This window comes from Apilactobacillus kunkeei (assembly GCF_005930975.1).
GTDB classification, from domain to species: domain Bacteria; phylum Bacillota; class Bacilli; order Lactobacillales; family Lactobacillaceae; genus Apilactobacillus; species Apilactobacillus kunkeei_E.
In genome coordinates this window covers 1-51,821 of sequence record NZ_VBSE01000032.1, presented here as the reverse complement: position 1 = coordinate 51,821, position 51,821 = coordinate 1, and the positions used below count along the sequence as shown (strand labels likewise).

The 51,821-nt window shown below is 35.8% G+C and carries 46 protein-coding genes and 1 tRNA gene; 6 read left to right on the top strand and 41 right to left on the bottom strand.

What is annotated here, in order from left to right; all coding sequences use genetic code 11:
• Positions 1–359 precede the first annotated feature (359 nt).
• From lysS to pth, 12 genes are all read right to left on the bottom strand, one after another.
• Positions 360–1,868 (bottom strand): lysine--tRNA ligase, encoded by a 1,509-nt coding sequence (gene lysS / locus FD688_RS01035; protein ID WP_138741439.1) that lies wholly within the window; start codon positions 1,866–1,868, stop codon positions 360–362.
• A 64-nt stretch (positions 1,869–1,932) separates the two neighbouring features.
• Positions 1,933–2,943: a tRNA dihydrouridine synthase DusB gene (gene dusB, locus FD688_RS01030; RefSeq protein WP_138741438.1), complete on the bottom strand. Its 1,011-nt coding sequence runs from the start codon at positions 2,941–2,943 to the stop codon at positions 1,933–1,935.
• A 75-nt stretch (positions 2,944–3,018) separates the two neighbouring features.
• Complete coding sequence (gene hslO, locus FD688_RS01025) at positions 3,019–3,909, bottom strand: Hsp33 family molecular chaperone HslO (RefSeq protein WP_138741437.1); 891 nt, start codon at positions 3,907–3,909, stop codon at positions 3,019–3,021.
• A 67-nt stretch (positions 3,910–3,976) separates the two neighbouring features.
• On the bottom strand, positions 3,977–5,965 hold the full coding sequence (ftsH, locus tag FD688_RS01020) for an ATP-dependent zinc metalloprotease FtsH (protein ID WP_138741436.1): 1,989 nt from the start codon (positions 5,963–5,965) through the stop codon (positions 3,977–3,979).
• Positions 5,966–6,082: 117 nt separating this feature from the next.
• Positions 6,083–6,625 (bottom strand): hypoxanthine phosphoribosyltransferase, encoded by a 543-nt coding sequence (gene hpt, locus FD688_RS01015; protein WP_138741435.1) that lies wholly within the window; start codon positions 6,623–6,625, stop codon positions 6,083–6,085.
• A gap of 21 nt (positions 6,626–6,646) precedes the next feature.
• A complete protein-coding gene (gene tilS, locus FD688_RS01010; protein ID WP_138741434.1) occupies positions 6,647–8,014 on the bottom strand; it encodes a tRNA lysidine(34) synthetase TilS in 1,368 nt (455 codons plus the stop codon).
• 78 nt (positions 8,015–8,092) lie between these two features.
• The gene (locus FD688_RS01005) at positions 8,093–8,551 is read right to left on the bottom strand and encodes a S1 domain-containing RNA-binding protein (RefSeq protein WP_138741433.1); all 459 of its coding nucleotides are present in this window, start codon (positions 8,549–8,551) and stop codon (positions 8,093–8,095) included.
• A gap of 95 nt (positions 8,552–8,646) precedes the next feature.
• On the bottom strand, positions 8,647–9,024 hold the full coding sequence (locus tag FD688_RS01000) for an FtsB family cell division protein (protein ID WP_138741432.1): 378 nt from the start codon (positions 9,022–9,024) through the stop codon (positions 8,647–8,649).
• 87 nt (positions 9,025–9,111) lie between these two features.
• Entirely contained in the window at positions 9,112–9,384 is a 273-nt protein-coding gene (locus FD688_RS00995; protein ID WP_138741431.1) for an RNA-binding S4 domain-containing protein, read from the bottom strand.
• Entirely contained in the window at positions 9,381–10,958 is a 1,578-nt protein-coding gene (locus FD688_RS00990) for an oligosaccharide flippase family protein (RefSeq protein ID WP_138741430.1), read from the bottom strand. Before FD688_RS00990 ends, FD688_RS00995 begins: the two co-directional genes overlap by 4 nt.
• Positions 10,948–14,475: a transcription-repair coupling factor gene (gene mfd, locus FD688_RS00985; protein ID WP_225426082.1), complete on the bottom strand. Its 3,528-nt coding sequence runs from the start codon at positions 14,473–14,475 to the stop codon at positions 10,948–10,950. Before mfd ends, FD688_RS00990 begins: the two co-directional genes overlap by 11 nt.
• A 21-nt stretch (positions 14,476–14,496) precedes the next feature.
• Entirely contained in the window at positions 14,497–15,054 is a 558-nt protein-coding gene (pth, locus tag FD688_RS00980) for an aminoacyl-tRNA hydrolase (RefSeq protein ID WP_138741429.1), read from the bottom strand.
• 190 nt (positions 15,055–15,244) lie between these two features.
• On the opposite strand from pth, the gene FD688_RS00975 reads away from it, so the two are divergent.
• Positions 15,245–16,195 (top strand): L-lactate dehydrogenase, encoded by a 951-nt coding sequence (locus tag FD688_RS00975; protein WP_034532480.1) that lies wholly within the window; start codon positions 15,245–15,247, stop codon positions 16,193–16,195.
• Between the two features lie 151 nt (positions 16,196–16,346).
• Entirely contained in the window at positions 16,347–16,988 is a 642-nt protein-coding gene (gene cbpA, locus FD688_RS00970) for a cyclic di-AMP binding protein CbpA (RefSeq protein WP_053795160.1), read from the top strand.
• 57 nt (positions 16,989–17,045) lie between these two features.
• On the opposite strand, the gene FD688_RS00965 is transcribed toward cbpA, so the two are convergent.
• The 5 genes from FD688_RS00965 to FD688_RS00945 form a co-directional block, all read right to left on the bottom strand.
• A complete protein-coding gene (locus FD688_RS00965) occupies positions 17,046–17,399 on the bottom strand; it encodes a type II toxin-antitoxin system PemK/MazF family toxin (protein ID WP_034532478.1) in 354 nt (117 codons plus the stop codon).
• Between the two features lie 26 nt (positions 17,400–17,425).
• On the bottom strand, positions 17,426–17,692 hold the full coding sequence (locus FD688_RS00960) for a hypothetical protein (RefSeq protein WP_138741428.1): 267 nt from the start codon (positions 17,690–17,692) through the stop codon (positions 17,426–17,428).
• Positions 17,693–17,714: 22 nt separating this feature from the next.
• Positions 17,715–18,833, bottom strand: a complete 1,119-nt coding sequence (alr, locus tag FD688_RS00955; RefSeq protein ID WP_138741427.1) for an alanine racemase — start codon at positions 18,831–18,833, stop codon at positions 17,715–17,717.
• A gap of 102 nt (positions 18,834–18,935) precedes the next feature.
• Complete coding sequence (locus tag FD688_RS00950) at positions 18,936–20,459, bottom strand: DEAD/DEAH box helicase (protein ID WP_138741426.1); 1,524 nt, start codon at positions 20,457–20,459, stop codon at positions 18,936–18,938.
• Between the two features lie 167 nt (positions 20,460–20,626).
• Positions 20,627–21,997: a UDP-N-acetylmuramoyl-tripeptide--D-alanyl-D-alanine ligase gene (locus tag FD688_RS00945; protein ID WP_138741425.1), complete on the bottom strand. Its 1,371-nt coding sequence runs from the start codon at positions 21,995–21,997 to the stop codon at positions 20,627–20,629.
• 201 nt (positions 21,998–22,198) lie between these two features.
• Here FD688_RS00945 and FD688_RS00940 point away from each other — a divergent pair, with 201 nt between their 5' ends.
• The gene (locus tag FD688_RS00940) at positions 22,199–22,660 is read left to right on the top strand and encodes a low molecular weight protein-tyrosine-phosphatase (protein ID WP_138741424.1); all 462 of its coding nucleotides are present in this window, start codon (positions 22,199–22,201) and stop codon (positions 22,658–22,660) included.
• Positions 22,661–22,701: 41 nt separating this feature from the next.
• On the opposite strand, the gene FD688_RS00935 is transcribed toward FD688_RS00940, so the two are convergent.
• The 5 genes from FD688_RS00935 to FD688_RS00915 form a co-directional block, all read right to left on the bottom strand.
• Positions 22,702–22,947, bottom strand: coding sequence for a type B 50S ribosomal protein L31 (locus FD688_RS00935; protein ID WP_034534394.1), 246 nt, complete (start codon positions 22,945–22,947; stop codon positions 22,702–22,704).
• A gap of 102 nt (positions 22,948–23,049) precedes the next feature.
• On the bottom strand, positions 23,050–24,324 hold the full coding sequence (locus FD688_RS00930) for a UDP-N-acetylglucosamine 1-carboxyvinyltransferase (RefSeq protein ID WP_138741423.1): 1,275 nt from the start codon (positions 24,322–24,324) through the stop codon (positions 23,050–23,052).
• Positions 24,325–24,483: 159 nt separating this feature from the next.
• Positions 24,484–26,100: a CTP synthase gene (locus FD688_RS00925; RefSeq protein WP_138741422.1), complete on the bottom strand. Its 1,617-nt coding sequence runs from the start codon at positions 26,098–26,100 to the stop codon at positions 24,484–24,486.
• 188 nt (positions 26,101–26,288) lie between these two features.
• Positions 26,289–26,870 carry a DNA-directed RNA polymerase subunit delta gene (gene rpoE / locus FD688_RS00920; protein WP_138741421.1) on the bottom strand — a complete coding sequence of 194 codons (582 nt, stop codon included), beginning with the start codon at positions 26,868–26,870 and terminating at the stop codon, positions 26,289–26,291.
• A 43-nt stretch (positions 26,871–26,913) separates the two neighbouring features.
• Complete coding sequence (locus tag FD688_RS00915; RefSeq protein ID WP_138741420.1) at positions 26,914–27,354, bottom strand: DUF1934 domain-containing protein; 441 nt, start codon at positions 27,352–27,354, stop codon at positions 26,914–26,916.
• A gap of 163 nt (positions 27,355–27,517) precedes the next feature.
• On the opposite strand from FD688_RS00915, the gene FD688_RS00910 reads away from it, so the two are divergent.
• Together FD688_RS00910 and yidA are read left to right on the top strand one after the other, a co-directional pair.
• Complete coding sequence (locus FD688_RS00910) at positions 27,518–28,864, top strand: HD domain-containing protein (protein ID WP_138741419.1); 1,347 nt, start codon at positions 27,518–27,520, stop codon at positions 28,862–28,864.
• Between the two features lie 13 nt (positions 28,865–28,877).
• Positions 28,878–29,690 carry a sugar-phosphatase gene (gene yidA / locus FD688_RS00905; RefSeq protein ID WP_138741418.1) on the top strand — a complete coding sequence of 271 codons (813 nt, stop codon included), beginning with the start codon at positions 28,878–28,880 and terminating at the stop codon, positions 29,688–29,690.
• A 48-nt stretch (positions 29,691–29,738) separates the two neighbouring features.
• Here the strand turns inward: yidA and FD688_RS00900 are convergent, their stop codons facing one another.
• The 16 genes from FD688_RS00900 to trpS form a co-directional block, all read right to left on the bottom strand.
• Positions 29,739–30,089 (bottom strand): DUF3899 domain-containing protein, encoded by a 351-nt coding sequence (locus FD688_RS00900; RefSeq protein WP_138741417.1) that lies wholly within the window; start codon positions 30,087–30,089, stop codon positions 29,739–29,741.
• Complete coding sequence (locus tag FD688_RS00895; RefSeq protein WP_034532467.1) at positions 30,089–31,069, bottom strand: ribose-phosphate diphosphokinase; 981 nt, start codon at positions 31,067–31,069, stop codon at positions 30,089–30,091. Before FD688_RS00895 ends, FD688_RS00900 begins: the two co-directional genes overlap by 1 nt.
• A 133-nt stretch (positions 31,070–31,202) precedes the next feature.
• Positions 31,203–32,576 carry a bifunctional UDP-N-acetylglucosamine diphosphorylase/glucosamine-1-phosphate N-acetyltransferase GlmU gene (gene glmU / locus FD688_RS00890; protein ID WP_138741416.1) on the bottom strand — a complete coding sequence of 458 codons (1,374 nt, stop codon included), beginning with the start codon at positions 32,574–32,576 and terminating at the stop codon, positions 31,203–31,205.
• Positions 32,576–33,421: a pur operon repressor gene (purR, locus tag FD688_RS00885; RefSeq protein ID WP_138741415.1), complete on the bottom strand. Its 846-nt coding sequence runs from the start codon at positions 33,419–33,421 to the stop codon at positions 32,576–32,578. The genes glmU and purR overlap by 1 nt, the downstream gene beginning before the upstream one ends.
• Positions 33,422–33,542: 121 nt before the next feature.
• Positions 33,543–34,391, bottom strand: a complete 849-nt coding sequence (gene ispE / locus FD688_RS00880) for a 4-(cytidine 5'-diphospho)-2-C-methyl-D-erythritol kinase (RefSeq protein WP_138741414.1) — start codon at positions 34,389–34,391, stop codon at positions 33,543–33,545.
• A 133-nt stretch (positions 34,392–34,524) separates the two neighbouring features.
• Positions 34,525–34,776 carry a Veg family protein gene (locus FD688_RS00875; protein ID WP_034532463.1) on the bottom strand — a complete coding sequence of 84 codons (252 nt, stop codon included), beginning with the start codon at positions 34,774–34,776 and terminating at the stop codon, positions 34,525–34,527.
• Positions 34,777–34,866: 90 nt separating this feature from the next.
• Positions 34,867–35,754, bottom strand: a complete 888-nt coding sequence (rsmA, locus tag FD688_RS00870; protein WP_138741413.1) for a 16S rRNA (adenine(1518)-N(6)/adenine(1519)-N(6))-dimethyltransferase RsmA — start codon at positions 35,752–35,754, stop codon at positions 34,867–34,869.
• Positions 35,755–35,757: 3 nt separating this feature from the next.
• Positions 35,758–36,309 carry a ribonuclease M5 gene (rnmV, locus tag FD688_RS00865; protein ID WP_138741412.1) on the bottom strand — a complete coding sequence of 184 codons (552 nt, stop codon included), beginning with the start codon at positions 36,307–36,309 and terminating at the stop codon, positions 35,758–35,760.
• Positions 36,309–37,076, bottom strand: a complete 768-nt coding sequence (locus FD688_RS00860) for a TatD family hydrolase (protein WP_138741411.1) — start codon at positions 37,074–37,076, stop codon at positions 36,309–36,311. The genes rnmV and FD688_RS00860 overlap by 1 nt, the downstream gene beginning before the upstream one ends.
• 77 nt (positions 37,077–37,153) lie before the next feature.
• Entirely contained in the window at positions 37,154–39,190 is a 2,037-nt protein-coding gene (gene metG, locus FD688_RS00855; RefSeq protein ID WP_138741410.1) for a methionine--tRNA ligase, read from the bottom strand.
• Positions 39,191–39,264: 74 nt separating this feature from the next.
• On the bottom strand, positions 39,265–40,116 hold the full coding sequence (locus FD688_RS00850; protein ID WP_138741409.1) for a DUF72 domain-containing protein: 852 nt from the start codon (positions 40,114–40,116) through the stop codon (positions 39,265–39,267).
• A gap of 19 nt (positions 40,117–40,135) precedes the next feature.
• A complete protein-coding gene (locus FD688_RS00845) occupies positions 40,136–40,843 on the bottom strand; it encodes an NAD-dependent protein deacylase (RefSeq protein ID WP_138741408.1) in 708 nt (235 codons plus the stop codon).
• A 13-nt stretch (positions 40,844–40,856) separates the two neighbouring features.
• Positions 40,857–41,819 carry a hypothetical protein gene (locus tag FD688_RS00840; protein WP_041152447.1) on the bottom strand — a complete coding sequence of 321 codons (963 nt, stop codon included), beginning with the start codon at positions 41,817–41,819 and terminating at the stop codon, positions 40,857–40,859.
• Complete coding sequence (locus FD688_RS00835) at positions 41,819–43,084, bottom strand: hydroxymethylglutaryl-CoA reductase, degradative (RefSeq protein ID WP_138741407.1); 1,266 nt, start codon at positions 43,082–43,084, stop codon at positions 41,819–41,821. Before FD688_RS00835 ends, FD688_RS00840 begins: the two co-directional genes overlap by 1 nt.
• 108 nt (positions 43,085–43,192) lie before the next feature.
• Positions 43,193–44,125 (bottom strand): Ppx/GppA family phosphatase, encoded by a 933-nt coding sequence (locus FD688_RS00830; RefSeq protein ID WP_034532451.1) that lies wholly within the window; start codon positions 44,123–44,125, stop codon positions 43,193–43,195.
• A 30-nt stretch (positions 44,126–44,155) separates the two neighbouring features.
• Positions 44,156–45,175, bottom strand: coding sequence for a tryptophan--tRNA ligase (gene trpS / locus FD688_RS00825; RefSeq protein WP_138741406.1), 1,020 nt, complete (start codon positions 45,173–45,175; stop codon positions 44,156–44,158).
• A gap of 330 nt (positions 45,176–45,505) precedes the next feature.
• Between trpS and helD the strand changes: the two genes are divergently transcribed.
• Positions 45,506–47,812, top strand: a complete 2,307-nt coding sequence (gene helD, locus FD688_RS00820; protein ID WP_138741405.1) for an RNA polymerase recycling motor HelD — start codon at positions 45,506–45,508, stop codon at positions 47,810–47,812.
• Positions 47,813–47,874: 62 nt separating this feature from the next.
• On the opposite strand, the gene ppk1 is transcribed toward helD, so the two are convergent.
• The 3 genes from ppk1 to FD688_RS00805 form a co-directional block, all read right to left on the bottom strand.
• Entirely contained in the window at positions 47,875–50,034 is a 2,160-nt protein-coding gene (gene ppk1 / locus FD688_RS00815; protein ID WP_138741404.1) for a polyphosphate kinase 1, read from the bottom strand.
• Positions 50,018–51,409 (bottom strand): DUF2252 domain-containing protein, encoded by a 1,392-nt coding sequence (locus FD688_RS00810; RefSeq protein ID WP_138741403.1) that lies wholly within the window; start codon positions 51,407–51,409, stop codon positions 50,018–50,020. The genes ppk1 and FD688_RS00810 overlap by 17 nt, the downstream gene beginning before the upstream one ends.
• A 216-nt stretch (positions 51,410–51,625) precedes the next feature.
• Positions 51,626–51,698: transfer RNA gene (locus tag FD688_RS00805), tRNA-Thr, on the bottom strand.
• Positions 51,699–51,821 lie beyond the last annotated feature (123 nt).

Sequence of the window (51,821 nt, the reverse complement as noted above, 5' to 3'; positions counted from 1 at the left end):
ATTCTTACAACCAAGTTGTAAGTTCCTTACACATCATCGATTATCAATCTTGTTCAGTTTTCAAAGATCTACCATTTATATGTCTAAATTACGACTTCTTAATTATATCAAAGCTGTGAAACAATGTCAACAACTTTTTTAAGCAATCAAATTTATTAACGTCATCTCTTAACGACAACAATAAATATTATGCCATGTAATCGTTGTTAAGTCAACAACTTTTTATATTTATTTTTTCAAGTCGTTCTTCTTTCAAACAACATTTAATATATTATCAAGTTTGTGGAACATCGTCAACCACTTTCAACAAAAAAAGTAGAGAATTGAAATTAATTCAATTCTCTACGCTTTTTTAGTTCTTAATCTTGTTCTGCGTTATCTTCTGGTCTCATTGTTGGGAAAAGTAGAACATCTCTGATTGATTCAGCATCAGTTAATAACATAACTAAACGGTCAATACCGATACCTAATCCCCCTGTTGGTGGCATACCATATTCTAAAGCTTCAACATAATCTAGGTCGACTGGTTGTGCTTCATCATTACCGTTAGCCTTTTCAGCAGCTTGGGCTTGGAATCTTTCCTTTTGATCAATTGGATCATTTAATTCAGAGAATGCATTAGCATATTCCATACCTTCAACATATAATTCGAAACGATCAGTAAATCTTGGATCATCAGCATTCTTCTTTGCTAATGGTGAAATTTCTACTGGGTGACCGTAGATAAATGTTGGGTTCTTAATTTCTGGTTGAACCTTTTCTTCGAAGAATTCGTTGATAATGTGTCCCACAGTCCAGAAATCTTGGTATTCAATGTTGTTCTTGTCAGCAAGTTTTCTAGCTTCTTCTAGACTCATTTCCTTCCAGAAATCAATTCCAGTAACTTCTTTAATAGCGTCTACCATGTGTAAACGTTCAAATGGCTTGTTAAAGTCTACCTCTTCGCCACGGTAGTTAATAATACCGTTGTCAGTAACAACCTTAGCAGCTGCCTTGAAAATACCTTCAGTTTCATCCATAACATCGTGGAAGTCAAAATATGCAATATATGATTCTAATTCAGTAAATTCTGGGTTATGGTTTTGATCCATACCTTCATTTCTGAACACACGACCAATTTCGTATACACGTTCCATACCACCTACAATTAAACGTTTTAAGTGTAGTTCAAGTGCAATACGTAGGTATAAGTCGATGTCTAATGCATTGTGATGAGTAATAAATGGACGTGCACTAGCCCCACCAGCTTGGTTGTGTAGGACAGGTGTTTCTACTTCAGTACAATCCATTTCATTATCAAGATAGTTTCTGATTGCAGAAATAATCTTGCTACGCTTTTGGAAACGATCAAAACTATCACGGTTTGAAATCAAATCAAGATATCTTTGACGGTATTTTTGTTCCTTGTTTTGAAGACCATGGTACTTGTCAGGCAATGGACGCAAGGCCTTTGATAAGAAAGTAACATGAGTAGCCTTAACTGTTAATTCACCCATGTCTGTCTTAATTAGTTCACCTTCGATACCTAAGTGATCACCTAAATCGGCACGTTTGAAGAAATGGTAGTTATCTTCACCTACTTCATCTTTTCTTACGTATAGTTGAATTCTACCAGTACGATCTTGTAAATCACCAAAACCTACCTTACCTTTTCCACGTTTTGCTACCATACGTCCAGCGATAACAACTTTTAGATTTTCTTCTTCTAGTTCTTCTTTAGTACTATCGTTGTACTTATCGTGTAATTGTTTAGCTAAATGAGTACGTTCAAAACGGCTACCGAATGGGTCGACCCCTTCTTCTCGTAATTCATTCATCTTTTGGCGACGAACTCGCAACTGGTCATTCATTTGCTTTTCTTGTGCCACAGTAAAACCTCCATCAGAATAAATTATTTTATATTAACATAATACCATAAAATAATTTAAAAAATTACATTTCACTTAAATCCGCATTTTTTGCTGCTCTTTTATGAGTCTTTTCAAGGAAATTATCGAAAATATCGTCCATTTCTTGTTCAGTTTCAGCATTATTTAAAGCTACTTTAGCTCTTGCTGAGTGAGAAATACCCTTTAGGTAGTATGCAGCTTGACCTCTAAATTCACGAGGACCAGTGAAGTCACCCTTCACACCAACTAAACGGTGCAAATGTTCCTTAGCAGTTGCAATTTTTTCGTCAACTGTAGGTTCTTTTAATAATTCACCGGTTTCCAAGTAATGTCTTGTTTGTTGTAGCATCCATGGATTACCTTCAGCAGCACGACCAATCATTACAGCATCTGCTCCAACTTCGTCTAACATTTTCTTAGCCTCTTGTGGGGTTCTAACATCCCCATTACCCATAAATGGAATTGTTAAAGCATCAGCCACTTGTTTTAAAACATCCCAATCAGCGTTACCAGTGTACATTTGTTTTCTAGTTCTACCGTGCATTGCAATAGCAGAAGCGCCGGCCTTTTCTGCCATTAATGCGTTTTGAACTGCATATACATGGTCTTCATCCCATCCTGTTCTCATCTTAACTGTAACCGGTTTCTTAACAGCATCTGTAACATATGAAACCATTTCGTACACCTTGTTAGGATCCAATAGCCATTTCGAACCTGCATCAGTCTTAATAACCTTGTTTACAGGACACCCCATGTTGATATCAATGATATCAGCATCGGTTTCTTGATCGATAAATTTAGCCCCTTCTACAAGGGTCTCTTTAGTACCACCAAAAATTTGAATACTCATTGGATGTTCCTTTGGATCAATATCCAACATACTTAGAGTCTTCTTGTTCTTGTACATTAAGCCACGATCAGAAATCATTTCACAGACAACAAGTCCTGCTCCTGATTCTTTACAAATCATTCTAAAAGCAGTGTTAGTAACCCCAGCCATTGGAGCAACAACTACTTGATTGGGGATTGTAACATCTCCGATTTTCCATTCCATTTATATTCACCTCAATATTAAACGCGTCTAGCATGATAAATATAATATCATACTAAATTTAAAACTGCATACTTACTATTCTTTTGACTCTTGATTGTCAGATAACAATGCCCTTAGGTCATCTTCACTATAGTTATATTCCGTTTCGCAGAAATTACAAATAACCTTTGCTCCATGGTCCTCGTCAATCATTGATTGAATTTCCTTATCGTTTAAACCAGCAATCTTTTCACCAAATTTTTCCTTTGAACAATCGCACTTAAATTCTACAGGCATATTTTGGAGGATATCGATGTTATCTTCTCCAAAAATTAGTTTCAAAATATCTTCTGGTTTTTGTTTTGATAGGAATAGTTCTGAAATCATTGGAATCGACTTCAAACGTTCCTCTAGTTTGCTAATTGCATCATCTGATGCTCCTGGTAGCACTTGAATTAAATATCCACCGGCAGCACCAATAGTTCCATCTTCATTTACATATACAGATACACCAACAGCTGATGGAATTTGTTCTGATTGAGCTAGGTAGAAAGTAAAATCATCACCGATTTCTCCCGAAACCAGTTGAACGTTACTAACGTATGGTTCATCTCCACCTAGATTCTTCATTACTTCAAGGCTACCTTGTCCAACTGCACCACCAACATCTAGTTTATGGTGCTTATTTAATGGTAAGTCAACGTGTGGATTATGAATGTATCCCTTAACATGACCATTCGCATCAACGTCAACCAAGACGGGTCCTGCAGGACCATCACCTAATACTTTTACAGTCATCGTTTCCTTACCCTTTAATACTGAAGTTGCTAATAATAAACTAGCTACCAATGAACGGCCTAGTACTGCTGAAGATACAGGCCATGTTTTATGATCTTTTTGTGCCTCGTCAACTACGCCAGTAGCTTCCATTGCATATGCTCTAAACATACCATCTTTAGTAACACTCTTTGTTAAATAGTCTGCCATTTTTATCATTCCTCCATAATCACCTAAAAAAGCGTGAGTCAAATAAATTCAACCCACGCTTTATTAGTTAGTCTTCATCATTATCTTGATGTTGATTTTCTTTTTGTTCTAATTGTTCTTTACTTTCTTCAAAAGAGGCATCTTCGTTATCACTTGAAGCGTTTTCTTCTGGCATCTTACCGGTACGGTATAAACTCAAAATTTCTTTTTCGTCTAATGTTTCGTACTTAAGCAATGCGTCAGCGATTACTTTATGTTGTTCACGGTGTTGTTCAATAATGTCATGAGCTTGACCATGAGCTTCATCGATTAATCTTCTAACTTCTTCATCGATAACAGAAGCAGTCTTTTCAGAATATCTTCTTGCGTATGGGTCATCGTTTGGATTTTCTAATTGAACAGTTCCTAACTTTTCACTCATACCATATTGAGTAACCATAGCACGAGCTAAATTAGTAGCTTGTTCGAAATCATTAGAAGCACCTGAAGACAATGAGTCGAAGATAATTTCTTCAGCAGTTCTACCACCCATTAAACCAGCAAGTTGTTCCATTGCGTTCTTCTTAGATAGCAATTGTTGATCTTCTCTTGGAAGCATAATTGCGTAACCACCGGCACGTCCACGAGGAACGATAGTTACCTTGTGAACTACACGAGCATCATTTAGAACTAAACCAACAATTGTGTGACCAGCTTCGTGGTTGGCAACAATGTTTTGTTCTTTTTGACTAACAACTTTATCTTTCTTAGCTGGACCAGCAATCACACGATCTTCAGCTTCATCTAATTCTGATGGACCAATTTCTGCCTTGTTTCTTCTAGCGGCTAGTAAAGCAGCTTCGTTTAACAAGTTAGCTAAATCAGCACCAACAAAACCAGGAGTTTGTTTAGCAATTTCATGCAAGTCAACATTATCAGCGATTGGCTTATTCTTAGCATGAACCTTTAAGATTGCTTCTCTACCTTTGACGTCAGGTCTTCCAACTAACACCTTACGGTCAAAACGACCCGGACGTGTTAATGCAGGATCTAATACGTCCGCACGGTTAGTTGCAGCAATAACGATAACACCATCATTACCTGAGAATCCATCCATTTCAACCAATAGTTGGTTCAATGTTTGTTCTCTTTCATCATGGCCACCGCCCATGCCGTTACCACGTTTTCTACCAACAGCATCAATTTCATCAATGAAAATAATTGCTGGAGCGTCTTTTTTAGCCTGGGTGAATAAGTCACGAACACGACTAGCACCAACCCCAACAAACATTTCAACGAAATCAGAACCTGAAATTGAGTAGAATGGAACACCAGCTTCACCTGATACGGCCTTAGCTAGTAAAGTTTTACCAGTTCCTGGAGGTCCTTCTAATAGGACACCGTGAGGAATCTTAGCACCTAACTTGGTAAACTTCTTTGGATCCTTTAAGAATTCAACGATTTCAACAAGTTCTTGCTTTTCTTCTTCTTCACCAGCAACATCTGTGAAACCTACATCACTCTTAGTTGGTTTAGCCTTTGACTTACCAACTCCCATGATGCCGCCCTTACTACCATTCTTACCACCCATTTGGTTCATCATAACGAAGAAGAAAATGATTATGATTAGCATTGGTAGTAATGAAAAGATTAGATTTGACCAGAAGCCGCCATCGGTATCGGCAGCTTTAGCACCCATCTTAACGTTATTCTTCTTAGCGTAGTTTGTAATTTCATTAATAGTACCGTTGTTCTTCAAAACCTTAGTCTTGAATGAAGAAACCTTAGTTTCACTTTTGGTATTACTGAATAAAATACTACTAGAATTGTTTGATTTAACGCTTTGGGCTTTTCTGTATTCACCAGAAACAGTGTAAACACCATTTTCTGGTTGAATTGAAAAGCTCTTAATCTTGTTATCTTTTAATTCTTGAACAAACTGACTAGATTGTAATTCTTTGTTTTGGGGTTGACCATTCTTTGATGTGACAAAGAAAGTAACTCCCAAGACAATCAAGAAGCACACTATGTAGAACAGACTGTTCTTGAATAATCCTTTATTATTGTTATTACGCATCAATTGCCTCCTGTGTTTAATGCTTGTTTATGTATCAAAAATAACATGGTGAGACCCGCCATTTTTTCAATACATTACACGAAGCATATATTATCATTTTTCAGAAGAATTAACCATTTATTTGTCTGAATAAACCTCTGGCTTTAATACCCCTACATATGGAAGGTTACGATACTTGCCTTGGTAATCTAAACCATATCCAACTACGAATTCGTTTGGTACTTCTAAACCAACGTAATCAGCTTTAGCCTCAACTACTCTTCCTTCTGGCTTATCCATTAAAGTGCACACCTTAATGGATCTTGCACCACGTTCAGATAGTAGGTCTTCTAAATATTTCAATGTTCTACCAGTATCGATAATATCTTCAATGAAAATAACATCCCTACCATTAACATCAACATCAATATCTTTCATTAATTCAATGGTTCCGCTTGATGCAGTACCTCCATGGTAGCTTGAAACGTCAATAAAATCGATGTCCATATATAGATCCATTTCTCTGACAATATCCGTCATGAAGAAAATAGCACCTTTCAATACACCAACTACCACTGGTTTTCTGTCTTTATAATCAGTTGTAATTTGTTGACCCAATCTGCGACAAGCATCTGTGATGTCTTCCTTACTATACAAGGTTTTTAGAATGTCGTTGTTCATTAGTTTCTCCTTCCACATACTTTATTTAATGATCAATGTATAAACTCTAGCATTAGAGCTATCGTTAGATACAGACTCACTGTAACCTAAAACGGCTAATAACCTTCCCTGATCAGTCATCAAGCTCTTGGCCGAATTTCTTTTATCAACAGGTATCTTCTTATTAATAAATAGTCGTTTAGCCGTTTGATGACCACCATTTTTAAGCGTTATTCTATCACGATTTTGCGTCTTTTGTACAATTAATGGGAGTTCTGAATCCAAAAGATTAAAACGAGAAACTCGTTTTGCTTCCTCATCCGAAACATCTGAATTATCCGTAATCATCCACTGGATATTATCTTGGAAATACCATTTATTCAATGTTACCACAAAATAATCGTTTTTAAATCCAGTTATTTGGTTTTGCTTGATATTTTCGAATAAAAATTTATCATATTCCTTTTTTACGACCAAATTATTTGATAGTTTAACAAAGCCCTGTGGCTTTTCATCATTATTAAGTAGTGAATTAACTTGGTTGACAATATCTACATTTAAACCCTCAACAATATTTTGAGCAATTAAATAATCAATTAATCCGACTTGAACATATTTTGGCAAGGTGGAAAACTCACCTAAATCATATGTGATAGAATCAACACTAATATCTTTGGCTATCTTTGCCATAAAATAATCGTTTTGTTGCTTCATTAAATTCAATTGTTGTGAGAATGCATTAATATGTTCAATTCCACGACTGTTTTCTGATTCAATAAATGGAATTAAACGATGTCTAATTCTATTTCTAGTGACATCTAGTTTTTGATTGGTGTCATCTTCATACCATTTAACCGATAATGCTTGCATGTATTGCGTTAGCTCTTGTTTACTAAACCCAAGTAACGGACGAATCAATCGACCTTGATTGAAATTACGACTTTCCTTTATCCCGACCATGTCCTTGATAAATGATCCACGAATTAGTCTCATCAAAACTGTCTCTGATTGGTCATTGGCGTGATGTGCTGTTAATAATATACGTGAATTATTTTTCTTCATGACCTTTGAAAAGAAATCATATCTATACTTTCTTGCGGCCATTTCAATTCCATTATTTGGATGAAATTGTTTTTCCCAATTACCGACTACTATTTTAACGTTATGACTTTGACAAAAGTGTCTAATATATTTTTCTTCCTCTTTACTTTGTGCTCTTAGCTGATGATTAACATGAGCAACGATAATTCTCGGTCTCTTCTTATTTGGCAAATTCATCATTAGGTTAAGCAGCGCCATTGAATCCACTCCTGCAGATACTGCAACAACCACTGAATCTTCTTGATTAAACCATCCCTTGTTCTCAATCAATTGATTAAACTTTTGCTGGGTAATATTTTGTTCCGGCATTAATACCGTCCCCTTTAGTTACGTTTTTGGTAAAAATAAAATGATTAAGGTAATCTACCCCAATCATTTTTTATTTGGTTAACTACGGCGACCGCCACGGCCTCCACGCTTACCTTCAGTATTTTTCTTAATTGTTGCTAGTCTGCTTTCACTTTCCTTTAGGAAGCTGTCCATTAAGTCATCGAAACTAGCTTTATTATTTTTATGGTTATCATTGTGATGACGGTTATCACCAAACTTACCATGATTTGAATGTCCATGGGCCATCTTTGGTTTTTCTCTTTTTTGAGGTTCGGCAGGTTTATCAACAGCTTTTCTGATTGATAATGCAATCTTACCATCGTCACCAACACTTAGAACCTTAACTTTAACGTCATCGCCAACTTTTAATACATCTTTGATATCTTTGATATAGCCATCAGAAATTTCACTAATGTGAACCAATCCTGTTTTGTGTTCGCCTAGATCAACAAAAGCACCAAAATTAGTGATTCCTGATACTTTGCCGGAAACTTTTGCTCCAACTTCAATTGCCATAAAAAAATTTGTCCTCCTAATAATGATTAGTAACTTTAGTATAGCACCATTCAAATGATAATTGTATAAAAAAAATGGTATTTTTTCATACCATTTTAATTTTGAGTTACATCTTTTGAAACATCTCCTGGAAGACTATAAACTGTCTCTCCCGGCTTGGTGTAATAATATTTTTCACGAATTACTTTTTGAATATAGTCCTTATCATGTAACTGCTTAATATTTTGTTTTAACTTTTGATTATCGATTTTATTCTTTTTAAGTTCTTTCTTGGTTTGAACTTGTTGTTCAGAAACGTTGCTAATCTTAGATTTAGTTATAAAGATTTGCGCAATCAGCATCAAGATAACAACGAGGAAAAAGCTTACCAGGATAATTCCACGTTTTTTTCGACTGCGTAAAATTTCTTGATGTCGAGACCTCTTGATCTTCGTGTATTGATTATTCAATTGATGAACTTTATCAACATCCATGGCATTCCCTCCTCAATTTGCTACTTAACAGTATAGATGATTCTTAAAAAAAATAAATAGATAATTAATTTTGTAACCAAATTTTAATTATTCTGCGTTGAAATCTCTTTCGTACTGTTCATCCAAAACGATGTACATTCTATCTGCATCAGCCTTTTTAGTAGTTTCGAACAATTGGTTAACCTGAACAGTTAATGTCTTATTACCAAATTTAATCACTAACTTATCATTTGAATTAACGTTTGATGATGACTTTGCCACACGATCATTAATGGTGATACGACCTTGATCGGCAATATCCTTCGCTACGGTTCTTCTCTTAATAATTCTCGAAATTTTTAAAAACTTATCTAATCTCATTTTGACATCCACCTATCTATAAACTTATTTACTACTGGCACTGACTGCCATTCCTGATATGTTAATAGTTTCCATTTAATCGCTAAGACACCGAAGATAACTCCACCGATTGGGACTAAGAAAAATAGTGAAATAATGGCATTTAATCTTTGACTATGAACCAAATGAATTGATTCAAATAGGTTCATCAAGATTATTTCACTCACTAACATAATCAAAGCAATCATTGTTAATTTTCCTAAAAAGCCCCACTTGTGTTCAATTTTAACGATAGCAGATGGCGCAAATTTAACTTCCACAATTAGCATTAGTAATAAACTAATTACAGTGGAAATACTTGCCCCGATAATTCCCATATGGGCAACCATTTCTTTAGTAATCAATATCTTAGTCGTTAACCCTAATATAATTGTAATAATGGTAATTTGAAAGTGATTTGCACTCTGCAAAATACTGCTATAAATCGTAATCATCGTTGTTAAGACCACACTAATCATAAAAATACTAATTGTGGTATTTTGTTGACTACTATTAAATAGCAATCGGTTAATAAGTGGCATCAAACTAATCATTCCAACAGCAACACCAACAGTCATAAACATGCTAACTCTAAGCATTTCAGATGCTAAGTTATGAAACGACTTCATTTGTTTCTTTGAATGGGCCAAACTTAATGATGGCAAGATAGCTGAAGCAAATGATGTTGCTATTACCAAGCCTAATTGAACAAGTGGTTGTCCTCGATCATAAATCCCCTTAACTGCCTGTGAATCAATCAAATTTAATCCATTTAATAGCAATCCTTTTCGTACAGTAAACGAATCTACCAACTGCATCAATACCATCAGAGACGAAAGCATACAGATTGTTCCACCCTCGAAAAGTAATCGTTTCAACAATGATGGATATGACATTACTTTTTGACTTGGTAGTCTTTTAATATCCATCGCATAGTATCGGGTTAAAATCGCCACCGAAAAAATCTCAGCAACGGGAGTTGCTACCATCGCATATGTTCCAATCGTATACGGGTTCACGTGATTCCTAACCCCTACATAAGCAGCAACAATAATTAATCCAACTCTAATAACCTGCTCTACCACCTGTGAATAAGCAGTTGGTTTCATAATTAATGTCGCTTGGAAGTAACCTCTTAAACAGGCCAAGACCGGCATCATTAAAAACATCCAGCTAACTGCCCGAATTAAACTATCTAATCTAATGTCCCCCATCAGAGCAGCTATCGACGTTGCCTTAATTTGGAAGATAATAAATATGAATCCACCAAAAATTGAAAGCACGATAAATAGCTGTCTTAAAAGGGCTTTTTTCTGAACTATTGTTTCCTGCTCAGCAATAATGCGCGAAATAATAATTGGCATTCCGCTTAGCGCTAATACCATTCCGATTCCATAAATTGGATAAACTTGTTGAAAAACATAGAATCCAATGTTTCCCACTAGATTTTGAAACGGTACACGATATACTGCACTTAGCACCTTACTAATTAAAGAAGCAATTGATAAAATCATTGCGCCCTTCATTATCACTGATAGTTTATTGTCATTTTTCATTTGTTAATTTTCCTGTGTGTTCTTTATCTAACGCTTCGACAAATTTACTTAATTCACCTAACCATTTTTGTTCATCCATATTAGGCTGAATGATTAAAGTGATTTGCATCTTGCCATTTGCAGTACCAACCATTGATCTAAATTCACTTTGAGCAATTGCCTTTAACACTTGCTTACTGTCATAGAATTGAGTTCCAATCGTTGATAGGGTGACTGTAATTTGTTTTGGTGTCTGTCTAATCTTTTCAATTAACGATGCATCTGCATACATCTTAATGCGGCTAATTGTTAATAGATTTTCAACCGCAGTTGGATAATCACCGAAACGATCAATTAAATCTGACTGTAATTCACGGTATTGATCATCGTTTTGCATTTGTCTGATTCTCTTGTACAATTCAATCTTTTGTTTTTCATCTTGAATATATTCACTAGGCAAGTATGCCTCAACATCCATTTCAACTATTGTATCAACACGCTGTTCTGCTCGGCGTCCGCGCTTAGTAGCAACCGCATCAGCTAACATTTGAGTATACATATCATAACCAACTGAATCGACAAATCCCGATTGTTGCTTACCTAAAAGATTTCCAGCACCACGAAGTGATAAGTCACGCATGGCAATCTTAAAACCAGAACCTAGTTCGGTAAAGTCCCTGATGGCTTCCAAACGGTTTTCGGATACTTCAGTCAACACCTTGTTTGGTTTATACATAAAGTAAGCATAAGCAACACGGTTGGAACGACCAATTCGACCACGAATTTGGTACAACTGTGATAGTCCCATATGATCAGCATCTTCAACAAATAAAGTATTGGCATTTGGAATATCCACTCCGGTTTCAATGATCGTTGTGGTCACTAACACATCGTATTCACCATTAACGAAATCATATAGGATTGTTTCCAATTGGTTTTCGGTCATTTGCCCGTGAATATAGGCAATTCTAGCATCTGGAACCAATGTCTGTAACTTCATGACGGTGTCTTCAATGTCTGAAACACGATTGTGCATGAAGAAAACTTGGCCGCCACGATGCATTTCACGGGTAATTCCTTCACGAATTGCCCCCGCGTTTTCTTCCATTACGTACGTTTGAATTGGATAACGATTTGCCGGTGGAGTTTCAATAACAGATAGGTCACGAACTCCCATCATTGACATATTCAATGTTCGAGGAATTGGAGTTGCGGTTAGTGTTAAAACATCAACGTTAGATTTTAATTGCTTAATCTTTTCCTTGTGTTTAACTCCGAAACGTTGTTCTTCATCGACCATCAATAAGCCTAAATCAGAAAACTTAATATCATCCGATAACAAACGATGAGTTCCGACAACAATATCAATTGATCCATCTAGTAAACCTTTTTTGGTTTCTTCAACCTGCTTCTTAGTTCTAAAACGAGATAGCACAGCTACTGAAACTGGAAATCCTTCAAAACGGTTCACCATTGTTTCATAGTGCTGTTGTGCTAAGACAGTGGTTGGAACCAAAAATGCAACCTGTTTCCCCGCTTCGACCGCTTTAAACGCTGCATGCAATGCTACTTCTGTCTTACCATAGCCAACATCCCCAACTAATAGACGATCCATTGGATGAGGTTGCTCCATATCCCTTTTAATTTCTTCAGAACTCTTTACTTGGTCAGGTGTTGGTTGGTATGGGAACGCCCCTTCAAACTCTTCTTGGTATTCATCATCTTCAGGGAATGCATATCCAACCTGATTGGAACGTTTTGCATATAAATCAATTAAGTCATCAGCAATATCTTCAATCTTACCTTGCACTTTTGACTTAGTTTTTTGCCATTCACTTCCACCCAATTTATTAACACGTGGGTGCTTGTCTTCAGATGAAACGTATTTTTGAATTAAATTTAATTGAGTAACTGGAATAAAAAGCTTAGCGTTTTTTTGGTAAGCAATTGTCATATAATCTTGATGCTTACCATCAACTTCCATTGTCTTCATCCCTTCATACTTACCAATACCATGGTTAGCATGAACAACGTAGTCTCCTGGTTTTAAATCAGCATAACTCTTAATTCTTTCTGCATTTGAAAAAGTTTGACGACGTGGACGTTTCTTGTGGACGGTGGTAAACATTTCTGATTCAGTAATTACCGCCAATTGTTTAATTGGAAGTTCAAAACCATTCTTCAAACGTTCACTGACAATTTGGACTTGGTGTTCCAAAATGTTGTCATTGGTAGTTTGAACTGATTGAATTTCGAAGTCGGTCAATGTTTGTGACACTTTTTTCATTCTGGCCTTGTCTTTAACCAAAATCACAACTGTGTCATCCTGTTTATGCCATCTATCGATTTCAGTCTTTAATAGCGGCATTTGACCAAAAAACTTTTGCATTGGGCGGACCTTAATATCATTTAATTGGGTTAACTTTAGGTTCCCAATCCCCTTTTGAAATAATGACATTAAAATTTCTGCTTGATTAATTTTATGAAAGTGTTCCCTAAAGTCCACGCTAAATAAATCTGTTGATGCAATTTCGCCATGGTCAAACTTGTCGTTTACCCATGACTGTTCTTCTTCAACTAACTGTTGACTATTTTCTAAAATACGACTGTAGTCATCAAATAATACGACTCCATCATCGTCTAAGTAATCGAAGATAGTTGTTTCATTTTCATATATTGCTTTTGCATACAAAATCCAATCTGGATCAATCACGCCTTCATTGGCATCATCTATCATAGTTTGAACAACGTCACTTAGGCGTTGTTTTAATTCATCTTTATCAAGCTGTTTCAAACGTTGGTCACGTAGTTGCGTTAAATTAGCAACTGATTGTTGTCTTTGCTCTTCGTTTAACACCATGTCAGTTGCAGGTAACACTGAAATAGTTTCTATATTTTCCAAACTTCTTTGATTTGATACATCAAAATATCTCAATGAATCAACGTCGGTATCAAATAAATCAATTCGAACTGGATACTCGGAGTTCAATGGATAAATATCGATAATTGATCCACGAAGTGAAAATTCTCCTGGTGCTGCCACCATCTTTTCAGGTGTGTATCCCATTTGAAATAATTTGTTTCTTAATTCGTCTAAATTAACTTCATCATCAATTGAGATGGTTAAATTAGCATCATAAAAATCGCCTGGTTCTGGCAAAATACGTTTAGTACCAGAAACAGACGTCACGATAATCTTAGGTTCACCACTTAATAGGTTTGATAAAGCTTGAACCCGAGTGGCCTTATATTCAGGTGAGCTAGTTGCGACTTCTGCGGCTAAAACTTCTTCGACTGGAAACTCTAATACATCATCTTCAGAGACAACATTTTGTAAATCTTCAACAATATCATCACATCTGGATAAAGTATCAGTCACAATCAAGAAGCTTTTCTTTGTTGACTTGAATAAAGCTGCAATCATCATTGTCTTCGCAGAACCTGATAAACCAGTCACTAACTGACGATGTTTAGGTGCTAAATCATTAACAATCTCATCGTATTGTGGTAGTTGTGTGAAAAATTGACTTAATTCCAAAACAGTTATCTCCTCTATTTATTAGTTGTACTTATTTTCTAGCTTGTTGAATTCTTCCCCATCGATAAATTCTTCTAGCGCAGAAACACTATTGTCAATTGCTTGGTTTAATCCTGGTTTTTGATCATCTGTAAAGTGACCTAATACATAATTAACAACACTTTCCCTGGTTGGGTGATCTGTTCCGACTTTAATACGATTAAACTTGTCGGTACCTAAATGAGCTATTAGACTCTTAATTCCATTATGACCACCTGCTGATCCATGATTTCTCAATCTTATTTTGCCGATTGGTAAATCCATATCGTCATATATTACTATTAAATCACTTAAATCTAACTTAAAGAATTTCATTAGCGGTCCAACTGAACGACCTGACTCGTTCATAAATGTTAATGGTTCTACCAACATTACCTTTTCACCATTAATGTTAGTCGATCCAATCTTTGCTTCCATCTTTTGTGTTGATAATTCGACACCGTGCTTATCGGCAAACTCGTCTATTACCATGAAACCAGTATTGTGTCTGGTTTCCTCATATTGTGGTCCAACGTTTCCTAATCCCACAATCATCTTCATAAAAAATCCGCTCCTTTTTTCGCTCGATTAATATGTAAATTATATCATAGTATGCCATCCGATATTTATTCGTTCGCTTATATAAATATTGAAAACTATTTGATTTTTTAGCGCTTTGTAATTACTAATTTCCAAATTAATGATATAATTCAGTTGTAGATTTAAATATGTTTTTGAAGGGATGATTATTGTGGCTTTAAAACATCAAAAAGTTGTTTTAGTTGGTGACGGTGCCGTTGGTTCTTCATATGCATTTGCTATGATGCAACAAGGACTAGGCGAAGAATTCGTCATCGTTGATATTATTAGAGATCGTATCGAAGGAGACGCACTTGACTTAGAAGATGCTCAAGTATTTACTGCTCCTAAGAACATTTACGCTGGTGATTACAGTGACTGTGCAGATGCTGACTTAGTTGTTATCACTGCAGGTGCACCTCAAAAACCAGGTGAAACTAGACTAGATTTAGTTGGAAAGAACCTAAAGATTCTTTCATCAATCGTTCCTGAAGTTGTTAAGTCAGGATTTAAGGGTATTTTCTTAGTTGCTGCTAACCCAGTTGACATCTTAACTTACGGTGTTCAAAAACTTTCAGGTTGGCCAAAGGAAAAGGTTGTAGGTTCAGGTACTTCATTGGATACTACTCGTTTCCAAGTTGCTGTTGCTAAGAAGTTAGGTGTTAACCCTGCTGACATTAACGCATACATCATGGGTGAACATGGTGACTCAGAATTTGCTGCTATTGACGAAGCAACTGTTGGTTCACGTCCTCTATTAGACGTAGCTAAAGATGCTGGCGTAAGCAAAGATGACTTACTACAATTAGAAGACGAAACTAGAAACAAGGCTTACACAATCATCAACAAGAAAGGTGCTACTTTCTATGGTGTTGCAACTGCCTTAATGAGAATTTCACGTGCTATCTTACGTGACGAAAACTCAGTACTACCTGTTGGTGCTCCAGTTAACGGTGAATATGGTTTAAGCGATATCTACATCGGTACTCCAGCTGTCGTTAACGCATCAGGTATTAAACAAGTTATCGAAGTTCCTCTAAGCGATGAAGAAAAAGCTAAGATGGAAGCTTCAGGTAAAACTTTAAAGGAAACTGCCGAAAAAGGTATGGAAGCTTTAAAATAATCGATTAACTTGATTGGATATTAAGTCGAGGTGCACTTTGCTCCCCGGCTTTTTATTTTGGTCAATTGTTGATTTATCGCCACAAAATCATAAATTTATGTTAAAATTAGATTATGAGAAAAATTCTAATAATTCAAAAGGAGGTTATGTTATGCTATTGAAGTCATTGGTTAAACCTAAAGGCAGCTTAGTTACCGTTTCAGAAAACGTTTCATTAGAACAAGCTCTTGAAACATTGGAAGAATCTGGTTACAGATGTATTCCAATTTTAGACGAAACCGGTACAATCTTTAGAGGTAACATTTATAAGATGCATATTTACCGTCATAAAGCTAACGGCGGTGATATGAATCAACCAGTTACAACACTACTAAAGAATGCCACTAAGTTCATCAATGTTAATTCAGCCTTCTTCCACATTTTCTTTTCGATTAAGGATTTACCTTATATCGCTGTATTGGATGATAATAATCGTTTCTACGGTATCTTGACCCATACACGTTTGTTGGACATGCTTTCACAATCATGGAACGTAAACGTAGGCAGCTATGTTCTTACAGTTCTAGCTCCTGGTAACCGTGGTGATCTAGAATCAATGTCTAGAATCATCACTAAGTACACTGCTATTGCCAGTGTTATCAGTCTTGATGGTCAAGAAGGTGAATTGGTACATAGAGTTATGTTCACCCTTCCCGAAGAGGTAGATAAGAAATTGTTAAAACGAATCACTGCTGCTTTAGAACGTAAAGGTTTTAAAATCGCAGAGATTGAAAATTTAGCGGACGAAAAATAACATTATCGAAACAAAAAAGGATGCGAATTAAATTCGCATCCTTTTTTTATGTATGTTTTACTGTACACCAATACTTAATTTCAATGACTCGTCCACTCGTTTCATAAACTTATCACTTAAGTGATCTACTCGATCATGTAATCGTTGTTTATCGATTGTTCTAATTTGTTCTAATAGGATAACTGAATCTTTTTCGATTCGAGTCTTATCAGCACTAATAGCTACATGAGTAGGCATCTTTGGCTTTGAAATTCTAGCAGTAATTGCGGCAACAATCACGGTAGGACTGTAGTGATTTCCGATATTATTTTGAATAATTAATACCGGTCTCATTCCACCCTGTTCGGAACCAACAACTGGTGATAGGTCAGCATAAAAAACGTCGCCACGTTTAATTTCAACGTTAGCCATTCTAACATCCCCTATCTATAATGAATTCATCTGAATTCTGAAAACGTAATGTGATGCACACTTGAGGATTCACAAAAAGTGAATTCCTTTGAAATAGCACGATTGATATCGGTCATCTCAGTGTACCCAGCAATTAAATTCTGGACTATTAAATAATCTTTAAAACATGGACTAACCACAATCCTAGTATGTGTATCAATTGAAACATTCATTCTAGGATGCGATATTTTTTCTGTGTTTCCTGATGTAGCTGTACTTAGAAGTGAATAAACATATCGATTCTTAGATTGCATTGATTAATCCTCTTAAAACGCGTTATTCTACCACAATGCGTGGTAGTCTATCAGTGAGTAAGCAAGCCACTTCATAATGAATTGTATCACAATATGACGCAATGTCTTGTAAAGTAATCTTTTCTTTACCGTCTTGACCCACAATTGTAACTTTTGTACCTGGCTCTACTGGTTCATCTACTTTAAGCATTAGTTGATCCATGCAAACTCGACCCACAATTGGACAAAACTTGCCGTTAACTAATAGTGAAAAACCTTGTAATGAACGAACAATTCCATCCGCATAACCTACTGGGACTGTGGCAATCCATTCAGGTCGCTCGGATGTGTATGTCGCGCCATATCCAACTGAACGACCTGCATCAATTTTCTTACAGTAGACAACTTCTGTTGTTAAACTAAGTGCTGGTTTTAATTCATATGGCAAGTCTAGTTCTCCACCAGATGGATTTAAACCATAGCCAGCAACACCAAATCTGATCATATTGCAGTTAAATTCACTATGCCACAAACTAGTGGCCGAATTAGATACATGTACATATTTAGGTAATGTATCTATAACTGAAATTAAATCATTAAATCGTTCAACTTGCAAATCAAAATACTTTACGTTATGAGTATCAGCTGTTGAGAAGTGTGTAAAAATTCCCTCAAAGTTCATATTAATGGATTGATTCAAGAAGTCGACTGCTTCTTTAAGTGAATTTTTGTCTTGAAAACCAATTCTACCCATTCCCGTATCCAAACCAATATGAACATTTAACTTTGGTAGGTTTTGTTCAGCCAGCTGTTCATCAGCTTTTCTTAACCACTCTATCGATGATACTGTTGCTGAAATATTTTTTTCAGCCATTAATGACGCATGTTCAACATCAGTAATTCCTAGCACCAATATTGGTTCGTCAAAACCAGCATTCCTTAATTCTAAGGCTTCATCTAAAATGGCTACACAAAATCCATCTGCACCAGCCTTTTTTGCTTCATGTGCTACCGCGATGGCCCCGTGGCCATATCCATTAGCTTTTACAACCATGAATAAATATTCATTATTTTTCAAACGTTTCTTTTCGTTATTAATATTATGATATAAAGCACTCTTACTAATTAGTATTTGAGCATTTCTATGAATTCCTACTACCATATTAATTCTTCCTCCAATTAATAATGGATATTTCCTTTTATTGTAGTTCTTTATGTAAAAAAAAGCTATTGACAAATTTTCATATCAACAGCTTTTTTATTATTAATCTTTGTTCTTAATTGTAAATGACTTGTTTGGGCGCTTGTGGTTTGATGAACGGTTTCCCTTTTTGTGATCATCACGGTGATTACCACTGCCATTACCATTGTAACGACGACGGTTACCACCATTTCTGTTACCACCATGTTTGAATCCGCCTCGACGGTTACCACCGCCTCGGTGATATCCACCACCATGACCGCGCTTATTCTTGTTAGGAAGTGGCTTTTCAGCAGTGATATGAACCTTAACTTGGTTTCTAGTCATCTTGCTTAATAGCAATGATACTAATTCCTTAGCATCATATTTTTCTAACAATTCGTCAGATGCTTCTGAGAATGGTTCCATCTTAGTCTTTTCAATTAAAGAACCAATTTCCTTAGTAGCTACTTCTAGTTGACCCTTTAGAGCTTCATCAGCTGAAGGTGGTTTAAGAGGTAACATTCTAACCTTAGTTAGCTTTTCAATGTCTCTTAAGTAACTAGTTTCGTTTGGTTCGACAAAAGTCATTGATACACCATGACGTCCGGCACGACCAGTACGACCAATTCTGTGCACGTAACTTTCTGAATCTTGAGGGATATCGTAGTTGTATACGTGAGTAACACTTGAGATATCAATACCTCTAGCAGCGACATCGGTTGCAACTAAAACGTCAACCTTGTCATGCTTAAAGTCCTTCATGATTTGTGAACGACGATTTTGAGTTAAGTCACCATGAATTCCTGCTGCACGGTATCCGCGTAGTAGAAGTCCTTTAGAAACTTCATCAACACGACGTTTAGTTCGGCAGAACACGATAGTTACCTTAGGTGCTTGGATATCAAAGAATCTAGTCATGATATCAAACTTTTCAAATTGTTTTACTCTGATGTAGTATTGATCAACTAAATCAGTAGTCAATTCTTTAGACTTGATTGTAACTTGTTGAGGGTCCTTCATGAATTGAACACCAACACGTTTGATTTGTGGTGGCATAGTTGCAGAGAATAACAATGTTTGTCTTTCTTCTGGGACTTGTTTTACGATGCTTTCAATATCATCTAGGAATCCCATGTCTAACATGTCATCGGCTTCATCTAGTACCAATGTTTTAACATTGTCTAATTTTAATGTACGTCTATTGATGTGATCTAATAAACGTCCAGGAGTACCCACAACAACTTGTGGCTTACGCTTTAAGCTTTGAATTTGTCTTCTGATGTCAGAACCACCAAAAACTGATACAGCCTTAACGCCCTTTTCTTTTCCAAAACGACTAATTTCGCCTTGAGTTTGAATAGCTAGTTCACGAGTTGGTGAAATAACTAATGCTTGCACGTTTGGATTATCTAAATCAACGTGTTCAATAATAGGAAGAGCAAAAGCAGCTGTCTTACCTGTACCTGTTTGTGCTTGTCCTAAAACATCCTTCCCTTGTAGGGATAAAGGAATTGTTTCTGCTTGGATTGGAGTGGCTTCCTTAAAACCCTTGTCTTCAATCGCTTTTAATAGATCTTCTGAAAGACCTAATTCTCTAAACTTCAAATATGTTTCCTCCTAAACGAAACATTCAATATAATACCGCCATTAGCTAAGGAAGAATCCGTTCCCGTTAGTGCGCTAATCACTTGATTATAAAAATTCCGTGTTCTAAAAATGTAACTAGATAAATATAACCCTTTTGGGAAAAATTAGCAAATGAATTACCTGTATTAATTTGTTAGTTTATCTAATAATTTTTCTAAATGAATTCCGTGGCTAGCTTTTAATAGTATTTGATCTCCCTCATAAATTTCAGCATTTAATTGGTCATATAAATCATCTAATTGGTCTGCTTTAAAGTAGAAAAGATTTTCAGATGGATATACTGAGCTTAACTTGTCATACAAGTACTTCATATCATGACCTATTAAATAAACACTTTGTACTTCTGTTGGATTTAATACTTCTGCTAATGATTCGTGTAGTGCAATTGATTGATCACCTAGTTCTAACATATCACCTAAAACGGCAATTTTACGTCCATCAATCTTTTCACGAGTAAATGCATTCACTACTTCTTTAACAGCGGTAGGATTTGAATTATAAACGTCTGAAAGGATCATTTCATGTTTACTTCCTTCAATCCATTCAGTGCGATTATTAGTCAAATTAACATTCAATAATGCTTTTTGGATGTTTTCTTCTCTAATTCTGTATAAGTCACCGATGGTGACGGCTACTAACGCATTGTTAACATTGTATTCACCAATCATTGGAATCTTAAATTCAACATCTGAGTATTTATTAACCTTGAATGTAGTTTGTACATCTGTTCCATAAATATCGTAAGCATAAAAATCATCATCTTCATCCATACCAAAAGTACGTTTGAATGGTAATGATTCACTACGACTTTCTAATAGTGGTTCATCACCGTTATAAACAAAAATACCATCTTCTTTTAATCCATTGACGATTTCCATCTTAGCATCGGCAATCTTGTCGCGAGTACCAAAGAATTCAATGTGTGCTTCACCAATCATTGTAATAGCAGCAACATCTGGTTCAACTAGATGACTCAAAAAGTCGAGTTGTCCAGGACGATCCATCCCCATTTCTACAACCAGCACTTCGGTGTTTGGTTCCATATCTAAAATGGTCATTGGAACACCAATTTCGTTATTGAAGTTGGCGTGAGTCTTAGTAACATTGAATTGAGTGGATAATACTGATGCAACCATATCCTTAGTAGTAGTCTTTCCATTACTTCCAGTAATTGCTACAACCTTAGGATTAATCTTGGCCAAGTAATATTGGCTCAATCTTTGTAGTGCTTCTAATGTATTATCAACAACGATAATTGGAAAATCTGTTGGAGCATTTTCATGGTCTTTTTGCCAAAAGGTTGCAACGGCGCCATTATCAATTGCACTTTGAATGTAGTCGTGACCATCATTTTGACTAACAAGTGGCACAAATAATGCACCGTCCGTTAGTTCCCTGCTATCAAAAGCAACACTAGTAATATCAATATCTTCATATTCGCTAATATCGTTTTGTGCAGAAACTGCACGAGCAACTTCTGTAAGTGACATTTTCATATCTAATAAATCTCCATTTCATTGGTTCGATAAGTGTTACACATATTATAACATGAAACGATATATTATTTTAAATCCGATTTGCCAACTCATTATGAGACAAACATTTGTTTTCGATGAGGCCTTATAAAAACTATTAACTAATTGTCAAAACACTGTTAATATGTTTAATGGATAATAATTAATAGGGACGTGACTACTTTGAAAAAAGTCTTATTTGTGTGCCATGGAAACGTTTGTCGTTCTGCAATGGCTCAGGCCATTTTTAACAAGATTATTAAAGAGCGTGGACTTGAAAATGAAGTTACAGTTGATTCAGCTGCAACAAGTACCGAAGAAATCGGCAATCCTCCACACCCACAAGTTCGTAAACTGTTGGACCAAAAACAAATCAGCTATGCTGGTCAACATTCAAGACAAATCAAATCATCTGACTTCCAAAAATATGATTTAATTATTGGAATGGATTACGAAAATATAAACAATCTGCTTCACTGGGCACCTAAGGACCAAGCTCATAAAATTCATCTTTGTTTAGATGTTATCGATGGAATGCAAGGTTCAGAAATCGCAGATCCTTGGTATACCGGTAATTTTAATTTAACCTTTAATCAAATTAACGAAGCAATGCCAAAATGGATTGACTATGTGCTAAATATGTAAAAAAAAAAGACATATCCAAACGGATATGTCTTTTTTTATCTTTACTTGAAACCGTATTTCTTGTTGAAACGATCCACAGCACCATCGGCTTGAGTGAACTTTTCACGGCCAGTGTAGAATGGATGAGAATCTGAAGAAATTTCAAGACGTACTAATGGGTATTCATTACCATCATCCATAGTGATAGTTTCAGCTGAGTTCATAGTTGAACCAGCCATGAATTTAAAACCAGTACTTGTATCTTGGAATACCACTTGGTGGTATTCTGGATGAATTCCTTGTTTCATTATAAATCGCTCCTTTGCCCTGTATCATATGTTGATTCAGAGATTATCGTTTAGTCGACTTGATTATAGTAACACTAAATAGAAGTTAATTCAACACGAAAATTAACTTTCGTCATTAACTAATTCAACGACAGCATGTAGATTAGTTAGCTTGTCAATAATATTATCATAGCCACGTAAAATGTTGTCTGCGTTATCAATCACAGTAGTTCCTTGAGCCATCAAACCAGCAATCATTTCTGATGCTCCAGCACGGATTTCACCTGCTTCAATTTTTGAACCAACAAGACCATCAGTATGACTCACGATGATGGTACCGTTTCCTTCATCATATCTAATCTTGGCACCCATCTTCTTTAATTCGGAAATGTGCTTAGTTCTCTTTGGATAAATAGTGTCAATGATTGTACTATCACCAGCAGCCATTAGTAGTAGTGGCGTAATTGGTTGTTGTAAATCAGTGGCAAATCCAGGATATGGCATTGTCTTAATTTCGATGTTGTTAAGTTCTTCTGTCTTGGGAACGTAGATACTATCTTCGTTAATTTGTAGATCAATACCCATTTCTTGAAGTTTTGCAATAAATGATTCCAAATGTTCTGGAATCACGTTTTGAATTTTCACACCGTCACCGTAGGCAGCAGCCATGGATAGGTATGTACCCGCTTCGATTCGATCTGGGATAATGATGTGAGTATTTTTAGCACGAAGTGATTCAACTCCTTCGATTCTAATCACATCTGTACCTGCACCTCTAACCTTTGCCCCCATGTTGTTCAAGAATGTAACAACATCGATAATTTCAGGTTCTTTGGCAGCATTTCTGATTACAGTTGAACCCTTTGCTTTAACTGCAGCTAAAATGGCATTGATGGTTGCCCCCACTGACACAACATCTAAAAAGATTTGTGCTCCGTGTAAACCATCTTCGTCGGTTGTGATGATGATTTCATCCCCATCATTTTCAACCCTTGCTCCCATTGCTTCAAAAGCCTTAATGTGTTGGTCAATTGGTCTAGGACCGATGTTATCTCCACCTGGGAAAGTAATCTTAGCACGACCAAAGCGTCCTAATAACGCTCCCATGAAGTAATATGATGCTCTTAAACTTTTAATCGCCTTACTTGGTAAGGCACTTTCATTTATTGTTGTTGGGTCGACATTTAATATTCCATCGGCAAAATCTGATGATACATTCATTGATTCCAAAATCACCATTAGATTATGAACATCTAAGATATTTGGTACCATGTCGAATTGCACTGGTGTGTCAGCTAAAATAGCAGCTGGGATTAATGCAACAGTACTATTCTTAGCTCCACCAATGGTCACATTACCAGATAGACGGTGGCCACCCTTTATTATCATTTTATTCATTATTTAAATTCCTCGCTTACAGTTTCACTAATAATAGTGAACAATAACAATATTAAATAATAAATATTAAAAATACAATAGTTTCGGCTAAATTAAACACACATTTAATAAAAACAAAAAAAAGACCAGAAATTTTTCTGGTCTTTTCTTTAAAACATATTATTTATTGTTTTCTTCATGTTGTTCGTGTGCAGCAGCAACAAAAGCCTTGAATAATCCTTCAGGTCTTGTTGGACGTGATAGGAATTCTGGATGGTATTGAGCAGCAACGAAGAACTTGTTAGTAGGAATTTCAACAACTTCTACCAAGTGATCATCTGGAGAAGTACCGGCAATAACTAAACCATGAGCTTCCATTTCTTCTCTGTATTCGTTGTTGTATTCGTAACGATGTCTATGACGTTCTGAAATTTCAGCCTTGTTTCCGTAAGCTGCAGCAGTTACAGTACCAGGTTTTAGCTTACATGGGTAAGCACCTAGACGTTGAGTTCCACCCATACCGTCAATATCAGCTTGGTCAGCCATTAAGTCAATAATCTTGTGTGGAGTTTCTGGGTCAATTTCAGTAGTATTAGCATCTTTGTAACCTAATACATCACGAGCAAATTCGATACTTGCAATTTGCATACCTAAACATACACCTAGGTAAGGAACGTCGTTTTCACGAGCGTACTTAACTGCAGTAATCATACCTTCGATACCACGGTCACCGAATCCACCAGGAACGATAATACCATCAGCATCGCCAAGTAATTCTTCAACGTTATCTTCAGTAACTAATTCTGAATTTAACATTTTTAGGTTAATCTTTGCATCAACTGGGTAACCAGCATGACGTAATGATTCAGTAATTGAAATGTAAGCATCCTTTAGTTTTACATACTTACCAACTAAAGTAATGTTAACAACATTCTTTAAGTTTTGTACTTTTTGTTCTAGAGCCTTCCATTCAGTCATATCAGCCTTAGGAGCATCAATACCAAAGTGGTCAATAACTTGTTGATCCATACCTTGGGCTTCTAACATCAATGGAATAGTGTAAAGCGTTGGAGCATCTTTTGATTCAACAACAGCTTCTGGCTTAACGTCACAGAATAGAGCAATCTTTCTCTTCATTGCATCAGTAACGTCTTGTTCAGTTCTAACAACCAATAGGTTTGGTTGAATACCTAAACCACGTAGTTCTTTAACTGAGTGTTGTGTTGGCTTAGTCTTCATTTCGCCAGCAGCACGTAAGTAAGGAATTAAAGTGGTGTGGATGTAGAATACATTTTCATCCCCTACTTCGCTCTTCATTTGACGAATAGCTTCTAGGAATGGTAGTGATTCGATATCACCAACAGTACCACCAATTTCGGTAATTACGATATCAGCGTTTGATACCTTTGCTGCACGCATGATTTTTTCTTTAATCATACCAGTGATATGAGGAATAACTTGAACAGTTGCACCCAAGTAGTCACCACGACGTTCTTTTCTCAATACTTCTGAATAAATTTTACCAGTAGTTACATTTGAGTATTTATTTAAGTCATTATCAATGAAACGTTCATAGTGACCTAAATCAAGGTCAGTTTCAGTACCATCATTAGTAACAAACACTTCACCGTGTTGGTATGGGCTCATAGTACCTGGGTCAACGTTAACGTATGGATCAAACTTTTGAATAGTAATGTTGATTCCACGGTTTTTTAATAAACGTCCTAGTGATGCAGAAACAATTCCTTTTCCTAGTGAAGAAACAACCCCACCAGTAACAAAAACATATTTAGTCATGTAAAAAAACTCCTCATAAAATCTATTAGGGTAAAAATTAAAAACTCCCTATTCATTGAGAATAGGGAGTCATTGATTACTATAATCGATCAATTGTCCTTACAAACTCTTTTGTAAGGAGCCCAAAAATAATATTACATTGTTCTAGGTTTATAGTCAAGAAATATAATTATTATTTCTAGGAAAAATTAATCTTTAGAATCATCATCGATGTCATCGTCATCATCATTTAATTCTGACAATTCACCTTCGATACCATCAGGAATGTTATCGTCGTCAACATCGTTCTCTTCGTCAATTTCATCTAAATCTTTGTGATACTTGTCGGTTTCGTCGACACCTTCCTCGGCATCTTCAAATTCGTCGTCTTGGTCTTCTGGATCATCATCATCGTAATCGATAACATCATCATCGTCAGAAGCATCAGCTAAGAATGCGTTAACCTTACGACGCTTTTTCTTTCTAGGACGATCGATATCTTCGTCTTCAGGATGAACTGTAGCTTCATCGATTGAATCATATGGATACCAAGTTCTTAGTCCCCAAAGATTATCACCTAAAGAAATAAAACTACCATCAACGTTCATATCTGTGTAGAACTGTACCAATCGTTTACGAATTTCTTCATCAGAATCACCCAAATATTTTTGGATTTCGTTGGCGATATCAGCAAAGGCCATTACTTCCCCACGTTCAGAAAGAATTGCATGAGCAACTTCGACCATTGATAATTCTTTTTTGTCTTTACCTTCTAAGGCTTGTAATTTCAAATCGGTGCACGTCCTTTCAAAATACTATTAATATCATACCTTTTTAGGCAGAAAATTGCAATGTAAGATTGTATTCTCCTACAATCATTCCGCCAGAATGTAATTCATAGTCAATTTCAAGCTTACCATTCATTATATCTTCATTATAATTGTAGTTTAACTCTTTTGTTTTGACCAAAATCTTTATTGGACCATACTCAGTTTGGTAAATTGTGTCGTGATCTTTGTTTTCATCAAAAATCATTCTAGAATGATGTCCACCATTTGCTTGGCGTGTTAATTGAACATGTTCATCAGTAATTTTTAAAGTTACATTTGCTACTGATTGATTATCTTGATGTTCAGTGAAACGAAGATATAGCCCATTGTTCATTGGAACTAGGCTACCTACTTCTTCAAATATAAAGTCTTCGCGCTCTGCATCTTGAAAAATAGTTGTCTTTAAGTTCACAACAACTTTTTGAGCATTTTCATTTTTATCCATCACACTGACTCACCTTCCCTCATTTCATATATCACAAACTATTATTATATACGGACATCTACATAAATGCATTAATTAATGGTCGGAAAATTAATTATTTCATTTAAAACTTTGTTATAATAAGCATAAATAACTTATATATCAATAGTAAGGAGGTAAGAATTTGGAATACCAAGAAAAACTACTACCTCGAGAAAAGGTTTTTCGAGATCCGGTTCTTAACTACATTTACGTACAGCACCAAGTCATTTTAGACTTGATTAATACTAAAGAATTCCAAAGATTAAGACGAATAAAACAATTAGGTCCTGCCTCATACACATTCCATGGTGCAGAACATTCAAGATTTACCCACAGTTTAGGAGTGTACGAAATTACCCGTCGCATCTGTGATGGTTTCCTTAGAAACTATCCTAGTAAAGAAGACGGCGATGGCCTTTGGGATGATTCTCAAAGGCTAGTTGCACTATGTGCCGCATTGCTCCATGACATTGGACATGGTGCCTATTCACATACCTTTGAACACATCTTCGGAACCGACCACGAGGCTATCACTCAAGAAATTATAACTTCTGAAAAGACAGAAGTTAACCAAGTTTTAAGTAAGATTAGCCCTAGTTTTCCAAAGGAAGTTGCTAGCGTAATCGACCACACTTATCCAAACCAACAAGTTGTTCAAATGATTTCCAGTCAATGTGATGCTGATCGAATGGACTACTTGTTAAGAGATGCGTACAATACCGGCGCCAACTACGGTAACTTTGACTTAACCAGAATCTTACGTGTGATGAGACCTTACGAAGGTGGTATATGTTTTGAAATCAATGGTATGCATGCCGTTGAAGACTACATCATCTCTCGTTTGCAAATGTACATGCAAGTATACTTCCATCCAGTATCTCGTTCAATGGAAGTTATCCTAAGTCACCTACTTCAAAGAGCCAAGGAACTGGCCAGTCAATTGGATAAAAACGACCGTCTAACTCCACATCTATTAATGCCATTCTTTAAGAATGACTTTACTATCGATGACTATTTGAAACTAGATGATGGTGTCCTAAACACCTACTTTATTAACTGGATTGATTCAGATGACAAGATTCTATCTGATTTAGCTGATCGTTTTATTAACAGAAAGCCACTTAAATCTGTAGAATACAATAATGAAACTGAATCATTGATTCCAACCATGCAAAAATGGATTCAAGAAGCTGGATTTGAAACCACTTACTACACGGCCGTTAACAACAGTTTTGATTTACCTTATGATGCTTATGATCCAAACAAAAAACATCATGCAACACAAATTGAACTTAGGAGAAATGATGGTACAATGATTGAACTATCCAAGATTTCTCAATTAGTTAGTGCCGTTACAGGTAAGCACTTAGGTGACGAACGCTTCTTCTTCCCTAAGGAAATGTTATCTCAAGATAGTGACATCGATTTATTCGAACCAGTTTATCAAGAGTTTCAAAAACACATTAAAAATGATGAATTAATTAAATAAGGAGGATTTCCCCATGAGTGAAATCAAATTAATCGCCATTGATATCGATGGTACCCTTTTAAACGAAGAAAACATTTTAGCTCAAGAAACAATCGATGCTGTTACTGAAGCAAGAAACAATGGCATCAAAGTAGTTCTATGTACTGGTCGTCCTTTGACTGGTGTTAAACCATACCTAAAGAAACTAAACATTTCTGGTAACAACGAATACGCTATTACTTTCAACGGTGCGCAAGTGCAAGATGCAGATGCTAACATCATCGAAAAATTTGATTTAGATTACAACGACTTCGTTGGACTAGAAAAACTAAGTCACAAGTTAAACACTAACTTTCAAATCGAAACTACCGACTACATCTACACCACTAACCGTGACATAAGCCCTTACAGTGTGGCTGAAAGTTACCTTGTAAGAATGCCAATTCGTGTTCGTGAACCACAAGAAATCACTGATGAAACTGAAATTGTTAAGGCAATGCTAATCGCTGATCCAAATATCATTGATAAGGCTATTTCAAACATTCCAGAAAGCTTCTTAGACCACCTAACAATGGTTAGAAGTGAACCAGTATTTATAGAATTCGTTAACCAAAAAGCATCTAAAGGTGCTGCTTTAGGTAAGCTTGCTACTCGCTTAGGACTAACTGCTGAAAACGTGATGGCTATCGGTGATCAAGGAAACGACATTAGCATGGTTACCTATGCCGGTACTGGTGTTGCCATGGGTAATGCTGCCGACGACTTAAAGAAAGTTGCTAACAAGGTTACTAAAACAAACAAAGAAAACGGTGTTGCATATGCCATTAGAAACTTTGCTTTAAAATAAAACAAAGACAAACAAAAAGAACTCACTTCAATGAAGTGAGTTCTTTTTTTATAGTGTGATAATGATTGCAAACACAATCCAGATAATTCCAATTATTAACATTAACTGTGCAAATGGACGTACCACAATTTTTGCATTTTTCATGCCACCAATTTTATTAGCAGGAATCTTTTCATTTTCAAAGCGCTCATTATCACCCTTGCGGTGAAAAATTCGCCATCCAGTGAAAAGATGTCCCTTGGATAATACTCCAATCAAACCAATTACTATGACTAATAACCCTATCAAAAATAGGTAGTTACTAATCGTAATAGCATTAACTTTAAACATCATTGCTAATGAAGCAATGACAATTCCAGCTAACGCTATTATCAGTCCTAATCTTTTTGGCTTATTCATTATTCTGCGTTACTTCTGAAACGGTTGCTGAATAATGGACTAACGGCACGATCTTCGTTAATACGCTTAATTGCGTCCCCAATTAATGGAGCAACTGAAATTTGTTCAATCTTATCAATTTGCTTTTCTTTAGGTAAGCGAATTGTATCAGTAACAACTAGCTTCTTAATTGGTGATTGTTGAATACGATCAATTGCAGGTCCTGATAATACAGGGTGTGTACAACATGCGTATACTTCTTTAGCCCCTGCATCCATCAATGCTTGAGCACCTAAAGTAATCGTACCAGCAGTATCAATCATGTCATCAACCATCAAACATGACTTACCTTTAACATCACCAATAATGTTCATGATTTCAGCAACATTTGCCTTAGGACGACGCTTGTCGATAATGGCAATTGGTGCTTTTAGAAATTCGGCCAATGCACGGGCACGAACTACACCACCATGGTCAGGTGAAACTACGACTGCGTTTGAGTCCCAGCCGTGGTTAATAAAGTGATCAGCTAATAATGGTGCACCCATCATATGATCTACTGGAACATCAAAGAAACCTTGAATTTGAGCAGCATGTAAATCCAACGCAACTACACGGTCAATTCCAGCAGTTTCTAGCATGTTAGCAACTAGCTTTGCAGTAATTGGTTCTCTAGAACGAGCCTTACGGTCTTGTCTAGCGTAACCATAATATGGGATTACCACATTAATTGTCTTAGCACTTGCACGTCTAAGAGCATCAATCATAATCATTAATTCCATTAAATTATCATTAACGGGAGCTGATGTAGATTGAATGATATAACAATTATCCCCACGGATACTTTCTTCAATGTTAATTCTAATTTCGCCATCGCTAAATCTGTCAACGGATGTTTCACCTAAATCAACACCAACACGATCAGCAATTTTTTCTGCCAAAGGAATGTTAGAGTTTAAAGCGAAAATCTTCAATTTAGGATCAGAATATCTTTCAGCCATAAGTCCTCCACCTAACAATAAATTCTATAATTCGTAACTATATTCTTAATTCACAGTTAATTTTACACTATAATCAATAATTTTTCATTCAAAAATTATACAAATAATAAATAAAATATCATTGGACTATCTCTTAATCAGCATATGGAAGCTTTTTGAAATATCCTGGTTTGTTGGTTTGACGTTGTCTAGCAATCGCCATATCATATTGTTTTACATCATCAGTGATAGTAGAACCAGCAGCAATAAATGTGTGGTCATCAATGTGTAATGGAGCAATTAAGTTAGCATTGCTTCCGATAAATGAATTGTCGCCCACTTCAGTATTATGTTTGTTCTTACCATCATAATTAGCAAAGATAACACCACAGCCAACGTTGATATTCTTGCCTAAATGAGCGTTACCAACGTATGTTAGGTGACCAACCTTAGTACCTTCATCAATTTGGGCTTTCTTAACTTCGACGAAGTTTCCAAGGTGAACGTTTTCACCAATTTTAGCTTCAGGACGAAGGTGTGAGTATGGCCCAATATTGGAACCTTTCATCATTTCTGATTCTTCAAGTAATGATGATGTCACAGTAACATTGTCATGAATGATACAATCTCTAATTTCTGAGTTAGAACCAATCTTACAATCGTTACCAATCTTAGTATGACCACTAATATGAACACCAGGTTCTACGATTGTGTCTTGACCAATTTCAACGCCAAAGTCGATGTATGTGTCATTAGGATTTGGCATAGTCACACCATTTGCCATGTGGTATTCGTTAATTCGTTGTTGCATCACTTGGTTAGCTTTTGACAGTGCAATACGATCGTTTACCCCCATTGATTCATCAAAGTTTTTCATTTGGTAAGCACCAACGTTCTTACCTTCTTCTTTGAAGATACCAATAACATCTGGTAAATAGTATTCACCTTGAGCGTTGTCGTTTTTAACCTTCTTTAAGGCTTCGAATAATTCATGGTTATCAAAAACATAAACACCAGTATTAATCTCATCAATGTTTTGTTCGGCAACTGACGCATCCTTTTGTTCAACAATCTTGTTAACATTTCCCTTGTCATCTCTAACAACACGACCATAACCAAATGGGTTAGGTGCTTTTGAAGTTAACACGGTCGCAACCGCACCACTTTCTTCATGTTGAGTAAACAAGTTATCAAAAGTTTCAGCTGTAAATAATGGAGTGTCTCCACTAACAACCATAGTTGATCCGTTAACGCCTTCTAGAATATCAGCAGTCTTTTTAACCGCATCTCCTGTTCCTAGTTGCTTTTCTTGTAGTGCATATTGGCTTCTATCACCTAATTGGTTTTTAACATCTTCGGCACCAAAACCAACAACAGTAACAATGTTATCCATATGAATTTTTTCAACTTGTGTTAATACACAATCAACCATTGTACGACCACAAACTCGATGCAAAACTTTGTATAGTTTTGACTTCATTCGCGTACCTTTACCGGCAGCTAAAATAATTGTATTTCTAGTCGTCATTATTCTTCCTCCTTGGTGACGTCACTAAAGTTATCATAAGTAAAGTTACCTAAATCAACTTTAATATCACCATTATTAGTATCAATCCTGAACAATGAAGTATAATCGTCTTCACTAATCTTACGTTGACCCTCATAGTCACGTTCGGCAACGAATGCAATTCCGGCTACTTCACTATCAAATTCTTTGATTAAACTACATAGTCCATCGGCTGATCCCCCACCACGTAGGAAATCATCTACGATTAATACGTTGGAATTAGCAGGTAAACTACGTTTTGATAGAACCATCTTTTCGATTCTCTTTTGAGAACCAGAAATATAGTTCACACTGATAGTTGAACCATCTGTAATTCTAGAATCATGTCTAGCAATTACGAACGGAACGTTTAATAGGGTTGCAACACTTTGTGCAACCGGAATACCCTTAGTGGCAACAGTTAATACAGCATCAATCTTCTTGTCACTATATAATGTTGCGATAATTCGACCAATTTGTCTCAAAATTGATGGACGATTAAGTAGGTCGTTCATGTATACGTATCCACCAGGTAAAACTCTTGAATTGTCAGCCAATGCTGATTGAACTTCGTCAATAAATTGACTAGCTTCTTGTTTTTGAATGCCGGGCATAAACATACTTCCACCAGCGGCACCGGGAATGGTTTCTAATACACCAGTTCCTGTTTCCATAAATGTTTTTCGTAAAATGGTTAGGTCTTCACTAATAGATGACTTAGCAGAATCATAACGATTTGCAAAAAAAGTCAATGGTACTACCGTATTAGGATTCTCCATTAAGTAGCGAGTCATATCTACTAGACGCGCACTACGCTTTGCTTTCATTCTTTCACCTCATTAAGTAAAAACTACATCTAAATTTTATCATAATGTTCGGATTTAAGATACTTTTTAAACAAAATAATAAAAAAATATCCGTTTAGGGTTTCAACTAAACGGATATTTTTTAGACAGGTCTTACAATATATACTTCAGAACAAAAACCACGAATGCTATTAAAAATGTGCTTTGCTTGGCTTTCTGTCCTACAAATTCCAAAAACAGTCGGTCCAGTTCCACTCATTTGGGCACTGTCAGCACCGTATTTCTCGAATTTTTCTTTAATTTTTTTAATCTCACTATGATGCTTTGAAGACAATGGTTCCAGCACATTTCCCATGTGAGAAACGATTTGATCATAGTCTTGCGTTTCAACCGCTTCTGCCAATTCGTTAACATTCACATGTTCTAATTTATCGTAATCAATCTTGTTTAAGATTTCGGGTGTTGAAACACTAACCTTTGGTTTCACAACCACAAAATACATTTTTGGCAGTTTTGGCATTAACTCAATGTTATCACCTTTACCAGTAACCATGGCGGTTTGGCTATATACACAGTAGGGAACATCTGAATCAAGTTGCAATCCGAACGTTGCCATTTCTTGATCGGTCATATGTAGATTCCAGAGACGATTAAGGCCCCGAATAACAGCTGCTGCATCAGATGATCCACCACCCATTCCAGCAGCAACAGGAATATTCTTTCTGATATGGATATCCACTTTTTGTTGGATTCCAAATTTCTTTTTAAGTAGAAATGCTGCTTGATATGCTAAGTTGCGATGATCTTGTGGTAAAAACACACGATTACAGTGAACAGAAATCCCGTTTCCCTTTTCGGTAATAATTTCGACGTAATCAGATAATTCAACCGAAGTCATTATCATATTCCACTCAATTTTGCCGTCTTTATGACGATACGGTGTATCCAAGCCTAGGTTAAGTTTGGCGCATGCTTTCTCTACGGTTCTCAAGTATCACACCCCCAATTTAACTAAATTATTTAATAACATTATACTAAAGTTAAAATGAAAAGTCAGTGAAACTTTCGGATTTTGTCAAAAGTGCAAAATAAAAAGAGCTAATAAACATTATTAGCTCTTAGTTTTAAGCTTCTTCACTTACTTCGTCGGTAAAATCCATTTCAATGTTCTTAGTTAGAATATCAGTGTAGCTATAAGATACTCTCTTAAGATTTTCATCTTCTTCTAACTCAACAACAAAAACTGCAGGGAACGTTTCTGCTAACATCCCATGTCGTTCTAATGTTTTATTTCTTCCTACTTGAACAGTTACAACAACTTTTTCGCCTAAGCGAGTGTCCAAGTGGCTCTTAATGTCAGTCAAACTGGTTGGCATAATATTCACCTCTCTAGTATTTCCCATTATACCACGAAAATTATTAAAATTCAAAATTATATCACAGTGATTTTTAATAATCAAATAATATTATACCAATTTTATATCGTGAAATTTGTTTGTTAAATTGACGTATTGATCAACCGTTAATTTTTCTGGACGAATTCCAGGTTGAATGTCAAATTCAGCTAGGACTGATTGAACCTTTTCTTTTGTTTCTGCATCCTTACCGAATAAACCTTGTAAGTTATTCCATAACGTCTTTCGACGGTGAGCAAAGCATCCCCTTACAAAACTAGCAAATGCCTTTTCATCAAATACTTCGTTTTCAATAGTATCTTTTCTTTCCAAAGTAACGATTGCTGAATCAACATTTGGAGCCGGTATAAATGATTTTCTTGATACCTCAAATGCTAATTTAACATCATTTAGGTATTGAATAATCACTGATAATGAACCGTAATCCTTGCTACCCGGATTAGCTTCTAAACGTTGGGCAACTTCTTTTTGCATCATAACAGTGATATTGTCGAACTCAGCATTTCCCTTCAATAAATCTAAAATGATTGGAGTTGTGATGTAGTAAGGTAAATTGGCAACTACCTTAATTGGGCGTTCATTGTTAAACTTTTCATCAATAATAGCTGGTAAATTAGCTTGTAGGATGTCTTGATTAATGATTTCAACATTATCATAGGGACTTAATGTTTCATCCAATACAGGCAATAAATTTTGATCAATTTCAAACGCTAGGACACGTTTTGAACTACGCGCTAGGAATTCGGTTAGTCCACCGATACCTGGTCCAATTTCGATTACATTATCTGTATCTGTTAGGTGCGCAGCCTTGACAATCTTAGATAAAACATTTAAATCGGTTAAAAAGTTTTGGCCTAAACTCTTCTTAGCTGATAAATGAAAACGATTTAAGATAGCTTGTGTTCTAGCTGGGCTAGCGATTTCTGGATTATTTGACATTATTTACTCCTTAATATGACTTAATGCTTCTTTAAATTGTTCTTTAGTAATTCCAAACATGGATAGTCGTTTCAATAGTTGTTTACCATTAACATATCCAATCTTTAATTCATTACATAATTGAGTTCGTCTAATTTTGGCCGCAGAATCATTAATGACCCTTGCAGCATTTAAATCAGCAACTGAAATTTCGCTCTCGTGATTAGTGTCTGACGTATAGACGTTTTTTAGTGCTTCTCTTATGGTCTCAACACTGGCATGTTCTACACCAAGTGAGCCATCACTCTTAGTAGGTACAGACTTTTTACGGTCAACAAACGCATGTTTAGCATTTGGTACCTCTTGAGCAATAATCTTTCTGATGCGTTCACCAGAAAAATCTGGATCGGTGAATACGATTACGCCACGTTGCTTGTCTAGTTTCTTAATCAACGCAAGAGTTTTGTCGTCAATAGCTGACCCCCTGGTTTCAATGGTGTCACATTCCACCGCCATTTTAATTCTCTTGGTATCGTCGCGGCCTTCTACCACGATTACTTCTTTAATTTTTTCCATTATTTATCCAATCCAAAAATTCTTAGTGCATTTTGATAAGTTGCTTCGGCAATCTTATCCGGGGTTGTATCTCTAAAACGAGCGACTGCTTCAACAGTATATAGAGTATATCCCGGTTCGTTTTGATGACCACGTAGTGGTTCAGGTGCTAAATAAGGTGCATCTGTTTCCACAAGCATTCTATCAATTGGGGTCTTAGAAACAGAATCATGAATTTCTTTGGTCTTTTTAAAGGTCGCGACACCAGAGTATGAAACATACATTCCTAAATCCATAATCTTATTTAGCCACTCTGCATCACCATTGAAACTATGAATGATACCATTATCTACACCCATTTCTTTTAAAATAGCGTAAGTATCTTCAAAAGCATCACGATTATGAACAGATATTGGCATTCCTAGTTCTTGAGCAATCTTAATTTGGCGTTTGAACACATTGAATTGAGCCTTCTTAGGTGCGATGCTTTGATTGTAATCAAGACCAATTTCTCCAAGAGCAACTACCTTATCACTTTGTAATTGTTCGTATAGAATAGCTTCTTCCTCGTCGTTATAGTTCAATGCATCTTCTGGATGAAAACCAACAATTGCGTACAAGTTATCGTATTGGTTAGCTAGTTCAATTGCTTCTTCATTCATTTGACGGTTTGATCCAACAATTGCCATTTTGGTAACACCTAGCTTTTTTGCGTGTTCAATGTATTCTTGCACTTGTCCTCTAAAAGCATCATCGTTTAAATGCGTATGTGAATCAAAAATTTGCATTATATTTGCTCCTATCGTAAAAATAGCCATCAATTCATTTTGAATTAATGGCTATTTTTTAGTTTGTTATCTCACCATTATTCCAAAGTGGCACCATTTTCAAATTGGCTACCAATTGTAACTAATTCAATGTTGCCATCGTCATGTTCAACAGATAGTAACATTCCTTGGCTCAATTGGCCACGCATCTTTCTAGGTTTCAAATTGGAAACTATGATTACTTTCTTACCGATTAGTTCTTCGAAGTTAGGATACCACTTAGCAATTCCTGAAAGGATTTGAGTAGCTTCTTTTCTACCTGCATCTAGGGTAAACTTCAATAGCTTGTCTGCCCCTTCAACTCGTTCAACATTCTTCACTTCGGCAACTTTTAGTTCTACTTTTTCAAAGGTATCGAACTTGATTTCTTTCTTATCAGCAGCACTTTCAACACCTTCTTGGGCAACTTGAGCTTGTTTCTTGGCTTCTTCTTTGGCTGCACGACCCTTTTGCTTATCTGATTTAGTCATTTGGTTCTTGATAAAGTCAACCTCTTCTTCCTTGTCTAAACGTGGGAAAATAGGAGTTCCCTTAGCAACAACTTTACCACCAGTTGGTAAACCTTCAATTGAAATGTCGATTAAATCAATTTCTTGATTGTCTAAACCTAACTGAGCGAAGATTTGCTTTGGTGCGTTAGTCATGATTGGGCTGATTAATAGACCGATTACTCGTAAACTGGCAGCTAAGTGAGCCATTACATCAGCAAGCTTCTCAGCGTCACCATCGTTTTCATTCTTAGCTAAAATCCATGGTGTGGTTTGGTCAATGTACTTGTTAGTTTGAGAAACTAATTGCCAAACAGCTGCTAAAGCATCTGAGAATCGTGATTCGTCCATCTTAGTCTTGTATTCAGCAATAACTTCCTTACTTAGTGCTTCTAGTTCCTTATCAGGTTCTAAGAAGTTTGACTTAAATTCAGGAATCACACCATCTTCGTACTTGTTAATCATTGAAACAGTACGGTTCAATAAGTTACCTAAATCATTTGCTAAATCATAGTTAATACGATCTACGAAGTCTTCTGGTGTGAACACACCGTCGTTACCGAATGGAACCGCCTTTAGCAAGTAGTATCTTACTGCATCTAAGCCGTATCTTTCGGCTAATACTTCTGGATAAATAACGTTACCCTTTGATTTAGACATCTTACCGTCTTTCATGGTTAACCAACCATGACCGATAACATGTTTTGGTAATGGTAATCCTAAAGCATGTAAAATAATTGGCCAGTAGATGGTATGGAATCTAACAATTTCCTTACCAACCATGTGGACGTCAGCCGGCCAGAATTTTTGGAATAATGAATCATCATCAGTATCGTATCCTAATGCACTAATATAGTTTGATAGTGCATCAATCCATACGTAAACTACGTGTTCTGGATTTGATTTAACAGGAATTCCCCAACTAAATGATGTTCTAGAAACAGCTAAATCTTCTAGACCTGGTTTGATAAAGTTATTAATCATTTCGTTCATTCTTGATTCTGGTTGAATAAAATCAGGATGATCTTTGTAGTATTGTAACAACCAATCAGCATACTTGCTCATCTTGAAGAAGTATGATTTTTCGTTCACTAGTTCAACTTCGTGTCCTGATGGAGCCTTTCCACCAATAACATTACCATTATCGTCTTTGTATACTTCGGCTAATTGTGATTCAGTGAAGTATTCTTCGTCTGATACTGAGTACCAACCGGAGTATTCTCCTAGGTAAATATCACCTTGATCTAATAATTGTTGGAAAATCTTTTGAACAACTTCTCTGTGTTGTGCATCAGTAGTTCTAATGAACTTGTCGTTTGAAATGTCCAATTTCTTCCATAAGTCTTGAATTTGAGCAGCCATCTTGTCCACATATGCTTGTGGAGTAGTATTTAATGATTCTGCTTTTTCTTCGATTTTTAATCCGTGTTCATCTGTTCCTGTTAGGAAAAACACATCAAAACCTTCAGCACGTTTGTAACGAGCTAACGCATCACAAGCAATAGTTGTGTATGAGTTCCCGATATGTAAACGTCCTGATGGGTAGTAAATAGGCGTTGTAACATAAAAAGTATTGTTATCAGCCATTTAAATCATCCTTTCAACCAGTAATTAATATTAACTATTAGTATATCATACTTGAATTGTCAATAATATTGCTCTTAGAACAAATCTAATTGCATCGGTGCCAAATCGTTAAATGACACGTGCAACATCTCTTTTAATTGTAGCGCGTTTGGTGCAGCATCCCTACCTGAGTTGTTGTTAAAGATCACACACACCTCATCGACTTCTTTGTTTAACTTAGTGACGATGTCGGCGAATTGCTTTAGTTCATCTTCGCTATATTTATACAACGTTCTTTGACTACGCCAGTTCTTGTCTTGGTTAAACCATCCCTGAGCGTTTCGGCCGTGAAGTCTTAACATCGCCATCTTAGAAGTAGTAACCATTGGTAATAGCTCAATACCATCGTTTAAATTATGTGGCTCATCAGCAATCACGAATGTCATTCCTAAACGTTTTAAATAATTTTTAATTGAGTTTTGCATCGACTTTTCTGTCCATGTCGGATTTCTAAACTCAACTGCAATTGGTACCGTTCTTCCCATCAATTCTCGGATGGTCATTAGATAGCGAATATTGTCGTTATTGCGTTGGAAATATGGTGGAAACTGAAATAGGACCGTCTTTAATTGGTTAGTATCCATTAATGGTTTTAGCATTTTCAAGTAATCACTAAATGCCTGTCTTCTTTGATCGTCATCGGCAGCCATCTGTGAACGCATGTCATGCTTGGTCATTAATTGGTTAGCTTTTAAGATAAACTGGAATGATTCTGGCACTTGGCGCATCCATTGACGCACTGTTTTTTCCTGTGGAATGCCGTAAAACGGATTATCGACTTCCACGACTGGAAAATGGGCAGCGTACTCGTTTAACTTAACAGGGCGGTCTTCACCATTAATCAATGCTGGATGTTCGCTCCAAGTTGTTACTCCTAAAGTTATCATTAAACCATCATCTTCCTTCTTATTTCAATTCACTAAAGAATTTCGTTGCATCCTCTTGAATCATTGTAAAATCGATTCCTAAGTTTAACTTTTCCTGGTTAACCGCAATTACTTTGGCACCCGGATTTCTATAATCCAATAGACCGGCAAATGGGTAGACACGCATTGAAGTCCCAACGATTACTACCAAGTCCGCCTTTTCCATTAGTTGGACACTGTTAACAACCTTTGCTTGATTAAGACCTTCATCGTATAACACGATTCCTGGACGAAGTGTTCCGCCGCAATCAGTGTGCTTGTCGCTTTGCATATATTCATGCCAGTCAACTCTTTGACGGCACTTTTGGCAATATACGTCGTATAGATTGCCGTGAAATTCAATTAAATTTTTGGTGTCGGCAGCTCCATATAATCCATCAACATTTTGAGTGATTACACTGGCCCTACCTTTTCTAGTAAGTTCAGCTTGTTTTTTGTGAATTACATTGGGTTTGGCATCTGGATAGTACATATTTTCCTTCACAAATGTGTAGAACACATCTGGTTCATTAGCTAAACATGCATGACTTAAATAATATTCAGCTGGTTTTCCAGTTGTATCAGTTGCGTATAACCCATTCTTAGAACGATAGTCTGGAATGTTGGAAGCTGTTGATACACCGGCTCCTGTCAAAAATACAATGTTTTTTGCATTATCAAATAATGATTGAATTTCCTTATCCATCAGATTGCCTCCTGCCTTATTTTCTAATGATGTATGGCATTTTTAATTCTTTAAATAATTCTTGAACAGTCATAGCGTATAACTTCTTGAAGTATTCTGGACTGTCATCCATACCAGTTGGCGCAGGAATAACGAATGAGTTTTGATCATCTGACTTGTTGAAACCAACGTATGCACGACGACCAGTTTCCTTATCATGTAATTCTGAATGAAAGATTTCAAATTGTTGTTTTACGTTTAAGTTTAGTTGTCTTTCTGAAACAACACTGGAGATAGTTGCAAATTCTGAGTTATGCAATGCAGGTAATCCCCACTTCTTTAATTGTTCGTCAAAGGCCTTGAATAACTTAACAACATTTCTTCTGAAACCAAATGGTGAATCTGTTGGTTTTTCAGTAATAATCTTGTAGATTTCATCAGCAGCCTTTAGGGCAACTGGGTAGTCTTTTTCCAGAGTTGGACGAGCAAATGAATCGAACTTGTCACCGTAGAATACGTGAGCGTCGATTAAAGTCAATAAACGTAATTCCATTGCGTTATCTAATTCTTCTGGTTCAGGTTCAATTGTGTTTTGAATACCCTTTAGGTACATCTTTTCGATGTCTTCGTTGATTAAGCCGTGTTTTCTTTGTTCTGAAACAACCACAAAGTGAGCAACAATATCAAATAGTTCTGTACCCATCACTTCTAGTTGTTCGTCCAATTCGTCTTGACCAGTTGATAGTGAGAAGAATACTTGTGGGAAACCACGTAGTGTCATCAACAAGTGAATTAGTTCGTGTGAAGCAGTGTAGTTAGGAGCTGACATGTCTGAGATTTGAACAAATAGGTTCTTACCATCTTGCACTACTTGTGCTTGATCATGTCTAACATATCCAGATTGAAGTTGTCCGATAAATTGAACTTCAATTTTACCTGGGAAAAATTTATTTACAACGTTAATTAAACTTTGTGTGTCTTGATTTAATTCGATTTCCATTAAAATTCACCTTCATTGTTATTTCTAATTTGGTTTAAGATTTTTTGGGCTGACTTTAAGTCATTTAAATGATTAGCCCTCATTTTTGAAACTACTTGGTTGATTTCTTTATCTTTAGCTCCGGCACTCATTACCAATGAATTCAATTGTAGGTTCATGTGTCCCTTTTGAATTCCATCAGTAACCAATGCCCTTAGAGCTGCTAAATTTTGGGCCAAACCAACTGAGGCAACCACTTGGCTTAACTCTTCTTTTGAAGTCACTTGTGATAGATGTTGGTTAATTTTAACCTTTGATAATACCTTAACAGCACCACCGATGAAAGCTAAAGACAAAGGAATTGTCATCTCACCAACTAAATTATCACCATCAATTGTCCAGTTAGATAGTCCTTTGTATTGGCCATCCTTGCTGGCATATGAATGAATGCCAGCCTCAACAGCTCTCCAATCATTGCCCATTGCCATTACCACCGCATCAATTCCATTCATGATGCCCTTATTATGGGTAGCAGCACGATATGGATCGATTTGAGCAATGTGTGATGCTTCAACAATTCTTTGCGCAACATCACTACCGTTATTATCAGGATTACCCAGTTGGCTAAATGGAATGGAACCAGATACTTTCACCAAGTTATCTTCTCCGTAGTTAGATAAAATGCTCATTAGAACATCGCAATTAGTTCGTTCTTCGATAAACTGGGACGTAGCCTCTAACATTGAGTTAATGATATTTGCACCCATAGCTTCACCAACGTTAACGAACAAATCAACGGATGCGTAATCATTGTCTAGTTTTCTAACTCGGACCTTTTTAGCACCACCACCGTATTCTAGAATTGATGGATGTGATTGGTTGGCGATATCAATAATATGTCCCTGATGTGTATTGATAATTCCAATCAATAGATTAATATCGTTAGTTTTAACAACGATTTGCCCCATTAGGTTACGGCCTAATACTTCAGCAGTAATCCCCGCTCCTTTGGAAAACAAGCGAGCACCATTACTGGCCGCTGCAATCACGGATGGTTCTTCTGTTACCATTGGAACAATTTTTTCAACACCATTAATCATAAAATTAACAGCAACTCCTTCTGGAATGGAGTAATCAGTTACATAATTTTCAACTAAATTATCACTTGATTGGTGATAATCGCTAGTTATTTCATGTTTCTCATTCATGTCTAATCCAGCAAATTCACTAATTAGTTTCATTCTGTCATCGTAATTACGATGGTAGAAATGTTTGAAAGTTCCCATTGTCAGTCCTCCCGAATGCGGTATTACTCCTGATATTTTTATAATAACATTATTTAATTTTCAAGCATTTAAAAAGGTTTTTAACCCGTAACTGGATTAAAAACCTTTTTAATAGTTTCGATAGTGCTTCTTTATATATTCAGCAATAAGTCCTTCTCTTACTCCACCTTCAGAAAATACGATTCTTCTTGAATCAATTTCATCGATGACAGTAATAAGAGGTAATAGACCACCTAGTATAATATCAGCTCGCTCGTTTTCTAATCCGTGAATTTCTTTTCGATTGTGTAAGTTCTTACGTAAAAGTAATTCATACGTTCCCATCACTTGGCGTTGATTTAGGTGATAGCCATTTAGGTTATCAGAGTTCTTGAAGTGTTGGTGACTGCGATTAATTCTCGCTAAACTTCTGGCAGCTCCTCCCAAAACAACTAATTGATAGTGATCTGCTTTTTTTAGCCAAGGAACACGATGTATGTTTTCCTTTAAGAAACGTTGCGCATTAAATAAATCAGCTGCATGAACTGAGTTATTCAATTTAAAACGTTCTGAAATATTAACGGCACCAATTGGTAAACTAATTAAGTCTCGACGCTTTTTTCCTTGAACTCGGACTAATTCGATACTGGCACCACCAATATCCATCACCATATAGTCGTTCATCTTAATCTTATTAACGACTCCTAAATAATCATAATAAGCTTCTTCACGACCTGATAGGACTCTAACGTCTAAGCCAACTTTCTTTCTTACCTTGCGAATAAAAGCCTTTTGGTTTTCAGCTTGTCGAACCGCAGCAGTTGCAATGGTAATCACAGTGGCATTATTCATTGAGCTATAAATTCTTTTGAAAGACTTTAAAGCATTAATTGTCCGATTAATTGCAACCGGTTGTAAAATCTTTTCTTTCCCCATTCCTTCGGATAGACGACTATCACTCTTGCTACGTTTTAACTCAACACAATAACCGTCATTTTCAATCCTATAAATGGACATTCGAGCAGAATTCGAACCGATGTCAACAATTACTAAGTTCTCCATCCGATTCACCCTAAACTCCTAAAATATTTTTTATTTAAAGTAATTAATACCAATAGCATCCCTTACTTCATCTAGGGTTTGGTTGGCTACCTTATTCGCTTTTTCACTACCTGCCTTTAGAATGTCATAAACAGCTTGTGGATCTTTTTCAAATTGTTCACGACGTTCTCTAATTGGTGCCAATTCAGCTTGTAACACTTCGTTTAAGTAACGTTTGATTTTAACATCCCCTAATCCACCGTGTCTGTATTGTTCCTTCAAGTCAGCAACTTTTTGCTTGTCATCAGCAAAAATATCTAGGTAAGTAAATACAGTGTTTCCTTCAACTTGACCAGGATCTTCCACGTGAATGTGGTTAGGATCAGTGTACATTGACATTACTTTCTTTTGAATGGTGTCAGCATCGTCTGCTAGGTAGATGGCGTTGTTCAATGATTTACTCATCTTAGCGTTTCCATCTAAACCTGGAATTCTACCCATTCCCTTTGGTGGGAAGTATCCTTCTGGTTCAACTAACACATCCTTACCATATATACCATTAATACTTCTAACTATTTCTCTAGTCTGTTCTAACATTGGTTCTTGGTCTTCACCAACTGGAACTGTGTCGGCCTTAAATGCAGTAATATCAGCTGCCTGGCTAACTGGATAAATGAAGAATCCAGCAGGAACACTTTCACCAAACTTCTTTTGTTGAATTTCGGTCTTAACAGTTGGGTTTCTCTTCAAACGGTTCACTGAGACTAAGTTTAAGTAGTGCATTGTTAATTCGTTTAGTGCAGGAATTTGTGATTGAACCAAGATGGTTGATTTTTCAGGGTCAATTCCGACAGCTAAGTAATCCAAAGCTACTTGTAATAGTGAATTTCTGATTTTTTCTGGATCACGAGCATTATCAGTTAATGCCTGCATATCTGCAATCATGATATTGGTGTCGTATTCACCAGAGTTTTGTAGCTCAACTCTGTTTTTTAATGATCCAACGTAGTGTCCGATATGTAGTTTACCAGTTGGTCGATCACCAGTTAGAATTACTTTTTTATCTGCCATTTTGTTACTTCCTTTCCAAAAAAAGCGTCCCATTGTTAAAAAAACAATAGGACGCTTGAGCGCGGTACCACCTAACTTGCAAATGTATAATCATTTGCCACTCTGCGATAAGGGTGCAATCCCGTAAATTCATCCATTTCGCTAGTCGTGACTACTTTCAGTAATACATAATCTCTCTGTAAATGACATCGCTACTTGCTTTAATATTAATTATATTTTACTGGATTTAAATTAACATGTCAAAAAGGATATTAATTGACATGACGGTTAAATCTAATTAGAATTATTGAGCATAAATGAACGGATTTAACAATAAATTAGGAGGTAAAAATGGCTAATAACGATCTTACAAATGAACAAAATCGTGTCGATAAAGTTGTCGCCAAATTACACAAAAGAATCGATAAGACGGAAGCTGAATACCAAAAAGCTCACAATGAAACCAAACGTGTTCAACAAAACTACGGTAACAATACTTCAGTTAACTATGTCGAAGTCGATGATAGAATTGAAACTTCTGCTGACCTCCAACAACAAAGAGGACTAGTTAATAAGGTAGTCCAAAGCGAAGCCATCATTAAAAATCAGCTTGAAACATACAAGAAATTAGCAGATTCTCCATACTTTGGACGAATTGATATCAAAGATGATGGTGATGATAATTCCGAAAGCTTATATATCGGAACCGCTTCATTTGTTGACGATAACGAAAATTTCTTAGTTTATGATTGGCGTGCCCCAATCTCTAGTATTTACTACAATGGAACTCTGGGAAAAGTTTCGTATCAAACTCCTGCTGGTAAACAAAGCACCGACCTAGAAAAAAAACGTCAGTTTCAAATTAGTCATGGTGAAATTAATAACATGTTTGATACCAATGAAACCGTTGGAGATGAAATGCTCCAATCCGTATTAGGTCAACAACATGATGAAGTGATGCAAAATATCGTTTCAACAATTCAAAAAGAACAAAACGATATCATAAGAGATACCTATAGCGACCTACTAGTTGTTCAAGGCGTTGCTGGTTCCGGTAAAACCTCTGCAATTTTACAACGGATTGCATTCCTCTTATATCACAGTAGAAGCTCACTTCAGGCTGATCAAATCATTTTATTCTCACCTAACCGTTTATTCTCACATTATATTTCTGATGTTTTACCTAGTTTAGGTGAACGTAATATGAGACAAGTGACATTGCAAGAATTCATTGATCACCGCCTTGAAGGTGTGAAGGTGCAAAGTTTATTCGAACAGTATGAAACTGAACAAGCATACACAGATGATGAAAAAGCAATTCAATCATTCAAACGAAGTCATCAATATATGACTTCAATCGAAAACTACATCAATACCGTTTTTAATGATGACATTGCTTTTCAAAGTATACTAATTGATGGCAAGGTATTCTTTGATGCCGATGTGATTAAGGATATCTATGCTTCGCAACCTAAACAAATGAAACCATCCGATAAGTTCTTAAAGACTAAAAACCGCTTAATTGAAATCTTGAAGAAAAGAATTGAGGTTGAAGTATATAAACCATGGGTTGATGATGCAATCGATCAACTTAATTCTGAACAATACCATGACTTCATGGAAGGTCATCAACTTGGCAGTTTCCAAGATGAAGATGATGAAAGATATTTCATTGCCAAACAGATTGTGACTGAGCATTTCAGAAAAGTATACGATGCTTTGTATAACGGTTCATTCTTTGATCCATATCTTCAATATCAACGCTTCATGCAACAAGTCGTATTACCTAAGGATGTAAATGTTAATGCATGGAATGATGATATCGATGGCTTTGCTGATTCAATCGAATTACATCAAGTTCGTCTGGACGACGCTGCCCCACTTTTATACATGCGTGATTTAATGATTGGGGGCGGTCAAAATCAAGTAATGCAATATCTATTCGTCGATGAAATGCAAGACTACTCAATTGCTCAATTAATTTACATTAAGCACGCCTTTCCACAAACCAGAATTAACTTAATTGGTGATAGCGAGCAGGCATTATTTAAAGCTGTTGAAGCACCCCAAATGCTATTAAATAAATTAAACGAAGCTTTTGCTACTAAAAAATCAAGATTAATTACTCTAAATCGATCATATCGTTCAACATATCCTATCACTAACTTTGCTAAGTCATTATTACCAAATGGTGATGAAATCGAAGCCTTCAACCGTCCAGGCAAATCCCCGGAGATTTTCATTCGTCATAACGAACAGGAATGTATTGATGCCTTAATTGAATGCGCAAAACAAGAATCAAAAGATGAAGGTACAGTTGCAATTGTTACTAAAAACATTACTGAAGCAAAACAACTTCACCAACATACCTACAATCAACTTAATCCTACGCTCTTAGCTGATACAGATAGATCTCTTCCAAAGGGCGTCGTAATCATGCCAATTTATCTAGCTAAGGGATTAGAATTTGATTCTGTCATTGCATGGAATGTTTCTAAAGATAATTATCCAAACGATGACTATGTTGGAACACTATATACAATTGCTACTAGAGCTATGCATCATCTGACATTAATTAGTAATGGCCCTGTTTCACCAATTATTGCAAACGCTAACTTGCCAATTAATGATGTTAAAATTGATAGAAAAATTAAATAATTGAAAAAAGACCAATCATAAAAGATTGGTCTTTTTATATGGGGAATCACACCCTAGAGATGTTATAACGTCTCATTTTTTCCTGAAACTAAGTGATTCTTTAATTTACTTATTTTTTCAGTAATCCATTTATAAAGTGATCTTTGACTTTCTAATTGTTTGGATAATTTTATAGATTCCTGGATAAATGTCTGTTGTGCAGAATGATTTTTAGAATTTTCAAACTTGAAATAGTTTCCTTCCTTGTCCAAGAAGAAACCATCGACATCATCTTCAGAATAAATATCAATAATTTTTTGAATTTTATTAATATTATATTTATCCAAAATCTTAGCTGCTAATTCAACGCGATTAACCATGTTTCTTGTCATTAAATCAGCTGAGGAAATCCATAATGACGGCTGATCTGTATAAAACGCATATATTCTGCTATGCTCTAGGAATTGACCGACAACACTTGAAACGACGATATTTTCTTTATCTCCACATATTCCTAATTTCAAACAACAAGATCCTCTTACTACCAGTCTAAAAGGGACCCCCACCGTAGCAGCATCATAAATGGCTGCAATGACATCAACATCTGTCAAAGAATTTACTTTAAGAAAAACTTTTCCCTTACCATATTTTTGGTAATATTCCTTAACTCGATTTATATTTTGAATAACCATATCTTCGATTCGATTTGGCGACGAAACAATAGAATTATATTTTGGCGAACGTGAACAATCACCATTATGAGACAAATAATCAAAGAAGGATATTAGACAGTTAACATATTCATCCGAACTGGAATATAAACTTAAATCAACAAATCCCTTTGCTGTTTGTTCGTTATAATTTCCAGTTCCAATCTGTACGTATCCTTTAACACTACTCTTATCATTCATTATGACCAAGCATGTTTTGCTGTGGACCTTCATATATTTTTTTCCAAATATAATTTCGCATCCTGCATCTTCCAATTCGTCAGTTACTTTGAGGTTATTAGTCTCATCAAACCTAGCTCTCAGTTCAACTACCACTGTCACTTTAATTCCCTTCTTAGAAGCTTCTTTTAATAGCTCTATGACTTTGGAATTATCCGCGACTCGATAAATTGTTTGTTTGATTGCTATAGTTTTAGGATTATCTACCGCTTCTTTTAAAAACTGAAGAAATTGATCGAATGAATCATAAGGATATTGTAAGAGTAGATTATGGCTTTTAAGATAATCTTGCATAGATTTGTTTCCATGCCACTTTGTTCCTGAAAAGTCAGGATATGATAGTTCTGGATGTTTTTTACTCCAAGATTTAATCAACGGAAACATAAATGTCAAATCTAATGGAGCATCGATTTTAAAAACATCATTTGGTTTGATTTTAAACTTTTTAATAAAATAATTAATGAATTTTTCGTTAGTATCGGGTAAATTCTGTATTTCTAACATTGTTACTTTACCCTTTTCTCGGTTCGCTAGATAATGACGTAAGTTTTGGATAGTTTTTTTACTACCATTATTTTTCTCTAGGTCAATTGATGCATCTAAATCTCGACTTAATCGAAATATGATAACATCCTCAATTTCACCATCGTCATATAAATTTTCCAGGTTATTGATGATAAGATCTTCCATCATCAAGTATTGTTTTTTTCCGTTTGCTTTCAAACTTACAGTTCTTCTAATATATGGTGGTATTGGCATAATACGAATTGACGTGTCTGCTTTTGTTTTAACCAATGTCGCAATTGCCATCCATTTATTTTTCAAAAAATCTAAATTATATTCAGAATTAAATGTGGTACTAGTCAGAAAAGGAAGAATTTTTTCATCGAATTTTTGGTTAGCTTTTTGCTTCATTCGATCACATAAATCAACATATTTTACGAATTTACCAATACCATAATCTGATAATTGGGTAATTAGTTGATTGAAATATTTCGATTGTAATTTGAAATTATTATCATTTGACTCGTGAATTTTTTTTAATAATTCTGAATACTTTAACATCGTTTTTGGATCACGTCCGTTGTTAGTCAAGGCTTCTTGACTTTGTAGACTAGGAACCCTAACACTATAAAATTCATCTAAATTGCTAGATGCGATAGATAAAAAATTTAGTTTGTTTAAATACGGAACATGATAATTATTTGCTAATTCGATTACCCTTTTATTAAAAAGTAACCAGCTTAAATCTCGATTGTATAACTCACCTTTGTATTTAGATTTTATTCCCATGTTTTCCGCCTCCAGTAAAGGACTTAAAATCTAATTCAACTTGTTCAACATAACGTTTCGAGTACTTTACTAAGGCTTCTGATATCCAATCTTTGCTTTCTAAATATCCAATAATTTTATAAAAAGTTGGTGACTGGCTATGTGCTCTAGCTAATAGACTGATACATACATTTACATAGTCACAGAATGCTGGAAAATCTAATTTATTAAGATTAACCGAACCCTTCATGTCTCTAAACTGTCTTACATAAAAACTATTTTTTTCAGTATTAAAATAACCTAGAAATGGGTCTGATGCACTTTGCAAAATCAATTGACAATTCATAATATCTTCTCCGGTTGAATGTTTATTGTCGATGTAGATTTTATCATCTTGATAAATTGGCAATCCCTGTTTTATTTGTAAAACAAGATCATCTCCGGATGAATTTTCTAGTAAAATTAAATAACAAAGTGTTCCGACGCTCCCAACCCCAACGGTATGTCGAACAATATCAACAATATGGAATTGAAGCAAAAATTGTTTAATATCACTTCTTGAGTGATGTAAATAATTTTCATAACCTTTTACCAACTTCTTATAATCTTCATTTCCGACATGCACCGTAACAGGCGCATCTTCTATAAATTGTTTTTGACCTTTTAGGGTGGTCGTATATTTTTTAACTGCATAATCTGAATTATTATTAATAGCCTTATTGATAGATTTACTGACAATTTTTTTAAATGATTTATCAAAGGTAATTTTGGATTCATGAATTTTAGAAAAACTACTCGAAATGTTTTCCAAAGTATTGGGCTTTATGAATCGTTCCATTGATGGCAAATTACCCATATATCTCAACGTTTTCAAATAAGTTTTAACAGATTTTTTTAGAAAAGGTTCTACATCCTTTTTTAAATGAAAGCCCTGTTGTTTTGCTACCAGCAATGCACTAACCAACAGTCGCTTTACGTCATATTCCCAATAATCAATGTGAGACTCATCAAAATCATTCATGTCAAACAATAACTGTCCTTCTGATGAACCATAGTAACCAAAATTACCAAGATGAGCGTCTCCACCAATTAAAGTTTTGATGCCTGAATTATTATAGTGATTTAAATCATAATTCATCACATCAACTGATCCTCGAAAGAATGCAAATGGTGATTTTGACATTCGCTTTCTTTTGGTTGCGAGCAGATCTTTATACAGCAAATCATTTTTAGGTTTCATAATTTTTGAAACATCACGATGAGTAACTTTATAACTTGCTATATCATCGTATTTAGTATCAATTGCTAATCTACTACCTTCAACAATTAATTCAGCGGGTGTCTTCATCAATATATCTGTAAAATCAAAATTATAAGGTAATATTTTCTTATTCATAAATTATCCCTCCTTTTCAATTACCAGTTATATCAAAAGCAATTAAGACATTCAATTTCTTGCTAATTGGCTTTGAAGTCTAAAGATTTAGATTGTTCAAAACAAAAAAGCAGTGAATTACTAGTAATCCACTGCTTTTTTTGATTATTTTATTTATATTTAATTAAACTCTTTATTCTATATATATTAATGAATGTTATATATTCTTTAAGTTTAAGCCGTTTCCGGGATTTGAACCCGGGACCTCTTCCTTACCATGGAAACGCTCTACCTCCTGAGCTAAAACGGCAATATTAACAAAAAGCCTTCGATTTACATCGAAGGCTTTTTTATTAGCGCGGCAACTTCCTACCCTTGCAGAGGGCGATCCCTCAACTACTATCGGCGTTTAGAAGCTTAACTTCTGTGTTCG

What these genes read in the sequence shown, in the direction of transcription:
- dusB (WP_138741438.1), bottom strand. Translation starts at nt 2,943, where the DNA reads ATGGAATGGAAAATCGGAGATGTTACAATCCCCAATCAAGTAGTTGTT.
- hslO (WP_138741437.1), bottom strand. Translation starts at nt 3,909, where the DNA reads ATGGCAGACTATTTAACAAAGAGTGTTACTAAAGATGGTATGTTTAGA.
- ftsH (WP_138741436.1), bottom strand. Translation starts at nt 5,965, where the DNA reads ATGCGTAATAACAATAATAAAGGATTATTCAAGAACAGTCTGTTCTAC.
- hpt (WP_138741435.1), bottom strand. Translation starts at nt 6,625, where the DNA reads ATGAACAACGACATTCTAAAAACCTTGTATAGTAAGGAAGACATCACA.
- tilS (WP_138741434.1), bottom strand. Translation starts at nt 8,014, where the DNA reads ATGCCGGAACAAAATATTACCCAGCAAAAGTTTAATCAATTGATTGAG.
- FD688_RS01005 (WP_138741433.1), bottom strand. Translation starts at nt 8,551, where the DNA reads ATGGCAATTGAAGTTGGAGCAAAAGTTTCCGGCAAAGTATCAGGAATC.
- FD688_RS01000 (WP_138741432.1), bottom strand. Translation starts at nt 9,024, where the DNA reads ATGGATGTTGATAAAGTTCATCAATTGAATAATCAATACACGAAGATC.
- FD688_RS00995 (WP_138741431.1), bottom strand. Translation starts at nt 9,384, where the DNA reads ATGAGATTAGATAAGTTTTTAAAAATTTCGAGAATTATTAAGAGAAGA.
- FD688_RS00990 (WP_138741430.1), bottom strand. Translation starts at nt 10,958, where the DNA reads ATGAAAAATGACAATAAACTATCAGTGATAATGAAGGGCGCAATGATT.
- pth (WP_138741429.1), bottom strand. Translation starts at nt 15,054, where the DNA reads ATGAAGATGATTGTGGGATTAGGAAACGTTGGACCACAATATGAGGAA.
- cbpA (WP_053795160.1), top strand. Translation starts at nt 16,347, where the DNA reads ATGCTATTGAAGTCATTGGTTAAACCTAAAGGCAGCTTAGTTACCGTT.
- FD688_RS00965 (WP_034532478.1), bottom strand. Translation starts at nt 17,399, where the DNA reads ATGGCTAACGTTGAAATTAAACGTGGCGACGTTTTTTATGCTGACCTA.
- FD688_RS00960 (WP_138741428.1), bottom strand. Translation starts at nt 17,692, where the DNA reads ATGCAATCTAAGAATCGATATGTTTATTCACTTCTAAGTACAGCTACA.
- alr (WP_138741427.1), bottom strand. Translation starts at nt 18,833, where the DNA reads ATGGTAGTAGGAATTCATAGAAATGCTCAAATACTAATTAGTAAGAGT.
- FD688_RS00945 (WP_138741425.1), bottom strand. Translation starts at nt 21,997, where the DNA reads ATGAAAATGTCACTTACAGAAGTTGCTCGTGCAGTTTCTGCACAAAAC.
- FD688_RS00935 (WP_034534394.1), bottom strand. Translation starts at nt 22,947, where the DNA reads ATGAAACAAGGAATTCATCCAGAATACCACCAAGTGGTATTCCAAGAT.
- FD688_RS00930 (WP_138741423.1), bottom strand. Translation starts at nt 24,324, where the DNA reads ATGAATAAAATGATAATAAAGGGTGGCCACCGTCTATCTGGTAATGTG.
- FD688_RS00925 (WP_138741422.1), bottom strand. Translation starts at nt 26,100, where the DNA reads ATGACTAAATATGTTTTTGTTACTGGTGGGGTTGTTTCTTCACTAGGA.
- FD688_RS00915 (WP_138741420.1), bottom strand. Translation starts at nt 27,354, where the DNA reads ATGGATAAAAATGAAAATGCTCAAAAAGTTGTTGTGAACTTAAAGACA.
- yidA (WP_138741418.1), top strand. Translation starts at nt 28,878, where the DNA reads ATGAGTGAAATCAAATTAATCGCCATTGATATCGATGGTACCCTTTTA.
- FD688_RS00900 (WP_138741417.1), bottom strand. Translation starts at nt 30,089, where the DNA reads ATGAATAAGCCAAAAAGATTAGGACTGATAATAGCGTTAGCTGGAATT.
- FD688_RS00895 (WP_034532467.1), bottom strand. Translation starts at nt 31,069, where the DNA reads ATGGCTGAAAGATATTCTGATCCTAAATTGAAGATTTTCGCTTTAAAC.
- glmU (WP_138741416.1), bottom strand. Translation starts at nt 32,576, where the DNA reads ATGACGACTAGAAATACAATTATTTTAGCTGCCGGTAAAGGTACGCGA.
- purR (WP_138741415.1), bottom strand. Translation starts at nt 33,421, where the DNA reads ATGAAAGCAAAGCGTAGTGCGCGTCTAGTAGATATGACTCGCTACTTA.
- FD688_RS00875 (WP_034532463.1), bottom strand. Translation starts at nt 34,776, where the DNA reads ATGCCAACCAGTTTGACTGACATTAAGAGCCACTTGGACACTCGCTTA.
- rsmA (WP_138741413.1), bottom strand. Translation starts at nt 35,754, where the DNA reads ATGTCAAATAATCCAGAAATCGCTAGCCCAGCTAGAACACAAGCTATC.
- rnmV (WP_138741412.1), bottom strand. Translation starts at nt 36,309, where the DNA reads ATGGAAAAAATTAAAGAAGTAATCGTGGTAGAAGGCCGCGACGATACC.
- FD688_RS00860 (WP_138741411.1), bottom strand. Translation starts at nt 37,076, where the DNA reads ATGCAAATTTTTGATTCACATACGCATTTAAACGATGATGCTTTTAGA.
- metG (WP_138741410.1), bottom strand. Translation starts at nt 39,190, where the DNA reads ATGGCTGATAACAATACTTTTTATGTTACAACGCCTATTTACTACCCA.
- FD688_RS00850 (WP_138741409.1), bottom strand. Translation starts at nt 40,116, where the DNA reads ATGATAACTTTAGGAGTAACAACTTGGAGCGAACATCCAGCATTGATT.
- FD688_RS00840 (WP_041152447.1), bottom strand. Translation starts at nt 41,819, where the DNA reads ATGGAAATCGAATTAAATCAAGACACACAAAGTTTAATTAACGTTGTA.
- FD688_RS00835 (WP_138741407.1), bottom strand. Translation starts at nt 43,084, where the DNA reads ATGGGAACTTTCAAACATTTCTACCATCGTAATTACGATGACAGAATG.
- FD688_RS00830 (WP_034532451.1), bottom strand. Translation starts at nt 44,125, where the DNA reads ATGGAGAACTTAGTAATTGTTGACATCGGTTCGAATTCTGCTCGAATG.
- trpS (WP_138741406.1), bottom strand. Translation starts at nt 45,175, where the DNA reads ATGGCAGATAAAAAAGTAATTCTAACTGGTGATCGACCAACTGGTAAA.
- helD (WP_138741405.1), top strand. Translation starts at nt 45,506, where the DNA reads ATGGCTAATAACGATCTTACAAATGAACAAAATCGTGTCGATAAAGTT.
- ppk1 (WP_138741404.1), bottom strand. Translation starts at nt 50,034, where the DNA reads ATGGGAATAAAATCTAAATACAAAGGTGAGTTATACAATCGAGATTTA.
- FD688_RS00810 (WP_138741403.1), bottom strand. Translation starts at nt 51,409, where the DNA reads ATGAATAAGAAAATATTACCTTATAATTTTGATTTTACAGATATATTG.